Annotated in this window: 58 protein-coding genes, 4 tRNA genes and 1 pseudogene (2 of these 63 only partly in view); 53 read left to right on the top strand and 10 right to left on the bottom strand. The window is 67.5% G+C overall.

The features are described 5' to 3' along the window. Window positions 1-1,767, top strand: partial view of a phospholipase effector Tle1 domain-containing protein gene (locus HJG44_RS09350; protein WP_171218045.1) — the 3' portion only. It extends 759 nt beyond the left edge of the window; only the last 1,767 of its 2,526 coding nucleotides appear in the window; its start codon lies off the left edge, out of view; it ends in the stop codon at window positions 1,765-1,767. Window positions 1,768-1,773: 6 nt separating this feature from the next. Here the strand turns inward: HJG44_RS09350 and purB are convergent, their stop codons facing one another. Together purB and rpe are read right to left on the bottom strand one after the other, a co-directional pair. Continuing rightward, window positions 1,774-3,081: an adenylosuccinate lyase gene (purB, locus tag HJG44_RS09345; protein ID WP_171218044.1), complete on the bottom strand. Its 1,308-nt coding sequence runs from the start codon at window positions 3,079-3,081 to the stop codon at window positions 1,774-1,776. 110 nt (window positions 3,082-3,191) lie between these two features. After that, window positions 3,192-3,875 carry a ribulose-phosphate 3-epimerase gene (rpe, locus tag HJG44_RS09340; RefSeq protein WP_171218043.1) on the bottom strand — a complete coding sequence of 228 codons (684 nt, stop codon included), beginning with the start codon at window positions 3,873-3,875 and terminating at the stop codon, window positions 3,192-3,194. A gap of 292 nt (window positions 3,876-4,167) precedes the next feature. Here rpe and HJG44_RS24385 point away from each other — a divergent pair, with 292 nt between their 5' ends. Further along, window positions 4,168-4,395, top strand: coding sequence for a DUF6894 family protein (locus HJG44_RS24385; RefSeq protein WP_171218042.1), 228 nt, complete (start codon window positions 4,168-4,170; stop codon window positions 4,393-4,395). Here HJG44_RS24385 and HJG44_RS23370 read toward each other — a convergent pair. Both HJG44_RS23370 and HJG44_RS09330 read right to left on the bottom strand, forming a co-directional pair. Continuing rightward, window positions 4,330-4,521 carry a hypothetical protein gene (locus tag HJG44_RS23370; protein ID WP_210260993.1) on the bottom strand — a complete coding sequence of 64 codons (192 nt, stop codon included), beginning with the start codon at window positions 4,519-4,521 and terminating at the stop codon, window positions 4,330-4,332. The two genes, HJG44_RS24385 and HJG44_RS23370, sit on opposite strands and share 66 nt — an antisense overlap. A 596-nt stretch (window positions 4,522-5,117) precedes the next feature. Continuing rightward, window positions 5,118-5,192: transfer RNA gene (locus HJG44_RS09330), tRNA-Thr, on the bottom strand. Window positions 5,193-5,407: 215 nt separating this feature from the next. Here HJG44_RS09330 and HJG44_RS09325 point away from each other — a divergent pair. Genes HJG44_RS09325 through HJG44_RS09315 form a run of 3 tightly spaced genes read left to right on the top strand, consistent with a single transcriptional unit; the run spans window position 5,408 to window position 8,218 of the window. Beyond that, window positions 5,408-6,370, top strand: coding sequence for a tripartite tricarboxylate transporter substrate-binding protein (locus HJG44_RS09325; RefSeq protein WP_346767127.1), 963 nt, complete (start codon window positions 5,408-5,410; stop codon window positions 6,368-6,370). 52 nt (window positions 6,371-6,422) lie between these two features. Further along, window positions 6,423-7,499 (top strand): tartrate dehydrogenase, encoded by a 1,077-nt coding sequence (locus HJG44_RS09320; protein ID WP_171218041.1) that lies wholly within the window; start codon window positions 6,423-6,425, stop codon window positions 7,497-7,499. Then, window positions 7,496-8,218: a DUF72 domain-containing protein gene (locus HJG44_RS09315; protein ID WP_210260992.1), complete on the top strand. Its 723-nt coding sequence runs from the start codon at window positions 7,496-7,498 to the stop codon at window positions 8,216-8,218. The genes HJG44_RS09320 and HJG44_RS09315 overlap by 4 nt, the downstream gene beginning before the upstream one ends. A gap of 91 nt (window positions 8,219-8,309) precedes the next feature. Here the strand turns inward: HJG44_RS09315 and HJG44_RS09310 are convergent, their stop codons facing one another. Then, the gene (locus tag HJG44_RS09310; RefSeq protein WP_171218040.1) at window positions 8,310-10,025 is read right to left on the bottom strand and encodes an MFS transporter; all 1,716 of its coding nucleotides are present in this window, start codon (window positions 10,023-10,025) and stop codon (window positions 8,310-8,312) included. A 223-nt stretch (window positions 10,026-10,248) separates the two neighbouring features. On the opposite strand from HJG44_RS09310, the gene HJG44_RS09305 reads away from it, so the two are divergent. Further along, window positions 10,249-10,815 carry a hypothetical protein gene (locus tag HJG44_RS09305; RefSeq protein WP_171218039.1) on the top strand — a complete coding sequence of 189 codons (567 nt, stop codon included), beginning with the start codon at window positions 10,249-10,251 and terminating at the stop codon, window positions 10,813-10,815. On the opposite strand, the gene HJG44_RS09300 is transcribed toward HJG44_RS09305, so the two are convergent. Then, the gene (locus tag HJG44_RS09300; RefSeq protein ID WP_171218038.1) at window positions 10,790-11,599 is read right to left on the bottom strand and encodes a TrmH family RNA methyltransferase; all 810 of its coding nucleotides are present in this window, start codon (window positions 11,597-11,599) and stop codon (window positions 10,790-10,792) included. The two genes, HJG44_RS09305 and HJG44_RS09300, sit on opposite strands and share 26 nt — an antisense overlap. A gap of 173 nt (window positions 11,600-11,772) precedes the next feature. Here HJG44_RS09300 and HJG44_RS09295 point away from each other — a divergent pair. The 7 genes from HJG44_RS09295 to HJG44_RS09265 all read left to right on the top strand — a co-directional run bounded on the left by HJG44_RS09295 (window position 11,773) and on the right by HJG44_RS09265 (window position 17,970). After that, window positions 11,773-11,857: transfer RNA gene (locus HJG44_RS09295), tRNA-Tyr, on the top strand. Window positions 11,858-11,889: 32 nt separating this feature from the next. Further along, window positions 11,890-11,963 (top strand) — tRNA-Gly (locus tag HJG44_RS09290). Window positions 11,964-12,908: 945 nt separating this feature from the next. Further along, on the top strand, window positions 12,909-14,558 hold the full coding sequence (locus tag HJG44_RS09285; RefSeq protein WP_246736120.1) for an amidohydrolase: 1,650 nt from the start codon (window positions 12,909-12,911) through the stop codon (window positions 14,556-14,558). A 30-nt stretch (window positions 14,559-14,588) separates the two neighbouring features. Further along, a complete protein-coding gene (locus tag HJG44_RS09280) occupies window positions 14,589-15,380 on the top strand; it encodes an ABC transporter ATP-binding protein (protein ID WP_171218037.1) in 792 nt (263 codons plus the stop codon). A gap of 104 nt (window positions 15,381-15,484) precedes the next feature. Beyond that, window positions 15,485-16,141, top strand: a complete 657-nt coding sequence (locus tag HJG44_RS09275; protein ID WP_430395044.1) for an ABC transporter permease — start codon at window positions 15,485-15,487, stop codon at window positions 16,139-16,141. Window positions 16,142-16,174: 33 nt separating this feature from the next. After that, window positions 16,175-17,125 carry an ABC transporter substrate-binding protein gene (locus HJG44_RS09270; protein ID WP_171218035.1) on the top strand — a complete coding sequence of 317 codons (951 nt, stop codon included), beginning with the start codon at window positions 16,175-16,177 and terminating at the stop codon, window positions 17,123-17,125. Continuing rightward, window positions 17,122-17,970 carry an ABC transporter permease gene (locus tag HJG44_RS09265; RefSeq protein ID WP_171218034.1) on the top strand — a complete coding sequence of 283 codons (849 nt, stop codon included), beginning with the start codon at window positions 17,122-17,124 and terminating at the stop codon, window positions 17,968-17,970. The genes HJG44_RS09270 and HJG44_RS09265 overlap by 4 nt, the downstream gene beginning before the upstream one ends. A 21-nt stretch (window positions 17,971-17,991) precedes the next feature. On the opposite strand, the gene HJG44_RS09260 is transcribed toward HJG44_RS09265, so the two are convergent. Continuing rightward, window positions 17,992-18,978: an ABC transporter substrate-binding protein gene (locus HJG44_RS09260; protein WP_171218033.1), complete on the bottom strand. Its 987-nt coding sequence runs from the start codon at window positions 18,976-18,978 to the stop codon at window positions 17,992-17,994. A gap of 112 nt (window positions 18,979-19,090) precedes the next feature. Continuing rightward, the gene (locus HJG44_RS09255; protein WP_171218032.1) at window positions 19,091-19,822 is read right to left on the bottom strand and encodes a dienelactone hydrolase family protein; all 732 of its coding nucleotides are present in this window, start codon (window positions 19,820-19,822) and stop codon (window positions 19,091-19,093) included. A gap of 486 nt (window positions 19,823-20,308) precedes the next feature. On the opposite strand from HJG44_RS09255, the gene HJG44_RS09250 reads away from it, so the two are divergent. The 39 genes and pseudogenes from HJG44_RS09250 (at window position 20,309) to HJG44_RS09060 (ending at window position 51,730) form a co-directional block, all read left to right on the top strand. After that, window positions 20,309-20,536 (top strand): hypothetical protein, encoded by a 228-nt coding sequence (locus HJG44_RS09250; RefSeq protein WP_171218031.1) that lies wholly within the window; start codon window positions 20,309-20,311, stop codon window positions 20,534-20,536. Window positions 20,537-20,680: 144 nt separating this feature from the next. Beyond that, window positions 20,681-21,622: an alpha/beta fold hydrolase gene (locus HJG44_RS09245; RefSeq protein WP_346767126.1), complete on the top strand. Its 942-nt coding sequence runs from the start codon at window positions 20,681-20,683 to the stop codon at window positions 21,620-21,622. A 74-nt stretch (window positions 21,623-21,696) separates the two neighbouring features. Then, window positions 21,697-21,773 (top strand) — tRNA-Trp (locus HJG44_RS09240). 148 nt (window positions 21,774-21,921) lie between these two features. Next, on the top strand, window positions 21,922-22,173 hold the full coding sequence (gene secE / locus HJG44_RS09235; protein ID WP_171218029.1) for a preprotein translocase subunit SecE: 252 nt from the start codon (window positions 21,922-21,924) through the stop codon (window positions 22,171-22,173). A 12-nt stretch (window positions 22,174-22,185) separates the two neighbouring features. Further along, window positions 22,186-22,719 carry a transcription termination/antitermination protein NusG gene (nusG, locus tag HJG44_RS09230; RefSeq protein WP_171218028.1) on the top strand — a complete coding sequence of 178 codons (534 nt, stop codon included), beginning with the start codon at window positions 22,186-22,188 and terminating at the stop codon, window positions 22,717-22,719. Between the two features lie 275 nt (window positions 22,720-22,994). Continuing rightward, window positions 22,995-23,444: a 50S ribosomal protein L11 gene (gene rplK / locus HJG44_RS09225; RefSeq protein ID WP_171218027.1), complete on the top strand. Its 450-nt coding sequence runs from the start codon at window positions 22,995-22,997 to the stop codon at window positions 23,442-23,444. A 12-nt stretch (window positions 23,445-23,456) separates the two neighbouring features. Then, window positions 23,457-24,158, top strand: a complete 702-nt coding sequence (rplA, locus tag HJG44_RS09220) for a 50S ribosomal protein L1 (protein ID WP_171218026.1) — start codon at window positions 23,457-23,459, stop codon at window positions 24,156-24,158. Window positions 24,159-24,653: 495 nt separating this feature from the next. Continuing rightward, a complete protein-coding gene (rplJ, locus tag HJG44_RS09215; protein WP_171218025.1) occupies window positions 24,654-25,172 on the top strand; it encodes a 50S ribosomal protein L10 in 519 nt (172 codons plus the stop codon). A gap of 51 nt (window positions 25,173-25,223) precedes the next feature. Then, window positions 25,224-25,604: a 50S ribosomal protein L7/L12 gene (rplL, locus tag HJG44_RS09210; RefSeq protein ID WP_171218024.1), complete on the top strand. Its 381-nt coding sequence runs from the start codon at window positions 25,224-25,226 to the stop codon at window positions 25,602-25,604. Between the two features lie 299 nt (window positions 25,605-25,903). After that, on the top strand, window positions 25,904-30,028 hold the full coding sequence (rpoB, locus tag HJG44_RS09205) for a DNA-directed RNA polymerase subunit beta (protein WP_171218219.1): 4,125 nt from the start codon (window positions 25,904-25,906) through the stop codon (window positions 30,026-30,028). Window positions 30,029-30,207: 179 nt separating this feature from the next. Beyond that, window positions 30,208-34,404 carry a DNA-directed RNA polymerase subunit beta' gene (gene rpoC, locus HJG44_RS09200; protein ID WP_171218023.1) on the top strand — a complete coding sequence of 1,399 codons (4,197 nt, stop codon included), beginning with the start codon at window positions 30,208-30,210 and terminating at the stop codon, window positions 34,402-34,404. A 418-nt stretch (window positions 34,405-34,822) separates the two neighbouring features. Next, complete coding sequence (gene rpsL, locus HJG44_RS09195) at window positions 34,823-35,194, top strand: 30S ribosomal protein S12 (RefSeq protein WP_171218022.1); 372 nt, start codon at window positions 34,823-34,825, stop codon at window positions 35,192-35,194. Between the two features lie 159 nt (window positions 35,195-35,353). Continuing rightward, window positions 35,354-35,824, top strand: a complete 471-nt coding sequence (rpsG, locus tag HJG44_RS09190; RefSeq protein WP_171218021.1) for a 30S ribosomal protein S7 — start codon at window positions 35,354-35,356, stop codon at window positions 35,822-35,824. Window positions 35,825-35,848: 24 nt separating this feature from the next. Continuing rightward, window positions 35,849-37,924, top strand: coding sequence for an elongation factor G (gene fusA / locus HJG44_RS09185; protein WP_171218020.1), 2,076 nt, complete (start codon window positions 35,849-35,851; stop codon window positions 37,922-37,924). A gap of 41 nt (window positions 37,925-37,965) precedes the next feature. Next, complete coding sequence (tuf, locus tag HJG44_RS09180; protein ID WP_171218019.1) at window positions 37,966-39,156, top strand: elongation factor Tu; 1,191 nt, start codon at window positions 37,966-37,968, stop codon at window positions 39,154-39,156. Between the two features lie 114 nt (window positions 39,157-39,270). Then, window positions 39,271-39,576, top strand: a complete 306-nt coding sequence (gene rpsJ, locus HJG44_RS09175) for a 30S ribosomal protein S10 (RefSeq protein WP_171218018.1) — start codon at window positions 39,271-39,273, stop codon at window positions 39,574-39,576. 46 nt (window positions 39,577-39,622) lie between these two features. After that, window positions 39,623-40,342 carry a 50S ribosomal protein L3 gene (gene rplC / locus HJG44_RS09170; RefSeq protein ID WP_171218017.1) on the top strand — a complete coding sequence of 240 codons (720 nt, stop codon included), beginning with the start codon at window positions 39,623-39,625 and terminating at the stop codon, window positions 40,340-40,342. Beyond that, on the top strand, window positions 40,342-40,962 hold the full coding sequence (gene rplD, locus HJG44_RS09165) for a 50S ribosomal protein L4 (RefSeq protein WP_171218016.1): 621 nt from the start codon (window positions 40,342-40,344) through the stop codon (window positions 40,960-40,962). The genes rplC and rplD overlap by 1 nt, the downstream gene beginning before the upstream one ends. Next, on the top strand, window positions 40,959-41,255 hold the full coding sequence (locus tag HJG44_RS09160; RefSeq protein ID WP_171218015.1) for a 50S ribosomal protein L23: 297 nt from the start codon (window positions 40,959-40,961) through the stop codon (window positions 41,253-41,255). The genes rplD and HJG44_RS09160 overlap by 4 nt, the downstream gene beginning before the upstream one ends. Window positions 41,256-41,272: 17 nt before the next feature. Then, on the top strand, window positions 41,273-42,115 hold the full coding sequence (gene rplB, locus HJG44_RS09155) for a 50S ribosomal protein L2 (RefSeq protein WP_171218014.1): 843 nt from the start codon (window positions 41,273-41,275) through the stop codon (window positions 42,113-42,115). 8 nt (window positions 42,116-42,123) lie between these two features. Further along, window positions 42,124-42,405, top strand: a complete 282-nt coding sequence (gene rpsS, locus HJG44_RS09150; RefSeq protein WP_171218013.1) for a 30S ribosomal protein S19 — start codon at window positions 42,124-42,126, stop codon at window positions 42,403-42,405. 2 nt (window positions 42,406-42,407) lie between these two features. After that, window positions 42,408-42,791 carry a 50S ribosomal protein L22 gene (gene rplV, locus HJG44_RS09145; RefSeq protein WP_171218012.1) on the top strand — a complete coding sequence of 128 codons (384 nt, stop codon included), beginning with the start codon at window positions 42,408-42,410 and terminating at the stop codon, window positions 42,789-42,791. 9 nt (window positions 42,792-42,800) lie between these two features. Next, on the top strand, window positions 42,801-43,514 hold the full coding sequence (rpsC, locus tag HJG44_RS09140; protein WP_171218011.1) for a 30S ribosomal protein S3: 714 nt from the start codon (window positions 42,801-42,803) through the stop codon (window positions 43,512-43,514). 30 nt (window positions 43,515-43,544) lie between these two features. Further along, a complete protein-coding gene (rplP, locus tag HJG44_RS09135) occupies window positions 43,545-43,958 on the top strand; it encodes a 50S ribosomal protein L16 (RefSeq protein WP_171218010.1) in 414 nt (137 codons plus the stop codon). A gap of 7 nt (window positions 43,959-43,965) precedes the next feature. Beyond that, the gene (gene rpmC, locus HJG44_RS09130; protein WP_171218009.1) at window positions 43,966-44,178 is read left to right on the top strand and encodes a 50S ribosomal protein L29; all 213 of its coding nucleotides are present in this window, start codon (window positions 43,966-43,968) and stop codon (window positions 44,176-44,178) included. Window positions 44,179-44,188: 10 nt separating this feature from the next. Further along, window positions 44,189-44,452 (top strand): annotated as a pseudogene (gene rpsQ / locus HJG44_RS09125) (30S ribosomal protein S17); the annotation flags it as partial. Between the two features lie 277 nt (window positions 44,453-44,729). Beyond that, window positions 44,730-45,098, top strand: coding sequence for a 50S ribosomal protein L14 (gene rplN, locus HJG44_RS09120; protein ID WP_027317113.1), 369 nt, complete (start codon window positions 44,730-44,732; stop codon window positions 45,096-45,098). Continuing rightward, on the top strand, window positions 45,098-45,415 hold the full coding sequence (rplX, locus tag HJG44_RS09115) for a 50S ribosomal protein L24 (protein ID WP_171218007.1): 318 nt from the start codon (window positions 45,098-45,100) through the stop codon (window positions 45,413-45,415). Before rplN ends, rplX begins: the two co-directional genes overlap by 1 nt. Continuing rightward, complete coding sequence (gene rplE, locus HJG44_RS09110; RefSeq protein WP_171218006.1) at window positions 45,408-46,013, top strand: 50S ribosomal protein L5; 606 nt, start codon at window positions 45,408-45,410, stop codon at window positions 46,011-46,013. Before rplX ends, rplE begins: the two co-directional genes overlap by 8 nt. A gap of 52 nt (window positions 46,014-46,065) precedes the next feature. After that, the gene (gene rpsN / locus HJG44_RS09105) at window positions 46,066-46,371 is read left to right on the top strand and encodes a 30S ribosomal protein S14 (RefSeq protein WP_171218005.1); all 306 of its coding nucleotides are present in this window, start codon (window positions 46,066-46,068) and stop codon (window positions 46,369-46,371) included. Between the two features lie 12 nt (window positions 46,372-46,383). Continuing rightward, window positions 46,384-46,782, top strand: coding sequence for a 30S ribosomal protein S8 (gene rpsH / locus HJG44_RS09100; protein WP_171218004.1), 399 nt, complete (start codon window positions 46,384-46,386; stop codon window positions 46,780-46,782). A 28-nt stretch (window positions 46,783-46,810) separates the two neighbouring features. Continuing rightward, on the top strand, window positions 46,811-47,344 hold the full coding sequence (rplF, locus tag HJG44_RS09095; RefSeq protein ID WP_171218003.1) for a 50S ribosomal protein L6: 534 nt from the start codon (window positions 46,811-46,813) through the stop codon (window positions 47,342-47,344). Window positions 47,345-47,353: 9 nt separating this feature from the next. After that, complete coding sequence (rplR, locus tag HJG44_RS09090) at window positions 47,354-47,716, top strand: 50S ribosomal protein L18 (RefSeq protein WP_171218002.1); 363 nt, start codon at window positions 47,354-47,356, stop codon at window positions 47,714-47,716. A gap of 79 nt (window positions 47,717-47,795) precedes the next feature. Then, the gene (gene rpsE, locus HJG44_RS09085) at window positions 47,796-48,395 is read left to right on the top strand and encodes a 30S ribosomal protein S5 (protein ID WP_171218001.1); all 600 of its coding nucleotides are present in this window, start codon (window positions 47,796-47,798) and stop codon (window positions 48,393-48,395) included. Between the two features lie 12 nt (window positions 48,396-48,407). Then, a complete protein-coding gene (gene rpmD / locus HJG44_RS09080) occupies window positions 48,408-48,611 on the top strand; it encodes a 50S ribosomal protein L30 (protein ID WP_171218000.1) in 204 nt (67 codons plus the stop codon). A 10-nt stretch (window positions 48,612-48,621) separates the two neighbouring features. Continuing rightward, window positions 48,622-49,101, top strand: a complete 480-nt coding sequence (rplO, locus tag HJG44_RS09075) for a 50S ribosomal protein L15 (RefSeq protein WP_171217999.1) — start codon at window positions 48,622-48,624, stop codon at window positions 49,099-49,101. A 98-nt stretch (window positions 49,102-49,199) separates the two neighbouring features. Beyond that, a complete protein-coding gene (gene secY, locus HJG44_RS09070; RefSeq protein ID WP_171217998.1) occupies window positions 49,200-50,537 on the top strand; it encodes a preprotein translocase subunit SecY in 1,338 nt (445 codons plus the stop codon). 45 nt (window positions 50,538-50,582) lie between these two features. Further along, entirely contained in the window at window positions 50,583-51,173 is a 591-nt protein-coding gene (locus HJG44_RS09065; protein ID WP_171217997.1) for an adenylate kinase, read from the top strand. Between the two features lie 107 nt (window positions 51,174-51,280). Next, entirely contained in the window at window positions 51,281-51,730 is a 450-nt protein-coding gene (locus HJG44_RS09060; protein WP_171217996.1) for a carboxypeptidase regulatory-like domain-containing protein, read from the top strand. Between the two features lie 30 nt (window positions 51,731-51,760). On the opposite strand, the gene HJG44_RS09055 is transcribed toward HJG44_RS09060, so the two are convergent. Together HJG44_RS09055 and HJG44_RS09050 are read right to left on the bottom strand one after the other, a co-directional pair. Continuing rightward, entirely contained in the window at window positions 51,761-52,483 is a 723-nt protein-coding gene (locus HJG44_RS09055; RefSeq protein WP_346767125.1) for a nitroreductase family protein, read from the bottom strand. 111 nt (window positions 52,484-52,594) lie between these two features. Then, the gene (locus tag HJG44_RS09050) at window positions 52,595-53,059 is read right to left on the bottom strand and encodes a hypothetical protein (protein WP_210260991.1); all 465 of its coding nucleotides are present in this window, start codon (window positions 53,057-53,059) and stop codon (window positions 52,595-52,597) included. Window positions 53,060-53,235: 176 nt separating this feature from the next. On the opposite strand from HJG44_RS09050, the gene ettA reads away from it, so the two are divergent. Beyond that, a protein-coding gene (ettA, locus tag HJG44_RS09045) for an energy-dependent translational throttle protein EttA (RefSeq protein ID WP_171217993.1) crosses the window boundary here: on the top strand, window positions 53,236-54,529 show its 5' portion. 359 nt of this gene lie beyond the right edge of the window; only the first 1,294 of its 1,653 coding nucleotides appear in the window; the start codon lies at window positions 53,236-53,238; its stop codon lies beyond the right edge, outside the window.

Raw genomic sequence — 54,529 nt, 5'->3', positions numbered from 1 at the left:
CGGGTGCGGCGGGCCATGCATGCCCTGGCGCTGGACGACGAGCGCAACACGTTCCACCCGCGGCTCTGGCACGAGGACGAGACCGATATGTATCTCGTCCCGCCCGATCCTTTGGCGCCGTCGCTGCCGTTCCCGGTGCGCTCGTTTCCCTACTTTCCCTCTCCGGACGGACAGGACGGCGAGACGCGGCAATCCTCGGGCGTCCCCGGCCCCGCGACGCCGGCCCGAGACGGCGATAGCGAATGGCCGACTCCCCTGGCCCGGCCACGGATCAGCCAGGTCTGGTTCGCCGGGGTCCACGCCAATGTCGGCGGCGGCTACCCGGACGACACGCTGAGCCATGTGCCCCTGATCTGGATCTTGCGAGGAGCCCGCGATGCCGGTCTCCGCCTCGTGCCGAACGCCGTGGCGGCCTACGGGGCCTTGGCGGACGAGAACGGCCCCATCTACGATTCCCGTCGCGGGCTCGCGGCCTATTACCGGTACAATCCCCGGCGCATCTCGGCCCTGGTCGAGAAGAGCGGGATCGAGCTGCGCGGCATCAACGTGCATGAGAGCGCCTTCGAGCGGATACGGAAGGGGCTCGACGGCTACGCTCCCATCGTGATCCCGACCGCCCTGCCGCCGTCCAAGACCGACGGGCACGTGGCGGGCCTGCGGGTGGTCATGAAGGACGAGAGCGTTCGTCCGGCCCGCGATCATGCCCATCCCTGCGAAGGCGAGTTCGATCGGCTGGACGAGCGAACCGAACGGGTCTGGAACACGGTCTGGCGGCGCCGGGTCGCCTATTTCTGGACCCTGTTCGCCACCCTGGTCCTGGCGGTATTTCCGCTCATCCTGTCCGTCAACCCCGACGGCGCGTGCCGATCGCCGTTCTGCTTCGTCGCAGAGCCGATCACGGCCGTCGGGTCGCTGCTTCCGGGCTTCGCTCGGCCCTGGATCGACGTCTTCGCCAGCAATCCAGGGTGGTTTCTCGTCGTGGCGCTGGCGGTCGCGTTCGGCTACCGGCGCGGCGGCGTCCTCGCGCAGGCGATCGGCGACCGCATGCGGCCGGCCTGGTACGCGATCCGCCCGCTCCGGCCGCGCGGGCTCGGCAAGCCGGAACAGCCGGCAGCACCGTCCGCGGACGCCTTCATCCAGCGCCTCCGCCTGAGCGCCGGCTACAAGGCCTTCTATCGCGGATTGACCGTTTACGTCCTCCCGTTCCTGTTCGTCCTGGGCATCCTTTACGCGGCGGTCGCGGCGAGCAACCAGGTCGGCCTCACGGTGGCTGAATCGGCCGGGTTCACCTGCGGGCCAGGGCCGGGGCCGGCCGGTCCGACCTTCCGGACCTCCAGCTTCTGCCACCCGACGGGGATCGCGATGGAGCGCGATGCGACCTACCTAGTCGCGGTCGAAATCGGCGAAGCCTGGCTCGACGATACGATCGCCTCGGGCCCGAACGGGCTCTCGCCCAATGACGTCCCGCCACGCATGACGCTCGGCGTGCCCCTGCGCAGGCACCTCGCCCAGCCGTGGCACAAGCTCATGCTTCGCATCGGGGAGACGGGGACCGACACCTATGCGCCGGCCTGGAAGCGGGTCGTCGCGCCGGGCGGGCCGACGAACCGGTACGAGGCCGTCGTCAAGGCCCGATCCGCCGGCGAGCTCTACGCCTATGTGAACGACGCGGTGCTCTTCCCGGTCTCCAGGAGCTGCTTCTACGGCAACAATCGCGGCTCGGCGACGGTAAGCGTGGTCCGGGCCGAGGCCGGCGGCGGCGCCTGACCTCCGTCATGCTACGCCGAACACGCGCTTGAAGATCGTGTCCACGTGCTTGAGGTGGTAGCCGAGGTCGAAGAGCTCCTCGATCTCGGCAGGCGCGAGCTTCGAGGAGACGTCCGGGTCTTCCTTGAGCAAGGTCAGGAAGTCACCCTCGCCGCGCCAGACCGGCATCGCGTTGCGCTGCACCCAGGCATAGGAATCCTCGCGGCTGACCCCCTTCTGCGTCAGGGCCAGCAGCACCCGCTGCGAGTGGATGAGCCCACCCAGGCGGTCGAGGTTCTTTCGCATGTTCTCGGGGTAGACGAGCAGCTTGTCGACCACGCCCGTCAGGCGGGCGAGTGCGAAATCGAGCGTCACGGTCGCGTCCGGGCCGATCATCCGCTCGACCGAGGAATGCGAGATGTCGCGCTCGTGCCAGAGCGCCACGTTCTCCATGGCGGGCATCGCATAGGCGCGCACCATGCGGGCGAGGCCGGTCAGGTTCTCCGTCAGGACGGGGTTGCGCTTGTGCGGCATGGCGGAGGAGCCCTTCTGGCCCTCGGAGAAGAACTCCTCGGCCTCCAGCACCTCGGTCCGCTGCAGATGGCGGATCTCGATCGCCAGCCGCTCGACCGAGGAGGCGATCACGCCGAGCGTCGCGAAGAACATGGCGTGGCGGTCGCGCGGGATGACCTGGGTCGAGACGGGTTCGGGCGCGAGCCCCATCTTCTCCGCCACGTATTCCTCGACGCGCGGGTCGATATTGGCGAAGGTCCCGACCGCGCCGGAGATGGCGCAGGTCGCAACCTCGCGGCGGGCGAAGAGCAGCCGCTGCTTCGCCCGGTCGAACTCGGCATAGGCCTGGGCGAGCTTGAGCCCGAACGTGACCGGCTCGGCATGGATGCCGTGCGAGCGGCCGATCGTCGGCGTCATCTTGTGCTCGAAGGCGCGCCGCTTCAGGGCCGCGAGCAGTCCGTCGAGATCGGCGAGCAGGATGTCGGCCGCGCGCACCAGCTGCACGTTGAGGCAGGTATCGAGCACGTCGGACGAGGTCATGCCCTGGTGGACGAACCTCGCCTCCGGTCCGACATGCTCGGCGAGATGCGTCAGGAAGGCGATGACGTCGTGCTTGGTGACGCGCTCGATCTCGTCGATGCGGTCGACGTCGAAAACAGCCTTGGATCCGCGCTCCCAGATCGCCTCGGCCGCCTCCCTGGGAACGACCCCGAGCTCCGCGAGCGCCGAGGTCGCATGCGCCTCGATCTCGAACCAGATGCGGAAGCGGGTCTCCGGCGACCAGATGGCCGCCATCTCGGGGCGGGAATAGCGCGGAATCATGCTTTCGTCCTCGGGCAGGCCATGCCGCCCTGTGTCATGGTCGGGCTTGACCCGACCATCCAGGCCAAGCGGTGCTGGTTCCTCGGGTCAAGCCCAAGGATGACGGCGCGTTACGCCCAGGTGCCGGTCGCGCGTTCGGCCGCCTGCCGGATGGCCTGAAGATTGTCGGCGTAACGCTCCGGCCCGCCCCTGAGCGCGGCGGAGCCGGCGACGAGCACGTTCGCGCCCGCCCGGGCCGCGTCGGGCGCCGTCTCGGCCGTGATGCCGCCGTCGATCTCGATCTCGATGTCGCGGCCGGCCGTCATGGCGCCGATGCGCCGGACCTTCTCGCAGACGGCCGGGATGAAGGCCTGGCCGCCGAAGCCCGGATTGACGCTCATGACGAGCACGAGGTCGACGAGATCGAGTACGGGCTCGACGGCGCTCTCGGGGGTGGCGGGATTGATTGCGACGCCGGCGCGCTTGCCGAGCGCCCGGATAGTCTGCAGCGAGCGGTGGAGATGCGGTCCCGCCTCCGCATGGACCGTGATGACGTCCGCCCCGGCTTCGGCGAAGGCCGCGAGATATGGGTCGGCCGGCGCGATCATCAGGTGGACGTCGAGCGGCTTCGGGGTGAGCCGCCGCACCGCCCGGACCATGTCGGGCCCGAACGAGATGTTGGGGACGAAATGGCCGTCCATCACGTCGAGGTGGATCCAGTCGGCGCCTGCCAGATCGAGGCCGCGGACGACCTCGCCGATCGCGGCGAAGTCGGCCGAGAGGATGGAGGGAGCGAGACGGAGCGGCCGGGTCATCGAGGCGGGGTAGCACCCCGTTCCCCGCCGCGGCAACGGTGCAAGCAGCAGCGCCCGGGGGAGACCGACCTTCGCTTTTCGGCCTGCAGCATTCGGCTCTCGGGAGCCGGGCTCGGACGCCGTGCTCGCTGCAGCTCTGCAGCTTGCCTGCCCAAGCACCACACTCTGCCCGCTGCGTCATAGGCCGACGATGGCGGAAACGAAGCGGCTTACCCCTGGAGAGTAGCAAGGCCGGCTGCATTATCATGTAATCTGCGCCGGCGTCCGATTCCGGAGCAGGCGAGGGCTGCCGGTGAGATGCTTCTTTCACGTCATCAGCGCCGATAAGCAGATCTTGGATCGAACCGGCGTCGAGGTGTCCTCGGTCGAGGACGCGCGGGCACAAGCCTTGCAGGCGATTTCCGAGTTGCGCCGGGAGAACCCAAGTCTCGAGCGGAGCTGGGACGGCTATCACCTAAACGTCGTCGACGATACCGGCCGCACCCTCTTCAGCCTTGCCCTCACGGAATTCCAGACGTGAAGCAGCCGCTGGCGGCCGCTCCGCAACGCCCTGACCAGCGATTCCCATCTGCGTCGCGACGAGGCAATGCAGCATGCGCTTCACGTGGTCCTTGATCGCCTCTCGGTTGTCGCTCGTCTCCGGCATGGCATCGCCCTTCCTTTCTGAAGGTCGGGAGCGATTTAGCAAGCTGCGTGTGAAGCCCGTCGTGCGGCGCCACACGCGCCGGAAAGTCGTTGATCTTCCACCAGTCTAGGCTGAGCTTTCACCCTCGGGCCGGATCGGTGCGCGACAGCATCTGCTTGATGTGCTCCCTGATGGCAGCCGCCGGCCCGGTAACTGTCCGCCTGCGCTGGAGCGATAGCCGATCCCGGTCGCTTGCCAGTCTACGCAGTGATAAGACAAGCACTGCTCCGGTAATGGCCAAGAGCACCGGTCTCAGAAAACGCATTCCGTGTCCTCGTCCGATCTTGTCGTTCGCGTTAGACAAGCCAAGAACATATTGCGTCTGACTTGAGTTTCAAAAACGGATCGGCCTTAACCTTTATGTTGCCGCTTACCTCTGCATCGGGGAGAGACCGGATGATCCCGTCGCAAGCTTCCGCGGTTCAGGAGGAGCGCCGAAGGGGAGGGCAGGCGCATATGGCTGCTGTCCAGGCAGGGGGCAGGCACCGGGATGCTTGACGCCGCATCTGCCCCTGGCCTTGATCCGCCGCCCTGGCGAGCCCGAGCCGCCTGACGGGTGGTGCCGGCTGAGGGGATTGAACCCCCGACCTTCGGTTTACAAAACCGCTGCTCTACCGCTGAGCTAAGCCGGCGCCGCGAAGCGATCTAGACCATTTCGAGCGACCCTTCCACCGTGGTGGCGCAGCACGCAGGGCAGCGGCGGACGACGGCGGAATCGGGCGTGCGGGAGCGGATGCGGCGGGGAGGGGCGGTGGACGAGCCGCCCCGATCCGCTAAGGTCGCGTCTTCGCTCGAGCACCGCCGGCAACGCCCGGCAAGGCAGTCGCGCGCTCGTCCGGGAGGAAGCATGAAGGCGTTCTGGGCCGCGCTGGCGGCTGTCGTGGGTATCGCCGCGCCCCTGGCCGCGCAGGATGCCTATCCCCAGCGGCCGGTCACGCTGGTGGTGCCGTTCGCGGCCGGCGGGACGACCGACGTCATCGCCCGGATCATGGCCGACGACATGTCGCGGAGCCTCGGCCAGCAGATCCTCGTCGAGAACGTCACCGGCGCGGGCGGCACGGTCGGGGTCACGCGGGTGATGAAGGCCGCGCCGGACGGCTACACGCTGCTGATGGGCAATCTCGGGACGCAGGCCGCGAGCGTCGGGCTCTATCCCAAGCTCGCCTATGACCCGCGGACCGATTTCGAGCCGGTCATGAACGCGGCCGCGACGCCCATGCTGGTGGTCGCGAAAAAGGACCTTCCCGTCCGCGACTTCAAGGAGTTCGTCGCGCTGCTCAAGGCCAGGGGCGAGACGTTGAACTACGGCACAGGCGGGGTCGGCGCGACCTCGCACCTGACCTGCCTGTTCCTCGATTCGCTCGTCGGCGCGAAGCCGCAGCACGTGCCGTTCCGCGGCTCGGGCCCGGCCCTCAATGCGCTCCTGGCCGGCCAGATCGACTATGTCTGCGACCAGACGGTCGCCGTCGTGCCGCAGGTCCAGGCGGGCGCCGTGAAGGGGCTGGTGGTGGCGGTCCCGAACCGGCTCTCCGTGATCCTCGACGTGCCGACCTCGGCCGAGCAGGGCCTGCCGGAATTCCAGGCGACGGGCTGGAACGCGCTGTTCGCACCCAAGGGCACGCCCGCCGCCATCGTCGGGCGGCTCAACGCGGCTGCCCGGGCCGCTCTGGCGAACGGGACGACCCGCAAGCGGCTTCTCGAACTCGGCGCGGAACTGCCCGACGAGGCCGGCCAGAGCCGGAGGCGCTCCGGCAGCTCGTCGCGACCGAGATCGACAAGTGGGTCCCGGTCATCAGGCGCGCGGGCGTGACCGCGAACTGACGCCCACCGGCGATCACCCCTTTTCTCTGGGACGGAACGGCATGCGAAGCCACAGGATCGCGGCGATCGGCGGAGACGGGATCGGCCCGGAGGTGATCGAGGCCGGCCTCGAGGCGCTGCGCGTCTGCGCGGAGCGCGACGGCGGCTTCGAGCTGAAGGTCGAGCATTTCGACTGGGGCTCCGACTACTACCGCCGCCACGGCGTAATGATGCCGGAGGGCGGTGCCGACCGGCTCCGCTCCTTCGACGCCATCTATTTCGGGGCGGTCGGCGCCCCCGACATCCCGGACCATCTGACGCTCTGGGGGTTGCGGCTCGCGATCTGCCAGCCGCTCGACCAATACGCGAATGTGCGGCCGACGCGGATCCTGCCCGGCATCACGAGCCCGCTGCGCGCCGTTTCGGGGCCCGAACTCGACTGGGTCATCGTCCGGGAGAACTCGGAAGGCGAATATGCCGGGGTCGGCGGGCGCGTGCATCGCGGCCTGCCGGAGGAGGTCGCGACCGACGTCTCCATGTTCACCCGCGCCGGCGTGCTCCGCATCATGCGCTACGCCTTCCGGCTGGCGCAGTCCCGCCCGCGCAAGCTGCTGACCGTTGTGACCAAGTCGAACGCACAGCGCCACGCCATGGTGATGTGGGACGAGATCGCGGCGGAGGTGGCGGCCGAGTTCCCGGACGTCTCCTGGGACAAGATGCTGGTCGACGCCATGACCATGCGCATGACGCTCCGGCCGCAGACGCTCGACACGATCGTGGCGACGAACCTCCATGCGGACATCCTGTCCGATCTTGCGGCGGCGCTCGCGGGCTCGCTCGGCATCGCGCCGACCGCAAACCTGAACCCCGAGCGGAGAACGCCGTCCATGTTCGAGCCGATCCACGGCTCGGGCTTCGACATCACCGGCAAGGGGATCGCCAACCCGGTCGGCGCCTTCTGGACGGCTTCGATGATGCTGGAGCATCTGGGCGAGCGACCCGCCGCCGAGCGGCTGATGCGGGCGGTCGAGCGGGTCACGGCGGACCCCGGCCTGCATACGCCCGACCTCGGCGGCACGGCCACGACCCGGCAGGTCACGGAGGCGGTCTGCGACGCGCTGCGCGGCGCGAACGATTGAACCGCATCCGGGTCGGGACGGCGGGCTGGGCGATCCCGCGGGCGGTCGCCGATGCCTTCCCGGCGGAGGGGAGCGCTCTGGAGCGCTACGCTGCTCGCCTTCCCGCGGCGGAGATCAATTCGAGCTTCTACCGGCCGCACCGGCCGGCCACCTATGCCCGCTGGGCTGCGGCGGTCCCGGACGGCTTCAGGTTCTCCGTCAAGCTGCCGCGCAGCATCACGCACGACCTGCGGCTCGCCGGCGTGGAAGCCGAGCTCGAGCGCTTCCTCCGCGACATCGCGGGCCTTGGCGCCAAGCTCGGGCCGCTCCTCGTCCAGCTTCCCCCGAGCCTGATATTCGAGGCGGGCATTGCGGCGGCCTTCCTCCTGAGCCTGCGGGACCGGCACGAAGGCGGGATTGCGCTCGAGCCCCGGCATCCCACCTGGTTCGGCGTCGAGCCGGACGAGCTCCTGCGCGAGCACCGCGTCGCGCGCGTCGCGGCCGACCCGGCCCGGGTGCCTGAGGCGGCCGAACCGGGCGGCTGGCCGGGCCTCGTCTACCTTCGCCTGCACGGCTCCCCGCGGACCTATTACTCCTCCTATGGCGAGCAGTCTCTCGACGCGCTTGCGGCGCGCCTTCGCGAAGCGGCCGTCGAAACCTGGTGCATCTTCGACAACACGGCATCCGGCGCCGCCGCGGCGAACGCGCTCGGCCTGCTTGCCAGCCTGGAGGGCGGTTGAGGCACGGCCACCCTCCAGGCCGAGCGCGGGATCCGTGCGACGAAAAAGAAAGCCCCGCGTGGCGGGGCTTTCGGTCTCGGCAGCTCGGCGGTCAGCGCCGGGTTGCGGTCTCGGTCGCCGCGAAGATGTCGCGATCCTTCGTCTCCGGCACGAAGAGGAGGCCGATGACGAACGTGCCGAGCGCGATCACGATCGGGTACCAGAGGCCGAAGAAGATGTCCCCAGTCGCCGCCACCATCGCGAAGGAGGTCGGGGGCAGGAAGCCGCCGAACCAGCCGTTGCCGATGTGATAGGGCAGGGACATGGCCGTGTACCGGATGCGGGTCGGGAAGAACTCGACCAGCGCCGCCGCGATCGGCCCGTACACGGCCGTCACGTAGAGGACGAGGATCAAGAGGATCCCGATGACCTTCAGGGCCTGAACGTTACCCAGGGCCGAGAAGAACCCGTCCACCTTCACGATATCCGGGTCTCCCGCCCGCGGATAACCGGCCTCGGCCGCGGCCGCCGTGAAGGCGGTCATGTTGGCCGGAATGGTGGCGGCGATGGGCGCGTCCTTACCGTTGAAGGTGACCCGGACCGGCGAGCCTGCCGGCGCATTCACCTGCTCGTACTTCACGGCCGAGCGGGCGAGGGCCACGCGGACGACGTCGCAGGGCTTGTCGAAGGTCCGGATGCCCACCGGATCGAACACCGAGCCGCAGCTCGCGGGATCGGCCAGGACCTGCACCTTCACGCTAGCGAGCGCGCGGGAGAGCGTGGGGTTCGCTACCTCGGTCAGCGCGATGAAAAGCGGGAAGTAGGTAATCGCCGCGATGAGGCATCCGCCGAGGATGACCGGCTTGCGCCCAATCCGGTCCGACAAGGAGCCGAAGAGGATGAAGCCGCCCGTACCCAGGATCAGCGACCAGGCGATGAGCACGTTCGAGGTGAACAGGTCCACCTTGAGGATGCTCTGCATGAAGAACAGGGCGTAGAACTGGCCCGTGTACCAGACGACCGCTTGGCCGGCCACGAGGCCGAGCAGGGCGAAGATCACCATCTTGGCGTTCTTCCACTGCCCGAAAGCCTCCGACAGCGGCGCCTTCGACTGAGTGCCCTCCTCCTTCATCTTACGGAATGCGGGGGACTCGTTCATCTGAAGACGAATCCAGACCGAGATGCCGAGCAGGATGAACGATAGCAGGAAGGGGATCCGCCAGCCGGCGATCGGATAGCCTTCGCCGCGGGTGAATCCCGCCTCGCCCATCCACACCCGCAATGTCAGGATGACGAGCAGCGAGAGCAGGAGACCGACCGTCGCGGTCGTCTGAATCCAGCTGGTGTAGAAGCCGCGGCGCCCATGTGGCGCGTGCTCGGCGACGTAAACCGCTGCGCCGCCATACTCGCCGCCGAGCGCGAGTCCCTGGGCCATGCGCAGGATGATCAGGATGACCGGGGCGATCCAGCCGATCTGGTTGTACGAGGGCAGGAGGCCGACGAAGAACGTCGATAAGCCCATGATCAGGATGGTGATCAGGAAGGTGTATTTGCGGCCGACCAGGTCGCCGATGCGGCCGAAGACGAGCGCGCCGAACGGCCGGACGAGGAAGCCTGCCGCAAAGGCGAGCAGCGCGAAGACGTTCCGGGTGGTCGGGTCGAAGGCCGAGAAGAACTGGGCGCCGATGATGACGGCGAGCGACCCGTAAAGGTAGAAATCGTACCACTCGAAGACAGTGCCGAGTGACGACGCGACGATTACCTTGCGCTCCTCGCGTGTCATGGGCCGGACGGCCCTGTCTGCTGTGGGTGTGACTGCGACCGCCATGGCGCCTTCTCCGCTCTGTTTGGCGCCTCGGGCACGAATCGCGCCCGCGCGCGCCCCCTTTCTCGCGCATCCGGCATAGGATAGGGCCGCGCCGGAATCGATCTTGGGCCGCTCGGCAATTGGTCGTGCAACCTAGGTCTTAGCACCTTCGTTGCGTGACTCGGCGACGGGACGGTTGTAATTGTCGCGGCGAGGAGGCCGGATCGATGATGGAGTGTCGCCTATGCGGCCCGGAGCCTCCTGCCTTGTCCTTCTTGCCCTCGCGGCGCTTCTGCTCGCCCCCCCGGTAGCGGCTGCGCCGGCGAGCGGTCTCGGGTCGGCGGTTCCGGGTGCTCGCGGCCCCTTTGCGTCCGCGCCCAAGCCCGGGCTTGGGCGCGTCAGCTATCGCGCGCGGCCGGGCTGGGGCGCGCTCGCCGGGACGCGGTACGAGCGGAACGAGGCGCTGCTCCGGCGACGGGCCGCCTTCCGGCACGGGCGTCCCTTCGGGTGGGGCTATGGCGCCTTCCACGGCCTCCCGCTCGGCTATGGCGGATTTTTGGCCAGCTACGGCGCCGAGCCGATCCTCCCGGAATTCGTTCCGCCGCTCCCGAAGCCCGAATGGCCGGCCGCGATCGGCATCCCGCCATCGCCGGTCGAGCCGCCGGCCATCTACGTGATCGGCGAGAGGCGCGCATCGGTCGGGCTGAGCCGCCCGAAGCGCGCCGGCGGGAAGCCGGTCGCTGTCTCGCGCGGCCGCCCGGGCCAGATCGCCTCCGGGCCGGTCTTCATCCGGATCCCATCCGCCCGCTGAGGGCGAAGAGCGCGACCGCGGCGGCGTTGGACACGTTGAGGCTCTTGATGGCGCCCGGCATGTCGAGCCGCGCGACCACGTCGCAGCATTCCTTCGTACGCTGGCGCAGGCCCTTCCCCTCGGCCCCGAGCACGAGGATCGTCGGCCGGACGGCCGGCACCTCCGCAAGGCTGAGCGCCCCCTCGGAATCCAGTCCCACCCGGCGGAAGCCCCGCTCGCCCAGCGCGATCAGCGCCTCGGCAAGGTTCCTCACCACGAGGAACGGCACGTGCTCGAGCCCGCCTGAGGCCGCCTTTGCCAGGACCCCGGTCGCCGCCGGGCTGTGCCGGGCCGTCGTGATGATCGCCTCCACCCCGAAGGCTGCGGCCGTACGCACGATCGCGCCGACATTGTGCGGATCGGTGACCTGGTCGAGCGCGAGCACGAGGGCCGTGTCGCTCAGCCCGTCGAGACCCGGTCCTTCCAGGGCCTCCGATTCGAGGTAGAAGCCCTGGTGGACCGCGTCGGGCTCGAGCAGCCGGCTGATCTCGTCGGCGCGGACGATCTCCGGGGAGAGGGGAATGTTCCCTAACTCCTCGGCCAGCCGCCGCGCGCCGTTCTCGGTCGCAAGCAGGCGGAGGTGGCGCCGCCGCGGGTTGCGCAGCGCCTCGACCACGGGGTGCCAGCCGTAGAGGATGGCGCGCCCGTCCTGGATCTCCGGCCTTGCGTTCTGGCGGCCGCTCCGGCCGCCTCGTCGGAACGGCCGGGGGCGCGCATCGGTCCCGGCTCTCGTCGGCTGTCTCATTCATGTTCCATCGCGGGGAACGGGCCCGAGGTCCAGTGCCGGGCGCGATGGCCGCACGCGGGATGAGGCCCTTCGGGTTGACACCCGGAAGGCCCGTCACCATAAGCCCGGAGGTCACCGAGGGTTCGCCTTCGGGGATCGCCGGTCCGTTGCGGAAGCGGCTGTCCGGGGACGGGGGAATGTCCCGAGCGGCAAAGGGGGCGGACTGTAAATCCGCTGGCTATGCCTTCGTAGGTTCGAGTCCTACTTCCCCCACCACCGGCTCTGCCCATCCCCATCCGCCCGGGCTCGCGGGTGTAGCTCAATGGTAGAGCAACAGCCTTCCAAGCTGATGACGAGGGTTCGATTCCCTTCACCCGCTCCAGCCCGACCAACAGCTTCAGCTGGCGGCTCCCGTCTCCCTCCGATGTGTCTGTCAGGCCGGCGCCGCACCGACGTATCCTGAGCGATGCGGAGCAGCGGCGGATCGTACTCGGCTTGTTCATGCCGGGCGCGGTATCAGCTCGAACCCGTGCCCGGCCCCGCGCAGCTTGATCCCGGAGCGGCATCGGGCCGAGGTCGTCGGCATCTTCCGGAACGAGGCCGCCGTCACGCGCCCGGTCCTGCGGTTCGCCCTGGCGGCCGGTCTGCTCGAGAAGCACAACCCGGCACGCCGCAGAGGTCGCTTCGACCCATGCGGCGGCCGGCCATTTCGCCCGGCCTTCGCGAAGACGCGAGGCGCACTCCGCTCGAAAGCCTGGCGGCAGCCCAAAATCGAGGCAAGGCGTGAAAACGGGAGCGGAGGCGCTTGACGGGCATATTTCGAAATTTCTAGGGTGGTGCAAATCTGAAACGAAATTTCGGAAACACGGACCGGAGAGGAGCCTATGGCGCCCGATCTGACGCGCATGTTCCTGGCCCGGGCCTTGCCGGTTCGCCAGTGGTGAGGGGATCGGCAAGGTCGGGCTCTCCGGACGGGGACGCGGCGCGCAGCGCGTTCATCCAGATCTCGGACGTGCAGGCGGTCGGGCTCGACCGGGCAGAAGCATGGTGCGGACCGAACTCTTCGACCGGGACCTCGATGATCGGACGCGCCAGCGGTCCAAGCGCTGCGCCGCGCGGATGAAGGGGCCCATGCCTGCCAGGCGGGGTGCGATCGTCGTCGCCGCGCTCCCTTCCACGGAGATCCTGCCCCAGCTCGCAAGCGGCCTCGCCCGCGATTCTGATGGCCGGGCTGCGACCTCGCAGGGCTCTTCCGAACGATGCATTCTGAGTGACGAGCTTTGATGCGGACAGAGCCGCCGTGTCCTCGTCTGTGGGAGGGCACCGCTTGACAGGCAATCTGGGGTCGATGCTCGGCTATCCCGACCTGCTGCTCGTGAACGCTCGGATCGTCACGGCCGATCCTGGTTTCTCGATCGCCGAGGCGCTCGCCATCCGGGGTGACCGGTTTCTGGCTGTGGGGCGGACGCAGGACATCGTTTCTCTCGCGGGTCCCGACACGCAGGTGATCGACCTCGCGGGTCGGACGGTTCTGCCCGGCCTCATCGATACGCATGCCCATGTGGAGCGGGCCGGGCTGCTCGGCAGCACGGTCGGCTTCGAGGGCGTCTCGAGTATCGACGAGGCCCTCGCGCGGGTTCGGGAGAGAGCGGATCGAACGCCCGCCGGCGAATGGATCCGAGGCCGCATCTGGCATCCTCTCGCGCAGCTTCGCGAGAAGCGCTTCCTCACACGCTGGGAACTGGATCGGGCCGCCCCGGACCACCCGGTCATCCTTCCGGTCAGCCATTTCTCCCTCGTGAACAGCAGGGCGCTCGCGCTTGCCGGCATCACGCGCGACACCCCTGACCCGGATGGCGGCGAGATCCACCGCGACGCGGCCGGCGAGCCCACGGGAGTCCTGGAGGAGGCGGCCGAGGAATTGGTGGAGCGGCTCCTGCCGCCCTGGTCCTTCGACCAGCAGGTCGCGCAGATGAAGGACGCCATGGCGTACTTCAATAGCTTCGGCCTCACGAGTGCGATCAGCGCCGCCGTCTCCCCAGGCGATCTGCGGGTCCACCAGGCGTTGCGCGCTTCCGGACAGGCCACGCTCCGGATCAGCGCCATGTTCGCCCCGACGGGCGGTCTCAACCCGACGCTCTCGCTCGATGAATGGGAGCTGTTCTTCGCGCGGATCGGCGTTGCCTCCGATTTCGGCGACGAATGGCTCAGCCTTTCGGGCGTGAAGCTCCAGGTCGATGGCGGGATGACCCTGCGTACGGCTGCGATGCGCGCGGGCTATCCGGACGATCCGGATTACCGCGGCACCGTGGTCATTCCGCAGGACCGGCTGAACGGCTTCGTGTCGATCGCGAACCGCTACGGCTGGCGGGTCGGTATCCATGCGGTCGGGGATGCTGCCGTGGACGCCGTGCTCGATGCCTACGAGGCCGCCGACCGCGAGCGCTCGATTCGAGACCGGCGTTTCGTCGTGATCCATGGCAGCCTTATGCAGCCGGACCAGATGGTGCGCGCGCGCGATCTCGGCGTCAGGGTCGACGCGCAGAGCGCATTCCTGTGGGACAAGGCCGCCGCGATCGCCCGGCACGTGGGCAAGGAGACGGCCGATCGGGCGATCCCGATGCGATCGCTGATCGACACGATGGGCCTGGACCTGCTGGGGCAGGGTACGGATTATCCGATCAACCCGCTGAACCCGTTCTTCAACATCTACGTGATGACGACGCGCCGGGACGCGACCGGGACAGTCTATGGTCCGTCCGAGGCGATCACGCGCGAGGAAGCGATCCGGCTCTACACCAGCGCCGCCGCGCGCTACTCCTTCAGCGAGCACCGAACGGGATCGATCGAGCCCGGCAAGCTCGCCGACCTCGCCGTCCTCTCGGCCGACATTCTCGGCGTCTCGGACGAGGAGTTGAAGGAGATCCGGGTCGTGCGGACGATCGTCGGCGGCCGCACGGTCTTCGAGAGCCCATGAAGCGCGGCGAGTGGACAAGGGAAACATCGCATGAGCGCACGGCTTCGCCTGTCGAACGTCCGGAAGGTTTATGGCGAGGGCTCGCCGGACGCCTATCTCGCCTTCGACTCGATCTCGCTCGACGTAGCTCCCTCGGAGTTTGTTGCCGTCGTCGGACCGTCGGGCTGCGGAAAGTCGACGCTCCTGCGGATCGCCGCAGGTCTCGCGCCCGCCAGCGCCGGTGAGGTGGAACTCGACGGACGCTCGGTCTCCGGTCCGCCGCCCGGGGTGGTCTATCTCTTCCAGCAATACGCGAAATCGCTCTTTCCCTGGCGGACGGTGATCGACAACGTGATGTTCCCGCTTGAGGCGGCGCCCCGATCCGAGCGCCGCAGCCTTCGGGAGCGTTGCTCCGAGTACCTGAAGCAGGTCGGCCTGGCTGGCTTCGAGAACAAGTATCCCTGGCAGCTGTCCGGCGGCATGCAGCAGCGGGTCGCGATCGCACGGGCTCTGGCCGCGGAGCCGCGGGTGCTGCTTCTCGACGAGCCGTTCAGCGCGGTGGATGCGCTCACCCGGATGGAGCTGCAGTCGCTCGTGCTCGATCTGTGGCGCGAAAACCGGTTCACGGCGGTTCTCGTCACCCACGATGTCGAAGAGGCGGTGTTTCTCGCCGATCGTGTGGCGGTTCTCAGTCATCGTCCCACGACGCTGTCCGAGGTGATCGAGGTCGGGCTGCCGCGTCCGCGCGACCACATCGCCACGCGGGAGGACAAGCGCTTCCTCGAACTCCGGCACCACCTCATGGAGGCGCTCCTCGGCCGCCTCGCGCCGGTGGCGGCCTGATGCGCGACCGGCTCCTCCCGCGTCTCCTCGGGATCCTGTCCATCGTCGCCCTGCTCGGCGCCTGGGAAGTCGCCAGCCGGACCGGGGCGTTGAACCCGGTTCTCATGCCGCGCCCGTCCCTGGTCGGCCTGACGCTTTGGGAGATCCTGGTCGGTGGCGAGTTTCTGGGCCCTCTCGGGCACACGCTCCTGCTCTTTGCGGTCGGCTACGGTCTCGCCTGCCTCATCGGGATCACGCTTGGGCTGCTGATGGGCGCGAGCCCGGTGATCTACGGATTGTTCGAACCCTTGGTCGAACTCATCCGCCCGCTGCCGAAATCCGCGCTGGTCCCGGCGCTGTTCCTTTTCCTCGGGATCGGGCCCGCCACGATGGTGACGGTCGTCGTGCTCGCGGCCGTCTTCCCCGTGCTCATCAACACCTTGCAAGGAGTGAGGGGGATCGACCCGGTTCTCCTCGACACGGCCCGCACCTTCCAGTGCTCGCGCACGCGCACGCTCCTCAGCGTCGTGCTGCCCGCCGCCATGCCGATGATCCTGGCCGGCATGCGGGTGGGCCTCGGGCTCGGGCTGGTCCTCGTGATCCTCGCCGAGATGCTCGCCGGTGAGAGCGGGCTCGGCTACCTGATCCTCGATCTCCAGCGCTCGTTCCAGATCCGCGAGATGTACGCCTGGATCGCGGTCCTCGCTGCAGTCGGCGGGACGCTCGCGGTGATCTTCGACTGGATGGACAAGCGCGTCGTGCCCTGGCGTGGACGCGCCTGAGCCGGCCGAAACCAGAAAATGAGGGGACGAACGATGCTCAACCGACGCAGCCTGCTTCAGACCGGCGCCGCCCTGGCCGTCGCCGGGCCGGCGCGAGGCGCCGAACTCGAGCGGGTGCGGGTCAGCATCATCCCGATCAACGACGTGACGCCGCTCTTCGTGGCGATCGAGCGGGGCTTCTTCCGGAACGAGGGATTGCTCGTCGACACCTCGCCCTCGGCCGGCGGCGCGACCGGGATCCCCGGTCTGGTCGCCGGAAGCTACGACATCGCCTATGGCAACGTGGTCTCGACGCTCCTTGCCGCGCAGCAGGGCATCGAGCTTCGCGTCATCGCCCCCGGGACCAAGATCCAGGAGGCCAGGAACGACCATTCCGCCATCGTGGTCCGGCGCGAGAGCGGCATCCGGTCGGGGAAGGACCTCGAAGGGAAGGTCGTGGGCGTGAACACGCGCAACAACGTGATCTGGCTCTACGCCCGTGCCTGGATCAAGGCGACCGGGGGCAACCCGGACCGCGTCACCTACAAGGAAATCCCGCATCCGCAGATGGAGGACGCGATCCGGCAGAAGCAGGTCGATGCCGGCTACATGGTCGTGCCGTATGTGACGCTCGCCACCGCCAAGCCCGAGTTCGAGAAGATCGCCCATCCCTACAGCGCCGTCCAACTCGGCGTGGATGTCGGTCAGTATCTCGCGACCGCGTCCTTCGTGCAGTCGAAACCCGAGACGGTCGCGAAATTCGTGCGCGCGCTCCGGCGCGGGATCGAATGGTACAACGCCAATCTCACGAACCCGGACCTCCTGCCCATCATCTCCGGCTTCACGAAGATCGAGGTCCCGCTCCTGAAGACCTTGACGCTCCCGCCGGCTCCGCTCGTCGTCGAGCCCGCGCAGATGGAAAGGACGACGCAGCTGATGATCGAGCATCGGCTGCTGCGGAAGCCGGTGGACGTGAAGGCGCTGGTCGCGCCGATGGCGCTATGATGGGGCAGAGCCTTGCCGCTCCCGCGGTGGCACGAGCGACGACGGCGCGCTCTGCCGGATCGCAGAACCCAGCCCCCCGCCCGCGCCGCAACTGGGCGCATACGCGCGCGAGCGGCTTTGCGCTGATCCTGGTGCTGCTCGCCTTGTGGGAGGCCTCGAGCCGGCTCGGCTGGGTGCAGGGCCAAAGCTGGCCGCCATTCTCGGCGGTGCTCGTCGCGGCGTGGCGGGGAACCTTGGGTGGCGAACTCTCGCTTCCACTCCTCTCCACGATCGGGCGCATGCTTGCGGGCTATGCCATCGGCTGCTCGCTCGGCGTCGCGCTTGGGCTGCTTCTCGGCGCCAATCGCTGGATCAGGTGGATCGTTCTCCCTGTCGTGGAGATGATCCGGCCGATCCCGATCCCGGCGATCGTGCCGCCGCTCATCCTCTTCCTCGGCATCGATGATGCCCTGAAGGTCTTTGTCGTCGCGCTGGCGAGCTTTTTCCCCGCCCTGATCAACACGATGGCAGGCGTACTGGGCGTGGACGACGTCCTGCTGCAGACGGCACGGACCTTCCGGGTCGGCTGGAGCAGGACCGTGCTGCGGGTGGTTCTCCCGGCCACCCTGCCGGCGATCGCCTCCGGGCTGCGGGTCGCGATCGGGCTCGCCCTCGTCGTGACGGTCGTCGCGGAGATGATCGCGGGCTCCGCGGGGATCGGCTACTACATCGTCCAGATGCAATACGCGTTGCGGCCGGACGCCATGTATGCCGCAGTCCTCTGCCTCGCCGTCACGGGCTACGTCCTGAACCGCCTGTTCCTTATCGGCGAGGCGCGTCTCATGCCCTGGATGGGCCGCGGCTGACCCGCGGCCCCGCCGAAGCCCTCACTTCCTGCTGACCCTCACCGCTGGGTGGATCAGCGCCGCGGCGTCCACCTCGTTCCTGAGGATGCCGTGGCGCTTCATGAGCGAGGCGACGAACTCGACGCTCGCAGGGTCGACCGTCGTTACGAAAATGGGCATGGTCGCCGCCTTGATGCGTTCGACGGGAGCCTTGGTGTAGCCCGACAGGATGCCCAGGAATTCGTCCGACTGAATGTTGGCGTTTGTCCAGTCGGTCGCTTTGGCGAGAGCGCGCCTGAACTTCTCCAGGATCTCGGGGTTCGCCTCGGCATAGGCGCGAGTGGTCGCAAATTGCGACACCGGCAGCCGCTTCTGGACAGTGCTGTAGGGCCAGCCCACGGTCTCGAGCTGCTTGCTGTTCAGCCCGCCCGACAGGAACGGTTCGACGAGCATGGCCGCATCCACCCGGCCCTGCAGCACGGCGTCCGTCATCTGCGGGAACGGCACCTCGATGTAGTTGACCTTGTTCGGGTCGCCTCCGGTTTTCGCGATCCACTCCCGGGTATAGAGCCAGATGATGTTGTTGCGGGAGTTGACGGCGATTCGCTTTCCCTCGAGTGCCTTGCCGTCCTTGAAGCCCGCGCCCGGTTTGGTGACGAGCCCCGCGAGGTCGGGCGGGGCGTCTCCCGTCTCGTCCGCCGCCGCGACGATCACGAGGTCGAGCCCCTGCGAGGCCGCCAGAACGATCGAGACGACGTTGCTGTAGGCGATCTGAAGCTGACCCGACATGAGGGCCGGAATGCCGACCGCGCCGCCGGAGGTGGGAGTTGTGTCGATCTCGAGCCCTTCGGCGGCGAAGAACCCCTTCTGCCGCGCCACTTCGAACGAAGCCGTGTCCGCGATCGGAATGGTGCTGACGCGCAGCTTTGTGAGCTCGGCGGAGCTGGCCGCGCCATTCACCAGGCCTAGGGCAAGGAAGCCCGCCGCGGCGAGCCGCAGGGCGCGCGACATGTTGCTCAACGTAGACATACGATTCTCCTCCGGCACACGAAGCCCGAACGCCTGCGGCGCGGGGGACGCTCCGCGAGGAACCTAGGAAAATCGAAATTCCAGAGCAATGCCGATAATGCTGCGGCTCTGGTCAAGATTCGGGCGTGAGGGATGCGGGACAGGCCGCATTCCGCTCCACGCGCTCGAGCAGTTCGATCGTCCTCATACGCACCCGGCGGGCGTCGCTCGGGCTGAACATGGGCCGATACGGATTGCAGAACGAATGGCCCGCGCCCGGATATTCGAGGATTTCGATATTCGGATTGCCGGCTGCATGCGCCTTCACGGCCTCGATCTCGGGCAGGGGCACGTAGGGATCGGCGAGGCCGTAATGCAGCTGGATGGGGCCGCGGATGGTCGCAAGCTCCGCGCCCTGGCTGGAGATGCCGAGGCCGTAATAGCTGACCGCACCGTCGAGATCCGTTCGGACCATCGCGAGCACGGCGAGCCGCCCGCCGACGCAATGTCCGACCGCCACGACCTTTTGCGGCACCCCCGGCAGAGCCCGAAACGCGGCGAGCGCGGCCCCGATATCCTCGACCGCCAGATCGCGGTCCATCGCTTCGAGACGGTTGTGCGCCGCCTCGCGCTCCGGACCGTCATAGGCGAGCGTACCGGGCGCCGCATCGCGCCAGAACAGGTTCGGCACGAGAGTGGTGAAGCCGTCGGCCGCAAAGTCCTCCGCCGCCTCCATCATGGCTGGTGTCACTCCGAACATCTCCGGCAGCAGCAGGACGGCCACTCCGCGCGGTGAGGTGTCGGCAGCAAGATAGGCGTCGAAGGTGCCGCCATCCGCCGACCTGATCCGAATGCTCTGGCCCACCAGTCCCTCCTCTGACCGCGTGACATTTCCGGTTGGGCGATGCGCGTCAAGGCGGAGAGCTGGCGCGCGCTGCACGGCAGGGGACGGGCCGCACGACTGCCGGAGGCCGGGAAGCCCTGGTCCGCGCTGTCCAGGGAAGCGTCCTGGCCAGAGCCAATCAGGAGGCGGTCGCCGCCCACGCTCCGTCGATCTCGGTCCGTCCCCATGATAACAGCCATGCGCTGGGCGTTTCAGCGACCTCGCAGGCCCGTCTTGGGGAGGACCAAGGCGAGACGCGAGGAATTTCGAGGGCTCGGTAAGCGGGCCTTTGCCGGCCAGCGAGCCGCGTTCCGCAACGAATCAGCCATTCAGGCTGATGACGAGGGTTCGGTTCCGTCAGAGGCTTGGTCGAGGACGGCTCGGCCGGGGCCGTCCCCCGAGTGCTGTCTGGCCCGGACGTGAAGCGCCTCGGGACCGTGCGGCGATCCGGCCGAAGAGGATCCGACGATGCTTCCGACCGCGCTCCTGGCCTGCAAGCTCATCGCCTTCTCGCAGGCGGTGGGCAACTGGAAGGACCGGCCCGTCTACGTCAATCCGTGCTTCGTCTCGTCCGTGACCAGCACGGGGCCGGATATGGCGATGATCTCGATCTCGGGGAAGGAGCCTGTCGTCGTGCGGGGACAGGCGGACCGGATCGCGGAGATGCTCAACGCCGCGACGCAGCAGGCGCGCTGAGCCCGAAGCTCCGTCTCCGCGCCGCTCCGTCGCGGGGACGGGCCGCGCAGGAACATCCCGCCCGCCCGATCGGTTCTCGCTCGGAATCGAGCGGCTCGAGCGACGACCAGGGGGATGAGGGTGGGGCGAGCGTGGACGAGGCGCGTGCCATGGAAGCTCGTCGGCGGCGTCGCCGCCGCTGGCGCCGCGCTTGGCGCGGCGTCTCTCTTCAACCGCATCGCGGCCGAGCGCGCGGAGAGCGACAACCCGCCCGCCGGACGCTTCGTCGACCTGGACGGGCTGCGGCTGCATTATCTCGACCGCGGCGCGGGCAGCCCGATCCTGCTCCTGCACGGCAACGGTGCGACATCGGAGGACATGGTCGCGAGCGGGCTGGTCGAGCGGCTCGCGCGGAACCACCGGGTCATCGTGCCGGACCGTCCCGGCTACGGCTATTCCGACCGGCCGCGCGGCACCCTGTGGTCGCCCGAGAAGCAGGCGCAGGTCATGGTGCAGCTCCTCGACCGGCTGGGTGTCGAAAGTCCGGTCGTGGTCGGGCATTCCTGGGGCGCGCTGGTCGCCCTCGCGCTGGCGCTGGACGCGCCGGAGCGGGCGAGGGCGCTTCTCCTCCTCTCCGGCTACTACTACCCGACCGCGCGGCTCGACGTGGCGCTGCTGTCAGGCCCGGCGGTCCCGGCCCTCGGCGATCTCGCGGCCCATACGGTCGCGCCGATTCTTGCCCGGGCGGTCCTGCCGGGGCTTCTCAAGCGCATCTTCCAGCCGCTTCCGGTGGATTCGCGCTTCCGCACGCGGTTTCCGGTCGCGATGACGCTGCGCCCCAGGCAGTTGCGGGCGAGCGCCGAGGAGACCGCCTACATGGTCCCGGCCGCGTATGCGCTGAGCCGGCGCTATCGCGAGCTCCAGCTGCCCATCGTGATCATGGCCGGGGAGGGGGACCGGATCGCCGATCTCCAGCGGCAATCGGTCCGGCTGCACCGGGAGCTGCCGACGAGCGCGCTCGCCATCGTGCCTGGCGCGGGTCACATGGTCCATTACGCGGCGACCGAAGCCGTCGCCCGCGCTGCCGATGCCCTCGCGGGCTCCTGATGGCGCGCCGGTCTGGCATTCGCGCCGGGTGATGTGCTAGAGGGCCTGCGTCGCGGGGGAAGCCCCCGCGGCGGAGGAGTGTAGCTCAACTGGTTAGAGCACCGGTCTCCAAAACCGGGGGTTGGGGGTTCGAGTCCCTCCACTCCTGCCAGCGCATCCGCCTCTTCGGCCGCGCGGCAGATGACAAGCGCTTGAAGTTCGGCTAAGCGAGCGCGATCTCACGCCAAGTTGGATGCAGGCGCGGTGAGCCGGAAGGCTGCCCGCGCTATTCCGGTTTGGCCGGGCAGAGCTTTATCACGATGTCGAAGTTGCACGCCGCCCGCCCCACGGGGCCAACGGGCACGGAGAGGAAGAAGCCGCGGACGGGCGTCTTCGAGTTCTTCGCTCAGGTCCGCGCCGAAGGCGAGAAGGTCACCTGGCCCTCGCGCCGGGAGACGGTGATCACGACGGGCCTCGTCTTCGTCATGGTCGTGGTGGCGAGCGCGTTCTTTCTCCTGACCGACTTCGTGCTGCAGAAGGCGGTGGGCCTCATTCTCGGGATCGGCGGGTAAGAGACACGACACATGGCCAAGCGCTGGTACATCGTCCACGCCTATTCGAATTTCGAGAACAAGGTCGCGGCCTCCATCAAGGATCAGGCGGCGCAGCGGGGGCTCTCGGACAAGTTCGAGGAGATCCTGGTTCCGCTCGAGAAGGTCGTCGAGGTTCGGCGCGGCCGGAAGGTGGATGCCGAGCGCAAGTTCTTCCCCGGCTACGTGCTGGTGAAGTGCGACCTCACGGACGACGTGTACCACCTCATCAAGAACACCCCGAAGGTCACGGGCTTCCTCGGCGCCGACAAGGCGAAGCCGGTCCCGATCCCGGATGCGGAGGCCGAGCGGATCAAGGGGCAGGTCGCCGAGGGGATCGAGCGGCCGAAGCCCTCCGTCTCCTTCGAGGTCGGCGAGACGGTGCGGGTGGCCGACGGGCCCTTCGCCTCCTTCAACGGCACCGTCGAGGAGGTCGACGAGGCGCGCGCCCGGCTCAAGGTCGCGGTGTCGATCTTCGGCCGCGCCACCCCGGTCGAGCTCGAATACGGGCAGGTCGAGAAGGGCTAGCTCCTCGGCGTCATGGCCGGGCTTGTCCCGGCCACCCCGATCGGACAGCCGCAGCGCTTCCACGCATCGGGGTCACCGGGACAAGCTCGGTGACGACAAGGACAGGGTTTCGGGGCTCGTTCCCCGATCGACCGGCGGGCTTCGGCCCGCCGGCAAATCCGCGGGAGGTCCCGCCCGGTCGCCAGCCGGGCCTGCGAACGGGATCGCACCGCGGCTTCTGAAACGTCCCGCGCCCGGCCGGCAGCCGAGTTTCGGGACATAACGGGAGTGTTCCCATGGCCAAGAAGATCACGGGCTACGTGAAGCTTCAGGTACCCGCCGGCGCGGCCAACCCGTCGCCGCCCATCGGTCCCGCGCTCGGTCAGCGCGGCCTCAACATCATGGAGTTCTGCAAGGCCTTCAACGCGCGCACCGCGCAGATGGAGAAGGGCACGCCGATCCCGGTCGTCATAACGGCGTACCAGGACCGCTCCTTCACCTTCGAGATGAAGCAGCCGCCGGTGACCTACTTCCTCAAGCGCGCCGCCGGCCTGAAGCTCGGGAAGAAACCCGCCTCCGGCTCCAAGACGCCCGGCAAGGGCCCGACCGTCGGCTCCATCACGGAAGCCCAGATCCGCGAGATTGCGGAGAAGAAGATGGTCGACATGAACTGCGACACGATCGACGCTGCGATGTCCATGATCCGGGGCTCCGCCCGGGCCATGGGCCTCGAGGTCAAGGCGTAGGGAGGCGGAACGATGGCTAAAGAAGGCAAGCGGATCCGCGGCGCCCGCGAGGGGATCGACCGGACGAAGCTGTATCCGCTCGCGGACGCAGTCTCGCTCGTGAAGTCCCGCGCAAACGCCAAATTCGACGAGACGGTCGAGATCGCCATGAATCTCGGCGTCGACCCGCGTCACGCCGACCAGATGGTCAGGGGCGTCTGCAACCTGCCGAACGGCTCCGGCCGGACGGTCCGGGTCGCGGTCTTCGCGCGCGGCGCCAAGGCGGACGAGGCGAGGGCCGCCGGCGCCGACATCGTGGGCGCGGAGGACCTGCTGGAGACGATCCAGGGCGGCACGATCGAGTTCGATCGCTGCATCGCCACCCCGGACCTGATGCCGCTCGTCGGGCGGCTCGGCAAGGTGCTCGGCCCGCGCGGCCTGATGCCGAACCCGCGCGTCGGGACGGTGACGATGGACGTCGCGGGCGCGGTGAAGGCGGCGAAGGGCGGCGCGGTCGAGTTCCGCGTCGAGAAGGCCGGCATCGTGCATGGCGGCATCGGCAAGGCCTCCTTCGACGAGGGCAAGCTCGTCGAGAACATCCGCGCCTTTGCGGATGCCGTGCAGAAGGCGAAACCCACAGGCGCCAAGGGTACCTACATCCAGCGCATCGCGATCTCCTCGTCGATGGGCCCGGGCGTGAAGGTCGACCCCGCGACCGTGATGGGCCAGGCCTGAGCGACTTTGCGGACGTTGCGGCGGGAGGCTTGACTTTTCGCCGCAACGCCGTCCCGGCCCTTGGCATCCACCGAAGGACGGGATAAGAGACGAGTCATGTCTCCACATTCATGCGAGAGCCGGCCGTTCGGCCGGTGATCGTGTTTGCATTCCGTCCGGGCGACCGGGCGGAGGCGGCCGGCGGGCCGGGGCGATGCCTCGCGTCCGATCCGGCCATGTTCTGTCCGAGACTGCAGGCGCCAAGGGGCTCTCGGGCCTCGCGGCTTAATATCCGCCTGCACAGACGGGGAAGCCGAATCGAGGCCCGCCTCCGAGCGGGATTTGTAGACGGTTCGAACCATCTCGCCCAGAGCCGACCGGCGCCGCCGGACGGGACGGGGCGGACAGGGCGCTTGAGCGTCGCGCTGGGCTCGCCCGGCGCGGCAAACGTAACCGGCGGGACCGAATACCGGTTCCGTCCTGCCCGGGCGGAAACGCCCGGACTGGAGAGAGCAAGTGGATAGAGCAGCGAAACGCGAGCTCGTCACGAGCCTCAACGGCGTCTTCTCGAAGACGTCCGTGGTGGTCGTGGCCCACTACAAGGGCCTCACGGTTGCCGACATGCAGAAGCTGCGCACGCAGATGAAGCAGGCCGGCGCGACCGTGAAGGTCACCAAGAACAGCCTCACCAAGATCGCTCTCGAAGGCACGGACGTCGCGTCCATCCAGCCCCTGATGAAGGGGCCCACCCTGATCGCCTATTCGGGCGATCCGGTCGCGGCGCCGAAGGTCGCCGTCGACTTCGCCAAGGCCAACGACAAGCTGGTCATCCTGGGCGGAGCGATGGGCAGGACCGCTCTGAACGCGGAAGGCGTGCGCTCGCTTGCGACCATGCCCTCCCTGGACGAGCTGCGCGCGAAGCTGGTCGGCCTGGTCAATGCGCCGGCCACCAAGCTCGCCCAGCTCGCGAATGCGCCGGCGGCCAAGCTCGCCCGCGTGTTCGGGGCCTATGCCAAGAAGGACGAGGCGGCCTGAGGCCGATTTACCTCATCACCCCTGTTCGAACCCTACAAGGATACCTATCTCATGGCAGATCTTGCGAAAATCGTTGACGATCTCTCGTCCCTGACCGTCCTCGAGGCGGCCGAGCTGGCCAAGATGCTCGAGGAGAAGTGGGGCGTGTCGGCCGCGGCTGCGGTCGCGGTGGCGGCCGGTCCTGCCGGCGGCGGCGCGGCGGCGCCGGCTGTCGAGGAGCAGACCGAGTTCACGGTCGTCCTCGCAGCTGCGGGCGACAAGAAGATCGAGGTCATCAAGGAGGTCCGCGCGATCACCGGCCTCGGCCTCAAGGAGGCCAAGGACCTCGTCGAGGGCGCGCCCAAGCCCGTCAAGGAAGGCGTCTCCAAGGAGGATGCCGAGAAGCTCAAGGCGCAGCTCGAGAAGGCCGGCGCGAAGGTCGAGCTTAAGTAAGCCGCAGGCGAACTTGAGCTCGATCCTCGGGCGGAGCGCAGCGGAGATCCGAGGATCTCTCGCCGGGCGCGTCGTCCCTCCCTCGTGGATGGCCGGGTCAAGCCCGGCCATGGCGGGGACGTTGGAGAGCTGACAGTCCACGCGGTCCCGGGTTTCCCGCCCGGGACCGTCTGCCGTTCTGACGGCACCTTTTCCGGACACCCGTCCGGCCACCCGATCGCCGCGGGATGCGGCGGCGACTGACCAGGCTCCCTCCGGGGAGGGCGCCCGGTCAGTCGCGACAAGGAGCGAAGTCCATGATGGGCAGCACGCTGGCAGGCCGCAAGCGTCTCCGTAAGTTCTTCGGCAAGCTCGGCGAAGCCGTCGAGATGCCCAATCTCATCGAGGTCCAGAAGGCGTCCTACGACCAGTTCCTGATGGTGGACGAGCCGAATGGCGGCCGTCCCGACGAGGGCCTTCAGTCCGTCTTCAAGTCCGTCTTCCCGATTTCCGATTTCGCCAACACGGCGCTGCTCGAGTTCGTGAAGTACACCTTCGAGCCGCCGAAATACGACGTCGACGAGTGCCGCCAGCGCGGCATGACCTTCTCGGCGCCCCTGAAGGTGACGCTCCGGCTCATCGTGTTCGATGTCGATCCCGACACGGGCGCGAAGTCCGTCAAGGACATCAAGGAGCAGGACGTCTACATGGGCGAGATGCCGCTCATGACGGAGAACGGCACGTTCATCGTCAACGGCACCGAGCGCGTCATCGTCTCGCAGATGCACCGCTCGCCGGGCGTGTTCTTCGACCACGACAAGGGCAAGACGCATTCGTCGGGCAAGCTGCTCTTCGCCGCCCGCATCATCCCGTATCGCGGCTCCTGGCTCGACGTCGAGTTCGACGCCAAGGACATCGTGCATGCGCGCATCGACCGGAAGCGCAAGATCCCGGTCACGTCGCTCCTCTTCGCGCTCGGCCTCGATTCGGAGGAGATCCTCGACACGTTCTACTCGCGCGTCGTCTATACGCGCGACAAGGACGGCTGGCGCGTGCCGTTCGATCCCGAGAAGATGCGCGGCTTCAAGGCCACCGTCGACCTGATCGATGCCGATACCGGCGAGATCGTGCTCGAGACGGGCAAGAAGCTCACCGTCCGCCAGGCGCGCCAGATGGCCGAGAAGGGCCTGACCGCGCTCCGCGTTCCGGAGGTCGACATCGTCGGCCAGTACATCGCCGAGGACCTCGTCAACACCGAGACGGGGGAGATCTACGCCGAGGCTGGCGAGGAGATCACCGACAAGCTGCTCAAGAGCCTGACCGAGCTCGGGATCGAGGAGCTGCAGGTCCTCGACATCGACCACGTCAATGTCGGCCCCTACATCCGCAACACCCTCGCCGCCGACAAGAATTCCGGCCGCGAGGGCGCGCTGTTCGACATCTACCGGGTGATGCGCCCGGGCGAGCCGCCGACGCTCGAGACGGCCGAGAACATGTTCCACTCGCTGTTCTTCGACCCCGAGCGCTACGACCTCTCCGCGGTCGGGCGCGTGAAGATGAACATGCGCCTCGACCTCGACTGCCCGGATACCGTCCGGACGCTGCGGCGCGAGGACATCATCGCGGTCGTCAAGGCGCTGGTGGACCTGCGCGACGGCAAGGGCGAGATCGACGACATCGATCATCTCGGCAACCGCCGCGTCCGCTCGGTCGGCGAGCTGATGGAGAACCAGTATCGGCTGGGCCTCCTGCGCATGGAGCGCGCCATCAAGGAGCGCATGTCCTCCGTCGATATCGACACGGTCATGCCGCAGGACCTGATCAACGCGAAGCCGGCGGCAGCCGCCGTGCGCGAGTTCTTCGGCTCCTCGCAGCTCTCGCAGTTCATGGACCAGACGAACCCGCTCTCCGAAGTCACGCACAAGCGTAGGCTTTCGGCCCTCGGGCCGGGCGGTCTGACGCGCGAGCGCGCCGGCTTCGAGGTGCGCGACGTGCACCCGACCCATTACGGCCGCATCTGCCCGATCGAGACGCCGGAAGGCCCGAATATCGGCCTGATCAACTCGCTCGCGACCTTCGCGCGCGTGAACAAGTACGGCTTCATCGAGACGCCCTTCCGCAAGGTGCGCGACGGCGTCGTCACCTCCGAGGTGACCTATCTCTCGGCCATGGAGGAGGCGAAGTACAACGTCGCCCAGGCCGACGCTGCCGTGGACGGGAACGGCCGGCTCACGGAGGACCTCGTGGTCGTCCGCAAGGCGGGCGACGTCATCGTCGTCCCGCCGGACCGCGTCGACCTCATGGAGGTGTCGCCGAAGCAGCTCGTCTCGGTCGCGGCCGCGCTCATCCCGTTCCTCGAGAACGACGACGCGAACCGCGCGCTGATGGGCTCGAACATGCAGCGCCAGGCCGTGCCGCTCGTCCAGGCGGACGCGCCCTTCGTCGGCACCGGCATGGAGGCCGTCGTCGCGCGCGATTCCGGCGCGGCCATCGGCGCGCGCCGGGCCGGCATCGTCGACCAGGTCGACGCGACCCGCATCGTCATCCGCGCGACCGAGGAGATGGATCCGACCCGCCCCGGCGTCGACATCTACCGCCTGCAGAAGTTCCAGCGCTCGAACCAGAACACCTGCATCACGCAGAAGCCGCTGGTCCGCGTCGGCGACGTCGTAGCCAAGGGCGACATCATCGCCGACGGCCCCTCGACGGATCTCGGCGAACTCGCGCTCGGCCGGAACGTGCTCGTCGCGTTCATGCCGTGGAACGGCTACAACTTCGAGGACTCGATCCTGCTCTCCGAGCGGATCGTGAAGGACGACGTGTTCACGTCCATCCACATCGAGGAATTCGAGGTGATGGCGCGCGACACGAAGCTCGGCCCGGAGGAGATCACGCGCGACATCCCGAACGTCTCGGAAGAGGCGCTCCGGAACATGGACGAGGCGGGCATCGTCTATATCGGGGCCGAGGTGCAGGCGGGCGACATCCTCGTCGGCAAGATCACGCCGAAGGGCGAAAGCCCGATGACGCCGGAGGAGAAGCTGCTCCGCGCCATCTTCGGCGAGAAGGCGTCCGACGTGCGCGACACCTCGCTGCGCGTGCCGCCGGGCGTGACCGGCACGGTCGTCGAGGTCCGGGTCTTCAACCGGCACGGCGTCGACAAGGATGAGCGCGCCCAGGCGATCGAGCGCGAGGAGATCGAGCGCCTCGCCAAGGACCGCGACGACGAGCAGGCGATCCTCGACCGGAACACCTATGCGCGCCTGGCGGAGCTCCTCTCCGGCCAGACGGGCGTGGCGGGCCCCAAGGGGTTCAAGCGCGACACGGTGCTGACGCGCGACATCCTCAACGAGTATCCGCGCTCGCAATGGTGGTCCTTCGCCGTCCTCGACGACAAGGTCATGGTCGAGCTCGAAGCGATCCAGAAGCAGTACGACGAATCGAAGAAGCGGCTCGAGCAGCGCTTCCTCGACAAGGTCGAGAAGCTGCAGCGCGGCGACGAGCTCCCGCCCGGCGTCATGAAGATGGTCAAGGTTTTCGTGGCCGTGAAGCGGAAGATCCAGCCTGGCGACAAGATGGCCGGCCGGCACGGCAACAAGGGCGTCGTGTCCAAGATCGTCCCGATCGAGGACATGCCGTTCCTCGAGGACGGCACCCATGCCGACATCGTGCTGAACCCGCTCGGCGTGCCCTCGCGCATGAATGTGGGCCAGATCCTCGAGACCCATCTCGGCTGGGCCGCGGCCGGTCTCGGCCGGCAGGTCGCGCAGGCGGTCGATGCCTATCAGAGAACCCAGGACGGTCAGGCGCTCCGGGCCAAGCTGAAGGACATCTACGAGGACGGCGCGGATCTCGACTCCATGTCCGACCAGGAGCTGGCCGAGATGAGCCAGAACCTCCGCCGCGGCGTGCCGGTCGCGACGCCTGTCTTCGACGGCGCCAAGGAGGCCGACATCGAGCATCTCCTGGAGAAGGCCGGTCTCGACCGGTCTGGCCAGGTGACGCTTTACGACGGCCGCACCGGCGAGCCGTTCGACCGCAAGGTCACCGTCGGCTACATCTACATGCTGAAGCTGCACCACCTCGTGGACGACAAGATCCACGCCCGCTCGATCGGGCCGTACTCGCTCGTCACCCAGCAGCCGCTGGGCGGAAAGGCGCAGTTCGGGGGCCAGCGCTTCGGCGAGATGGAGGTCTGGGCTCTCGAAGCCTACGGCGCCGCCTACACGCTGCAGGAGATGCTGACCGTGAAGTCGGACGACGTGGCCGGCCGCACGAAGGTCTACGAGGCGATCGTCCGCGGCGACGACGCCTTCGAGTCCGGCATTCCGGAGAGCTTCAACGTGCTCGTGAAGGAGATGCGTTCGCTCGGCCTCAACGTCGAGCTGACCTCGGCCAAGCGCGCCGCGAACGAACAGCTCCCGCCGGCCGAAGCGGCGGAGTGACGAGCCCCAGGTTCGTCATCCCCGGGCTCGTCCCGGGGATCTCGGGCCGCTTCGCGCCGACGGCGCGGTGACGTGGATGGCCGGGCCAAGCCCGGCCATGACGACCAGAAGGTTTCAGGCGCTCGGCGCCACTCCGGATGACTGCGGTTGCGGCGATCCGGAGCGATGAGGAGAAGATCATGAACCAAGAAGTCATGAATCTGTTCAACCAGTCGGCGCAGCCGCAGAGTTTCGACCAGATCAAGATTTCGATCTCAAGCCCGGAGAAAATCCTCTCCTGGTCCTACGGTGAGATCAAGAAGCCCGAGACGATCAACTATCGCACGTTCAAGCCGGAGCGGGACGGCTTGTTCTGCGCCCGCATCTTCGGGCCGATCAAGGACTACGAGTGCTTGTGCGGCAAGTACAAGCGGATGAAGTACAAGGGCGTCATCTGCGAGAAGTGCGGCGTCGAGGTGACGCTCGCGCGCGTCCGGCGCGACCGCATGGGCCATATCGAGCTCGCGGCGCCCGTCGCCCATATCTGGTTCCTGAAGTCGCTTCCCTCGCGCATCGGGCTCCTGCTCGACATGCCGCTGAAGGAGCTCGAGCGGATCCTCTATTTCGAGTCCTATGTCGTCATCGAGCCGGGCCTGACGCCCCTGAAGGACCGTCAGCTCCTGTCCGAGGACGAGTATCTGCGCGCGCAGGACGAGTACGGACAGGATTCCTTCACCGCGCTGATCGGCGCGGAGGCGATCCGCAAGCTCCTGCAGGACCTCGACCTCGAGAAGACCGCGGCCGACATCCGGCACGAGATCTCGGTGACGACGTCCGAGCTGAAGCCCAAGAAGCTGATGAAGCGCCTCAAGATCATCGAGGCCTTCCTGGCATCCGGCAACAAGCCGGAATGGATGGTGATGACCGTGATCCCGGTCATCCCGCCGGACCTCCGTCCGCTGGTGCCGCTGGACGGCGGCCGCTTCGCGACCTCGGACCTGAACGACCTCTACCGTCGCGTCATCAACCGCAACAACCGGCTGAAGCGGCTGATCGAGCTGCGCGCGCCCGACATCATCATCCGCAACGAGAAGCGGATGCTGCAGGAGGCCGTCGACGCGCTCTTCGACAACGGCCGGCGCGGCCGCGTGATCACGGGCGCCAACAAGCGTCCGCTCAAGTCGCTCGCCGACATGCTGAAGGGCAAGCAGGGTCGCTTCCGGCAGAACCTGCTCGGCAAGCGCGTCGACTATTCGGGCCGCTCGGTCATCGTCGTCGGCCCGGAGCTGAAGCTGCACCAATGCGGCCTGCCGAAGAAGATGGCGCTCGAACTGTTCAAGCCGTTCATCTATGCGCGGCTCGACGCCAAGGGCTTCTCGGCCACCGTCAAGCAGGCGAAGAAGCTCGTCGAGAAGGAGAAGCCCGAGGTCTGGGACATCCTGGACGAGGTCATCCGCGAGCACCCGGTCATGCTGAACCGGGCGCCGACGCTGCACCGCCTCGGCATCCAGGCCTTCGAGCCCGTCCTGATCGAGGGCAAGGCGATCCAGCTGCACCCGCTCGTCTGCGCGGCGTTCAACGCCGATTTCGACGGCGACCAGATGGCTGTGCACGTGCCGCTCTCGCTCGAGAGCCAGCTCGAGGCGCGCGTCCTCATGATGTCGACGAACAACATCCTGCACCCGGCCAATGGTCACCCGATCATCGTGCCGTCGCAGGACATCGTTCTCGGCCTCTACTACCTGTCGATCGTCGCCGATGGCGCGCCCGGCCAGGGCAAGGCCTTCGCCGATCTCGGCGAGCTCGAGCACGCGCTCGAGGCGGGCGTCGTCCACCTCCACTCCAAGATCAAGTATCGCTGGACGGGTCTGGACGAGAACGGCCAGGAGGTCTCGAAGATCTACGAGACGACACCCGGCCGCGTGATCCTGTCCCGGGTGCTCCCGCGGCACGAGAAGGTCCCGTTCGACGTCGTGAACAAGCTCATGACGAAGCGCGAGATCTCCAACATGATCGACGTCGTCTACCGGAACTGCGGTCAGAAGGACACGGTCATCTTCTGCGACCGGATCATGGCGCTCGGCTTCCACCACGCGTTCAAGGCCGGCATCTCGTTCGGCAAGGACGACATGGTCGTGCCGGAGAACAAGTGGCAGATCGTCGAGGAGACCCGCGCGCTCGCCAAGGACTACGAGCAGCAGTACCAGGACGGCCTGATCACGCAGGGCGAGAAGTACAACAAGGTGGTCGACGCCTGGGCCAAGTGCTCGGATCGTCTCGCCGCCGAGATGATGGCGCGCATCTCCTCCGTGCAGAAGGACGATGCCGGCCGCGACAAGCCGGTGAATTCCATCTTCATGATGAGCCACTCGGGTGCCCGCGGTTCGCCGACGCAGATGAAGCAGCTCGCCGCGATGCGCGGCCTGATGGCCAAGCCGTCGGGCGAGATCATCGAGACGCCGATCATCTCGAACTTCAAGGAGGGCCTGGACGTCCTCGAGTACTTCAACTCGACGCACGGCGCCCGCAAGGGCCTCGCCGATACGGCGCTCAAGACGGCGAATTCGGGCTATCTGACCCGCCGTCTCGTCGACGTGGCGCAGGACGCGGTCATCCGCGAGACCGATTGCGGCACCGAGAAGGGCATCCGCATGCGGGCCATCATCGATGCCGGCCAGGTCGTCGCCTCGCTGGCCTCGCGCATCCTCGGCCGCGCCGCGGCCGAGGACCTCGTCGACCAGGACGGCGGGATCATCGTCAAGACCGGCGAGATGATCGAGGAGAAGCATATCGACCGCATCACCGCGGCCGGCATCCAGGAGGTGAAGATCCGTTCCGTGCTCGTCTGCGAGTCCAAGAACGGCGTCTGCGCCACCTGCTACGGGCGCGATCTCGCCCGCGGCACGCCCGTCAACATGGGCGAGGCGGTCGGCGTCATCGCGGCGCAGTCGATCGGCGAACCGGGCACGCAGCTCACGATGCGGACTTTCCACATCGGCGGTGCGGCCCAGATCGCGGACCAGTCCTTCATCGAGTCGAACTTCGAGGGAACGGTTCACATCCGCAACCGCGCCGTGGCGCGGAACTCGGATGGCGACCTGATCGCGGTGGGCCGCAACAACTCGGTCGTGATCGTGGGCGCGGACGGCACCGAGCGGGCCGTCCACCGCATCATCTACGGCGCGAAGCTGCGCGTCGACGAGGGCGACCAGATCAAGCGCGGCCAGCGCATCGCGGAGTGGGATCCCTATACCCGGCCGATCATCACCGAGGTGGACGGCACGGTCGGCTACGAGGATCTCATCGACGGCCAGTCGATGACCGAGACGGCGGACGAGTCCACGGGCATCTCGAAGCGCGTGGTCATCGATTGGCGCGGCTCCTCGCGCACCTCCGACCTGCGCCCGGCGATCGTGGTGATGGGTCCGGACGGCAAGCCCGCGAAGCTCTCGCGGGGCGGCGATGCCCGCTACCTCCTTCCGGTCGAGGCCATCATCGGCGTGGATCCGGGCTCGAAGGTGAAGGCGGGCGACGTCCTTGCCCGTATCTCGACCGAGTCGGCCCGGACGCGCGACATCACGGGCGGTCTGCCGCGCGTGGCCGAGCTGTTCGAGGCGCGCCGGCCGAAGGATGCGGCCGTCATCGCGGAGAAGTCGGGCACGATCCAGTTCGGGCGCGACTACAAGAACAAGCGCCGCCTGACGCTCGTGCCGCATGACGGGTCGGAGCCGGTCGAGTACCTGATCCCGAAGGGCAAGCACATCCACCTGCAGGATGGCGACCAGGTCGAGATCGGGGACTTCATCGTCGACGGCAACCCGGCGCCGCACGACATCCTGGCGATCAAGGGCGTGGAGGAGCTCGCCGCCTACCTCGTCAACGAGATCCAGGAGGTCTACCGGCTGCAGGGCGTGAACATCAACGACAAGCACATCGAGGTGATCGTCCGCCAGATGCTGCAGAAGGTCGAGATCACGGATGGCGGCGATTCCGACATCCTGCCGGGCGACCAGATCGACCGGCTGGAGCTGGAAGAGATCAACGAGAGGCTGATCGCCGAGAAGAAGAAGCCGGCGGAGGGTACTCCCGTCCTCCTCGGCATCACGAAGGCCTCGCTGCAGACGCGGTCCTTCATCTCCGCGGCGTCCTTCCAGGAGACCACGCGCGTGCTCACCGAAGCTGCCGTCAACGGCAAGGTGGATACGCTCGAGGGCCTGAAGGAGAACGTGATCGTCGGCTCGCTCATCCCGGCCGGAACGGGGGCCATCAACGCCCTCATCCGTCAGGTCGCCCAGCGTCGCGACGAGATGATCCTGGCGCAGCGCTCGGCCGAAGCGCAGTCCCGCGCGGCCGATGCCGCCCGCGCGCTCGAGGAGTTCTCGCCGGCGGCGGAGTGATCCGCCCGGGCCGCCAAGAAGGGGGAGGGGCTGCCTCGGCGGCCCCTCTTTCGCATTCGGAGACGACCAGGCGCCGCAGCGCGGCGGGACGTTTCCGAAAAGGATTGGTTTGCGGTTGACTAGGCCCGAGTCGGGCATTAAGTACCCGCCATCCGCAGCAGGCCGTAAGCGTCGCGAGTTGGTCCGCCATGGGCCGACGCATCGAGCTTAAACGCTGTTGTCCTTATCGGTACTGACTGGCCCCCGAGGGCCGGATGGTGGTGCAAGACCTTCCCGGGCAGCCGGGGCGGTCCTCTGCGTTGTCCAGCGACAGAGGCTCCCGTGGAGCCTGTGGCGCTTTTCTCGTTTGGGTGCGCCCTCGGCAGATCGGCGCCCCGGCACAGACGACCGCGAGGGCGGTCTTCGACAAGAGGGCTACATGCCGACGATCAGCCAGCTGATCCGCAAGCCGCGGACGGCTCCGAAGACGCGAAACAAGGTTCCGGCGCTCGATGCGTGCCCGCAGAAGCGGGGCGTCTGCACGCGCGTCTATACGACGACCCCGAAGAAGCCGAACTCGGCGCTCCGCAAGGTCGCCAAGGTGCGTCTGACCAACGGCTACGAGGTGATCGGCTACATCCCGGGCGAGGGCCACAACCTTCAGGAGCACTCCGTGGTGATGATCCGCGGCGGCCGCGTGAAGGACCTTCCGGGCGTGCGCTATCACATCCTGCGCGGCGTGCTCGACACGCAGGGCGTGAAGAACCGCAAGCAGCGCCGTTCGCTCTACGGGGCGAAGCGGCCGAAGTGAGCCGGGCCTAGCTCGGATTCTTCCTCGGGCCTGGCTCGAGGATCTCGAGAATATGGCCCCTGACCGGGGTGGCCGGGACGAGCCCGGCCATGACGCGGGATGGGGTGACGCGGTCGGGATGGGCCCGGCCGTCGCGAACAAGGTTTACCGGAGCAGGACATGTCCCGCCGTCACAGCGCCGAGAAGCGCGAGATCATCCCGGATCCGAAATTCGGCGACATCGTCGTGACCAAGTTCATGAACTCGATCATGTACGAGGGGAAGAAGTCGGTCGCCGAGCGCATCGTCTACGGCGCCTTCGACATCGTCGAGAGCCGCACCCGCGCCCATCCGCTCGAGGTGTTCCGGGCGGCTCTGGACAATGTCGCGCCGGCGCTCGAGGTCCGGTCCCGCCGCGTCGGCGGCGCCACCTACCAGGTTCCGGTCGAGGTCCGTCCCGAGCGCCGGCAGGCGCTGGCGATCCGCTGGCTCATCCAGGCCGCGCGGGCCCGCAACGACAAGACCATGGTCGATCGCCTGTCGGCCGAGCTCATCGACGCCGCGAACAATCGCGGCAACGCGGTGAAGAAGCGGGAGGACACGCACCGGATGGCCGAGGCCAACCGCGCCTTCTCGCATTACCGTTGGTAGCGGCCGGAAGGCCAGGAGCAGATCATGCCTCGCACGCACGCGATCGAGGATTACCGCAATTTCGGCATCATGGCGCATATCGATGCCGGAAAGACGACGACGACCGAGCGGATCCTCTATTACACCGGCAAGAGCCACAAGATCGGCGAGGTCCATGAGGGCGCTGCCACCATGGATTGGATGGAGCAGGAGCAGGAGCGGGGGATCACCATCACCTCGGCTGCGACTACCTGCTTCTGGCGCGACAAGCGGCTGAACATCATCGACACCCCCGGGCACGTCGACTTCACGATCGAGGTCGAGCGCTCGCTCCGCGTGCTCGACGGTGCGGTGTGCGTGCTCGACGGCAACCAGGGCGTGGAGCCGCAGACGGAGACCGTCTGGCGCCAGGCCGACAAGTACGACGTGCCGCGCATCGTGTTCGTCAACAAGATGGACAAGATCGGCGCGGACTTCTTCCGCTGCGTGGCCGACATCGTCGACCGCGTCGCCGGCAAGCCCGTCTGCCTGCAGCTGCCGATCGGCTCGGAGAGCAACTTCCAGGGCGTGATCGACCTCATCAAGATGAAGGCGATCGTCTGGTCGGGCGAGGCGCTGGGCGCCAAGTTCGACGAGGTCGAGATCCCGGCTGACCTCCAGGACCAGGCCGCGGAATACCGCGCGAAGCTGGTCGAGGCTGCGGTCGAGATGGATGACGAGGCCATGATGGCCTATCTCGACGGCCAGGAGCCGGACGAGGCGACCCTGCGCCGTCTCGTGCGCACGGCCGTGCAGCGCCGCGCATTCCATCCGGTGCTGTGCGGTTCGGCCTTCAAGAACAAGGGCGTGCAGCCGCTGCTCGATGCCGTCGTCGACTTCCTGCCGTCGCCTGCCGATCGCGAGGCGATCAAGGGCGAGGATCCCGCGACCGGGGAACCGATCCTGCGCAGGCCGGTCGACAGCGAGCCCTTCTCGATGCTCGCCTTCAAGATCATGGACGACCCGTTCGTCGGCACGATCACCTTCTGCCGCGTCTATTCGGGCAAGGTGGAATCGGGCGCGAGCATCCTGAACTCAACGCGCGAGAAGAAGGAGCGCGTCGGCCGGATGCTCCTCATGCACGCGAATAACCGCGAGGACATCAAGGAGGCTTTTGCCGGCGACATCGTCGCGCTGGCCGGGCTCAAGGACGTCCGCACCGGCGACACGCTCTGCGATCCGCTGAAGCCTGTGATTCTGGAGCGCATGGAGTTTCCGGAGCCGGTCATCACGATCGCGATCGAACCGAAGTCGAAGGGCGACCAGGAGAAGCTCGGCCTCGCGCTGGCGAAGCTCGCCGCGGAGGATCCGTCCTTCCGCGTGTCGACTGACCCGGAGAGCGGCCAGACCATCCTGAAGGGGATGGGCGAGCTGCACCTCGACATCAAGGTCGACATCCTGAAGCGCACCTACAAGGTCGACGCGAATATCGGCGCGCCCCAGGTCGCCTATCGCGAGACGATCACGCGCCGCGGAGAGGTCGACTACACGCACAAGAAGCAGACCGGCGGCACTGGCCAGTTCGCGCGCGTCAAGCTGGTGGTCGAGCCGAACGAGAAGGGCGCGGGCTTCGCCTTCGAGTCCAAGATCGTCGGCGGCGCGGTGCCGAAGGAGTATATCCCCGGCGTCGAGAAGGGCCTTGAGTCCGTCATCAATTCGGGCGTGATCGCCGGCTTCCCGGTCGTCGACATCAAGGTCGAGCTCGTCGACGGCGCCTTCCACGAGGTCGATTCGTCGGCGCTCGCCTTCGAGATCGCGGCTCGCGCCGCGCTTCGCGAGGCGCTGCAGAAATGCGGCTCGGTCCTGCTCGAGCCGATCATGAAGGTCGAGGTGGTGACGCCGGAGGAATATACCGGCTCCGTCATCGGCGATCTCAACTCCCGGCGTGGCCAGATCCAGGGTCAGGACATGCGCGGGAACGCGAACGTCATCAACGCCATGGTGCCGCTCGCCAACATGTTCGGCTACGTCAACAACCTGCGCTCGATGAGCCAGGGGCGTGCGAACTACACGATGCAGTTCGACCATTACGAGCAGGTGCCGTCGAACGTGGCTGCCGAGGTCCAGGCGAAATACGCCTGATCCTCAGATCCCATTCGCGAATACGAAGGTAAGGTGCTGTCATGGCAAAAGAAAAGTTCACCCGTAGCAAGCCGCACTGCAACATCGGCACGATCGGCCACGTCGACCACGGCAAGACCTCGCTGACGGCGGCGATCACCAAGGTGCTGGCCGAGTCCGGCGGCGCGACCTTCACGGCCTACGACCAGATCGACAAGGCCCCTGAGGAGAAGGCCCGCGGCATCACGATCTCGACGGCGCATGTCGAGTACGAGACGACGAACCGGCACTATGCCCACGTCGATTGCCCCGGCCACGCCGACTACGTGAAGAACATGATCACGGGCGCGGCGCAGATGGACGGCGCGATCCTCGTCGTCTCGGCGGCCGACGGTCCGATGCCGCAGACGCGCGAGCACATCCTGCTCGCCCGCCAGGTCGGCGTGCCGGCGCTCGTCGTCTTCCTGAACAAGGTCGACATGGTCGACGATCCGGAGCTCCTCGACCTCGTCGAGCTCGAGGTGCGCGAGCTGCTCTCCAAGTACGAGTTCCCCGGCGACGACATCCCGATCACCAAGGGCTCGGCCCTGATGGCGCTCGAGGACAAGCGTCCGGAGATCGGCCGCGACGCCGTCCTCCAGCTGATGAAGACCGTCGACGAGTACATTCCGCAGCCGGAGCGTCCGATCGACATGCCCTTCCTGATGCCGATCGAGGACGTGTTCTCGATCTCGGGACGCGGCACGGTCGTGACGGGTCGCGTCGAGCGCGGCATCATCAAGGTCGGCGAGGAGGTCGAAATCGTCGGCATCCGTCCGACGCAGAAGACCACGGTCACCGGCGTCGAGATGTTCCGCAAGCTGCTCGACCAGGGCCAGGCGGGCGACAATGTCGGCGTCCTGCTCCGCGGCACGAAGCGCGAGGATGTCGAGCGCGGCCAGGTCGTCTGCAAGCCGGGTTCGGTGAAGCCGCACACGAAGTTCAAGGCCGAGGCCTACATCCTCACCAAGGAGGAGGGCGGCCGCCACACGCCGTTCTTCACGAACTATCGTCCGCAGTTCTACTTCCGCACCACGGACGTGACCGGCGTCGTGACCCTCCCCGAGGGTACCGAGATGGTCATGCCCGGCGACAACATCACGATGGATGTCACGCTCATCGTTCCGATCGCCATGGAGGAGAAGCTCCGCTTCGCCATCCGTGAGGGCGGCCGTACGGTCGGCGCGGGCGTCGTCGCCTCGATCGTCGAGTAAGCCGCACGCTTGTCATGGCCGGGCTAGGCCCGGCCACCCCGATCGGAAAGGTCGAGGTCTCTCCATCGAGGTCGCCGGGCGAGGCCCGGCGATGACACCCGAGAAGATGAAACGATGAACCAGAACATCCGCATCCGCCTGAAGGCGTTCGACCATCGCGTCCTCGACGCCTCGACCCGCGAGATCGTCTCGACGGCGAAGCGGACGGGCGCGCAGGTCCGCGGTCCCATCCCGCTGCCGACCCGGATCGAGCGCTTCACCGTGCTGCGTTCCCCGCACATCGACAAGAAGTCGCGCGAGCAGTTCGAGATGCGGACCCACAAGCGTGTGCTCGACATCGTCGATCCCACGCCGCAGACGGTCGACGCCCTCATGAAGCTCGACCTCGCCGCCGGCGTGGACGTGGAGATCAAGCTCTGAGCCTCGGGCTCGGAGCTTTCCGGAAGCGCTCTTTAGGATCAGGTCCATGCGCTCAGGCGTCATTGCCCAGAAGGTCGGAATGACCCGCATCTTCACCGATGCCGGGGAACACATTCCCGTCACCGTGCTGAAGCTCGACCAGTGCCAGGTCGTCGCGCATCGCACGAAGGAAAAGAACGGCTACACGGCCCTGCAGGTCGGCGTCGGCCAGGCCAAGGTGAAGAACGTGTCCAAGGCCGAGCGCGGCCGGTTCGCGGTCGCCAAGGTCGAGCCCAAGCGGAAGCTGGCGGAGTTCCGCGTGTCCGAGGACGCGCTGATTCCGGTCGGAGCCGAGATCACGGCCGATCATTTCGTTCCCGGCCAGTTCGTGGACGTGACCGGCACGACGATCGGCAAGGGCTTCGCCGGCGGCATGAAGCGCTGGAATTTCGGCGGCCTGCGCGCCTCGCACGGCGTGTCGATCTCGCACCGCTCGATCGGCGGCACGGGCGGCCGTCAGGACCCCGGCAAGACCTTCAAGAACAAGAAGATGCCCGGCCATCTCGGGGTCGAGCGGGTCACGACCCAGAACCTGCGCGTGGTCCGCACGGATGTCGAGCGCGGGCTGATCCTGGTCGAGGGCGCCGTTCCCGGTCATGCGGGCGGCTGGATCTTTATCAAGGACGCCGTGAAGCGGAAGGCGCCGGCCGATCTGCCGATGCCGGGCAAGTTCCGTGAGCCGGCAAGCGCGGCGGCTGAGCCGGCCGCGGCCGAGGAGAACGCGTGATGCAACTCGAAGTGAAGACCTTTGCCGGCGAGACCGCCGGCTCGGTCGAGCTCGACGACGCGATCTTCGGTCTCGAGCCTCGTGCCGACATCCTCGCCCGGATGGTGCGCTGGCAGCTCGCCAAGCGCCGCGCCGGCACCCACGCGGTGAAGAACCGAGCGGAGATCGCGCGCACCGGCAAGAAGATGTACAAGCAGAAGGGCACCGGCAACGCCCGCCACGGCTCGGCCCGGGTGCCGCAGTTCCGCGGCGGTGGCCGCGCTTTCGGCCCGCAGGTCCGTTCGCACGAGCATGCCCTGCCCAAGAAGGTCCGCGCGCTGGCGCTTCGTCACGCGCTGTCGTCGAAGGCGACGGGTCAGCGACTGATCGTCGTCGACGATGCGCGGCTCGAGGCTCCGAAGACGAAGGAGCTGAAGGATCAGTTCGGCAAGCTCGGGCTGAGCTCGGCCCTGATCATCTCGGGTGCGGAGGTGGACGCCAATTTCGGCCTCGCCGCCCGCAACCTGCCCGGTATCGACGTCCTGCCCGTGCAGGGCATCAACGTGTACGACATCCTGCGGCGCGACACGCTCGTGCTAACCAGGGCGGCCGTCGACGCGCTGGAGGCGCGCTTCAAATGAATCCGGATCCGCGCCATTACGACGTGATCGTGAGCCCGGTGATCACCGAGAAGGCCACGAACCTGTCGGAGCTGAACAAGGTCGTCTTCCGGGTCGCCCCGGATGCGACCAAGCCCCAGATCAAGGAGGCGGTCGAGCGCCTCTTCGACGTCAAGGTCCTGGCGGTGAACACGCTCGTGACCAAGGGCAAGGAGAAGGTCTTCCGCGGCCGCAGAGGCCGGCGTTCGGACGTGAAGAAGGCGATCGTGACCCTGGCGCAGGGCCAGTCGATCGACGTCACGACCGGGCTCTGAGCGGCAGGTAGGGAACCATGGCACTCAAGACGTTCAAGCCGGTCACGCCTGGCCTCCGCCAGCTCGTGATCGTCGACCGGAGCGAGCTCTACAAGGGCAAGCCCGTCAAGTCGCTGACCGAGGGCAAGCACTCCAAGGGCGGCCGGAACAATCACGGCCGGGTCACGGTGCGGTTCCGCGGCGGCGGCCACAAGCAGACCTACCGCTATGTCGATTTCAAGCGGCGGGGCCACGCGAACCAGGCGGCGGCCGTGGAGCGGATCGAGTACGATCCGAACCGGACGGCCTTCATCGCCCTGATCCGCTACCCGGACGGCGAGCAGTCCTACATCCTGGCGCCGCAGCGCCTGGCGGTGGGGGACACGGTGATGTCGGGCGAGCAGGTCGACATCAAGCCGGGCAACGCGATGCCGCTCGCCAACATGCCGGTCGGCACGATCGTGCATAATGTCGAGCTGAAGATCGGCCGCGGCGGCGCCATGGCCCGCTCGGCCGGGACCTATGCGCAGATCGTCGGCCGCGACCAGGGCTACGTGACCGTCCGCCTGAACTCGGGCGAGCAGCGCCTCGTGCATGGGCAGTGCTACGCCTCCGTCGGCGCGGTCTCGAACCCGGACCACATGAACATCTCGATCGGCAAGGCCGGTCGCAGCCGCTGGCTCGGCCAGCGCCCGCACAACCGCGGCGTGACCATGAACCCGATCGACCACCCGCATGGTGGTGGCGAGGGCCGGACCTCCGGCGGGCGCCACCCGGTGACGCCTTGGGGCGTGCCGACCAAGGGCAAGAAGACGCGCTCCAACAAGCGCACCGACCGATTCATCGTGACCAGCCGTCACAACCGCAAGAAGAAGGGCTGAGGCGCGCCATGGCACGCTCGATCTGGAAGGGGCCGTTCGTCGACGGCTACCTGCTGAAGAAGGCCGATGCCGCCCGCAACTCGGGCGGCCGCAACGAGGTGATCAAGATCTGGAGCCGCCGCTCCACGATCCTGCCGCACTTCGTCGGGCTGACCTTCGGCGTCTACAACGGACGCAAGCACATCCCGGTCTACGTCTCCGAGGAGATGGTGGGCCACAAGTTCGGCGAGTTCTCGCCGACCCGCACCTTCAACGGCCACGCGGCCGACAAGAAGGCCAAGAGGCGCTGATCATGGGAAAGGCCGCTACCCCGCGCGCGCTGCCGGAGAACGAGGCGAAAGCCGTCGCCCGGATGCTGCGCGTGTCGCCGCAGAAGCTGAACCTCGTCGCCCAGCTCATCCGGGGCAAGAAGGCTTCCGTGGCGCTCGCCGACCTCGAGTTCTCGCGCAAGCGGATCGCCAAGGAGGTGCGCAAGTGCCTCGAGAGCGCGATCGCCAACGCCGAGAACAACCACGATCTCGATGTCGACGACCTCGTCGTCAAGGAGGCCTTCGTCGGCAAGGCGCTCGTCCTGAAGCGCTTCCATGCGCGGGCCCGCGGTCGCGGTGCGCGCATCCTGAAACCCTTCTCGAACCTCACCATCGTGGTTCGCGAAGTCCAAGCCGAAGCGGCCTGAGGTCCACCCATGGGTCAGAAAGTCAATCCGGTCGGGCTGCGGCTCGGCATCAACCGGACCTGGGATTCCCGCTGGTTCGCCGGCAAGGGCGAATATGCCCGCCTCATGCATGAGGACATGGCCATCCGCGAGGCGCTGACGAAGCAGCTGAAGCAGGCGGCAGTGTCCAAGATCGTGATCGAGCGTCCGCACCGGAAGTGCCGGGTGACGATCCACTCGGCGCGTCCCGGCGTCGTGATCGGCAAGAAGGGCGCCGACATCGACAAGCTGCGCAAGCTCGTCGGGTCGATGACCAAGGCCGAGGTCGCGATCAACATCGTCGAGGTGCGCAAGCCAGAGATCGACGCGACGCTCGTCGCCGAGTCGATCGCCCAGCAGCTCGAGCGCCGCGTCGCCTTCCGCCGGGCGATGAAGCGCGCGGTGCAGTCGGCGATGCGCCTCGGCGCGCAGGGGATCCGGATCAACTGCTCCGGCCGCCTCGGCGGCGCCGAGATCGCCCGCATGGAATGGTACCGCGAGGGTCGCGTTCCGCTGCACACGCTGCGTGCCGATGTCGATTACGGCACGGCGACCGCCTTCACGACCTACGGCACCTGCGGCATCAAGGTCTGGATCTGCAAGGGAGAGATCCTCGAGCACGATCCGATGGCGCAGGACAAGCGCATGAACGAGGAAGCAGGCAGCCGGTCCACCGGTCGTCGCGCGGCCGAGCAGGCGGCCTAGGCCGGCCGGCTCGGGAGAGGTTCAAGAGCCATGTTGCAACCGAAGAAGACGAAGTTCCGTCGTCAGTTCAAGGGACGCATCCACGGCGTCGCCAAGGGCGGGACGGACTTGAATTTCGGCCAGTTCGGCCTCAAGTGCCTGGAGCCGGAGCGCGTGAACGCGCGCGAGATCGAGGCGGCCCGCCGCGCGATCACCCGCGAGATGAAGCGCCAGGGCCGGGTCTGGATCCGGATCTTCCCGGATGTTCCGGTCTCGAAGAAGCCGACCGAAGTCCGCATGGGCAAGGGCAAGGGCGCGGTCGAGTACTGGGCCGCGCGCGTGAAGCCTGGCCGGATCATGTTCGAGATCGACGGCGTGTCGGAGGAGGTCGCCCGCGAGGCGCTCCGTCTCGGCGCGGCCAAACTGTCGGTGCGCACGCGCTTCGTGCAGCGCATCGCCGAGTGAGGATGAGATGAAGACGAAGCAGCGCTTCGGCGACCTTCAGCGGATGTCCGCCGATCAGCTCCAGGACGAGCTTCTGGCGCTGAAGAAGGAGCAGTTCAACCTGCGCTTTCAGCGGGCGACGGGTCAGCTCGAGAATACCTCGCGGGTGCGCGTCGTCCGTCGCGACATCGCCCGCATCAAGACGCTGCAGAGCCGGCAGCGCGCGGCCGCGCAGGCCTGAGGAGAGTTTCATGCCAAAGCGCGTGTTGCAGGGCGTCGTGGTCAGCGACAAGGGCGAGAAGACGATCGTGGTGAAGGTGGAGCGCCGCTTCACGCACCCGGTCCTCAAGAAGACCGTCCGTCGCACGAAGAACTATCACGCCCACGACGAGAACAACTCGGCCAAGGTCGGCGACATCGTGTCGATCGAGGAGTCGCGGCCCTATTCCAAGACGAAGACCTGGAAGCTCGTCGAGGGCGCCGGGACTGGCGGATCGGGCGGCGGTGTTGTATCGAGCGTCGTCGAAGGCGTCGCGAGCGCCGTCGACAAGGTGAAGTCGGCCGTCGGTCTCTCGTAGGGGACCTCTCCGGGCCGCTTCGCCGCGGCACCGGCAGAACGGGTTTCGCTGGGCGGCCATCACCGCGGGTGGTGGTCGTTCCGTGTTTCAGGATGGGTTCCGGGCGCCGGCCTTGGTCGGCTCCGGATGACGCAAGGGCAGGGGACCGAGATCCCCGTCGGCCGTAGTCCGGCTTCGGCCGGAAACCGACCGAGACAGAGAGAGGTTCTGATCGATGATCCAGATGCAGACGAATCTGGACGTCGCCGACAATTCCGGTGCGCGTCGCGTGATGTGCATCAAGGTGCTCGGCGGCTCGAAGCGCAAATACGCGAGCGTGGGTGACATCATCGTCGTCTCCGTCAAGGAGGCGATCCCGCGCGGCCGCGTGAAGAAGGGCGACGTGATGAAGGCCGTCGTCGTGCGCACTGCCAAGGACATCCGCCGCCCGGACGGCTCGGTGATCCGCTTCGACCGCAACGCCGCGGTTCTCATCAACAACCAGAAGGAGCCGGTCGGCACCCGCATCTTCGGACCGGTTCCGCGCGAGCTGCGCGCCAAGAACCACATGAAGATCATCTCGCTCGCGCCGGAGGTGCTGTGATGGCCGCCAAGATCAAGAAGGGCGACCGCGTCGTCGTTCTGACCGGCCGCGATTCCGGCCGCACGGGCGAGGTCATCCAGGTCATGCCGAAGGACGAGAAGGCTCTCGTGCGCGGCGTCAACATGGTGAAGCGTCACCAGAAGCAGACCATGAACCAGGAGGGCGGCATCATCTCCAAGGAGGCGCCGATCCACCTGTCGAACCTCGCCGTCGCGGACCCCAAGGACGGCAAGCCGACCCGGGTCGGTTTCCGCATCCTCGATGACGGCCGGAAGGTGCGGTTCGCGAAGCGGTCCGGAGATCTGATCGATGCCTAAGTCTCCCAAGCAGCCGACCGAGGCCGCCTCGGCCGGGAACGGCGCGGACGGCGCCTACATTCCGCGCCTTCGCCAGCATTATGACGAGGTGGTGCGTCCGAAGCTCATCGAGGAGTTCGGCTACGCGAATCCGATGCAGGTGCCGAGGATCGACAAGATCGTCCTCAACATGGGCGTCGGCGAGTCGACGGCGGATTCCAAGAAGGCCTCGGTCGCGGCGGCCGATCTTGCGCTCATCGCCGGCCAGAAGCCGGTCGTGACCCGCGCCCGCAAGGCGATCGCGACCTTCAAGGTCCGCGAGAACATGCCGATCGGCGCCAAGGTCACGCTGCGGCGCGCCCGCATGTACGAGTTCCTGGACCGCCTCGTCACGATCGCGCTCCCGCGCGTCCGCGACTTCCGCGGCCTGAACCCGCGTTCGTTCGACGGCCGCGGCAACTATGCGCTCGGCATCAAGGAGCACATCGTCTTCCCCGAGATCAACTACGACAAGGCGGAGCAGATCTGGGGCATGGACGTGATCATCGCGACCACGGCCAAGACGGACGACGAGGCGCGCGCGCTCCTGAAGCACTTCAACTTCCCGTTCCGGCAGTGAGGATGCCTGCGCGGCAGGCGGATCTCAGACGCGGACACCGGAGATAGACGACATGGCCAAGAAGAGTTCGATCGAGAAGAACAAGGCCCGCAGGAAGCTGGTCGAGCGCTTCGCGAACAAGCGCAAGGAGCTCCTTGCGGTCGCGAACGACCAGAGCCGGCAGATGGAGGAGCGCTTCGAGGCGCGCCTCAAGCTCGCCGAGCTGCCGCGGAACGCCAACCCGACCCGCATCCGCAATCGCTGCGAGATCACGGGCCGGCCGCGTGCCTATTACCGCAAGCTCGGCATGTCGCGCATCGCGCTGCGCGAGCTTGGTTCCCAGGGCCTGATCCCGGGCCTGGTCAAGTCGAGCTGGTAAGGAGGCGCGACGATGTCGATGACCGATCCGCTCGGCGATATGCTGACCCGCATCCGGAACGCGCAGCTGCGTCGCCGGAGCACCGTCCAGACCCCGGGCTCGCGCCTCAGGGCCAACGTTCTCGATGTGCTGAAATCCGAAGGCTATATCCGCGACTACTCGACGACGGATTACGGCAACGGCCGGACCGAGTTCACCATCGAGCTGAAGTACCACGAGGGCGAGCCTGTGATCCGCCGGATCCAGCGCGTCTCGAAGCCAGGCCGCCGCGTCTACGCGTCGGTCGACACCATGCCGCGCGTCGCAGACGGGCTCGGCACCGTGATCATGTCGACCCCGCAGGGCGTCATGGCGGATCACGAGGCGCGCGAGAAGAACGTTGGCGGCGAAGTGCTCTGCCAGGTCTTCTGAGGCCGGCGGACAGGACAGGGAAACGACGATGTCTCGTGTAGGCAAGAAGCCGGTCCCGGTTCCGTCGGGCGTGACCGCGACGGTTGCCGGCCAGCTGGTGAAGGTGAAGGGGGAGAAGGGCGAGTTGTCCTTCGCGGTCCCGGACAAGGTCTCGGTCGCAATGGAGGACGGCGCCATCAAGGTCGATCCGCGCGATCAGTCCAAGGAAGCGCGCTCGCTCTGGGGCACCTCCCGGGCCCAGGTCGCGATCCTCATCGAGGGCGTGAGCAAGGGCTTCGAGAAGCGGCTGGAGATCAACGGTGTCGGCTACCGCGCCGCGATGGCCGGCAAGGTCCTGAAGCTGTCGCTCGGCTACAGCCACGACATCGACTACGAGGTGCCGGCCGGGCTCACCGTGACGACCCCGCGTCCGACCGAGATCGTGATCGCCGGGATCGACAAGCAGAAGGTTGGCCAGGCGGCCGCCGAAATTCGCGAGTTCCGCGGTCCCGAGCCCTACAAGGGCAAGGGCGTGAAATACGCGAACGAGTTCATCTTCCGCAAGGAAGGCAAGAAGAAGTAGGACCTGGACATGGCTACGAAGCAGAGCGTCGAGGAGCGGCGCAAGGCGCGTGTCCGGCGCGCGATCCGCAAGGCCGCCAACGGGCGTCCGCGCCTGTCGGTGTTCCGGTCGTCGAAGCAGATCTATGCGCAGGTCATCGACGACGAGCGCGGCCACACGCTGGCGGCAGCATCCTCTCTCGAGAAGGATCTGCGCGGCAAGCTGAAGACCGGCGCGACCGTGGAGGCCGCGCGGGAGATCGGGAAGCTGGTCGCCGAGCGCGCCCGGCAGGCGGGGGTCACGCAGGTGATCTTCGATCGGTCCGGCTACCTCTATCACGGCCGCGTCAAGGCGCTGGCCGATGCCGCCCGCGAGGGCGGTCTCGACTTCTAAATTTACGCACGCCGGCGGGCTTCATTCGGACGTCAAGCGAGCGGGCCGCCGCCCGCGCCGAGTTCAGACGGGATTGTAGATGGCTAGAGAACCTCATTCCGGCGGCGGTGGCCGTTCCAACCGCGACAGGCGCGACAACCGCGAGGAGCGGGACAGCGAGTTCGTGGACAAGCTCGTCCACATCAACCGCGTCGCCAAGGTCGTGAAGGGCGGCCGGCGCTTCGGCTTCGCCGCGCTCGTCGTCGTCGGCGACCAGAAGGGCCGGGTCGGCTTCGGCCACGGCAAGGCGCGCGAGGTGCCGGAAGCGATCCGCAAGGCGACGGAAGCCGCCAAGCGTGGCCTCATCCGTGTGCCGCTGCGCGAGGGCCGCACGCTGCACCACGACGTGAACGGCCGCTGGGGCGCCGGCAAGGTGATCCTCCGGGCGGCCCCGCAGGGCACCGGCATCATCGCGGGCGGCCCGATGCGCGCCGTCTTCGAGACGCTCGGCATGCAGGATGTCGTCGCCAAGTCGCTCGGCTCGTCGAACCCGTACAACCTGGTTCGCGCGACCTTCAGCGCCCTGAAGAACGAGGACAGCCCCCGCTCGGTCGCGGCCCGCCGCGGTCTCAAGGTGTCCACCCTCCAGTCCCGCCGCCGCGATGCCGACCTGTCGGACGGCGCCGGCGCGGATTCCTGATAGGAGGACACGATGGCTGACCAGAACGGGACCATCACGGTCCAGCAGATCGGCTCGCCGATCCGCCGCGAGGCCAAGCAGCGCCAGACGCTGATCGGCCTCGGCCTCAACAAGCTGCGTCGCACGTCGACCCTTCCCGACACGCCCGCGACCCGCGGGATGATCGAGGCGGTCAAGCACCTCGTGCGCGTCGTCCCGGCCTCGGGCGAGCGGTGAGGAGACGACCATGAGACTGAACGAGATCCGCGACAACGAAGGCGCGACGAAGAACCGGATGCGCGTCGGCCGGGGCATCGGCTCCGGCAAGGGCAAGACGGGCGGCCGCGGCGTGAAGGGTCAGAAGGCCCGCGCCGGGGTTTCCATCAAGGGCTTCGAGGGCGGTCAGATGCCGCTTCACCGGCGCCTGCCGAAGCGCGGCTTCAATCCGCCGAACCGGAAGGACCTCAACGAGGTCAATCTCGGCCGTATCCAGACGGCCGTAGATGCCGGCAAGCTCGACGCCTCCGCTCCGGTGACGGTCGAGACCCTGGTCGCCGCCGGCGTTCTCGCGAAGCCGCGCGACGGGGTGAAGATCCTCGGCGCGGGGGAGCTCACGGCCAAGCTGACCTTCCAGGTCGCAGGCGCGTCGAAATCGGCGCTCGAGGCCATCGAGCGCGCGGGCGGCTCCGTCACGGTTCTTGGCGGTGACGCCGAGGCGGCGGCCTAAAGAGCCGCGCCACCCGAGACTTGAGATGGGCCGGCCCGTGCTCCAGATACGGGCCGGCCTCTCCGCGACCCCGTGAGGTCGCCTCAGGATTTAGTGACATGGCATCGGCCGCCGAGCAGCTCGCCTCCAACCTCAATTTCGGCGCGATCGCAAAGGCCGAAGAGCTCAAGAAGCGCATCTGGTTCACGCTCGGAGCGCTGATCGTCTTCCGCCTCGGCACCTATATCCCGCTTCCCGGCATCGATACCGAGGCGCTGCGCCAGAGCTTCCAGCAGGCCTCCGGCGGCGTGCTCGGGCTGTTCAACATGTTCTCGGGCGGCGCCGTCGAGCGCATGGCGATCTTCGCCCTGAACATCATGCCGTACATCTCGGCATCGATCATCGTGCAGCTCCTCACCTCCGTCGTGCCCTCGCTCGAGGCGCTGAAGAAGGAGGGCGAGTCCGGCCGCAAGGTCATCAACCAGTACACGCGCTACATCACGGTCGTCCTGGCGCTGTTCCAGTCCTGGGGCATCGCGGTGGGGCTGCAGAGCTCCGGCAACATCGTCCAGGAGCCCGGCCCCTTCTTCCTGATCTCGACCGTGATCACGCTCACGGGCGGCACGCTCTTCCTGATGTGGCTCGGCGAGCAGATCACGAGCCGCGGGATCGGCAACGGCTCCTCGCTCATCATCTTCGCCGGCATCGTGGCGCATCTGCCTTCGGCGGTCGCCGGCACGCTCGAGCTCGGCCGCCAGGGGGCGCTCTCCACCGGGCTGATCCTCGGCGTGATGGTGATGGCGGTCGCCGTCATCTTCTTCATCGTGTTCATGGAGCGCGCCCAGCGCCGGCTCCTGATCAACTACCCGAAGCGGCAGGTCGGCAACCGGATGTACGAGGGGCAGACCTCGTTCCTGCCGCTCAAGCTCAACACGGCGGGCGTGATCCCGCCGATCTTCGCCTCGTCGCTCCTCCTCCTGCCGGCGACCTTCGCGAGCTTCACGACCGATACGAGCGGCACGGGCGTGATCGCGACGCTCTCGACCTTCCTGGGGCACGGGCGGCCGGCCTACATGATCCTGTATGCCGCCCTGATCATCTTCTTCGCCTTCTTCTACACGGCGGTGGTGTTCAACCCGCAGGAGACGGCGGAGAACCTCAAGAAGCATGGCGGGTTCATTCCGGGCATCCGCCCCGGCGAGCGCACCGCGGAGCAGATCGACTACGTCCTCACCCGGATCACGGTGATCGGCGCAGCCTATCTCACGGTCATCTGCCTGCTGCCGGAACTGCTTGTCTCCTACGCCGCTTTGCCGTTCTATTTCGGCGGGACCTCGCTCCTGATCGTGGTGTCCGTCACGATGGATACGGTGGCGCAGGTCCACGGCCATCTGCTGGCGCATCAGTACGAGGGCTTGGTGAAGAAGTCGAAGCTCAGGGGCGCGCGCCGCCGCTAGCCGGGGCGCCCGGCATAGGCGCATAGGGGAGGGGCGGGGGCTCCGATGAGATTGATCCTTCTCGGTCCGCCGGGAGCAGGCAAGGGGACCCAGTCGGCCCGCATCGTCGAGCGGCTGGGGATCCCCCAGCTCTCGACGGGCGACATGCTGCGCGCGGCGGTTGCGGCCGGAACGCCGGTCGGCCTGAAGGCCAAGGACGTGATGGCCTCCGGCGGCCTGGTCTCCGACGAGATCGTGGTCGGAATCGTCGCGGACCGGATCGAGGAGCCGGACGCCCGCAAGGGCTTCATCCTCGACGGCTTCCCGCGCACCGTGCCGCAGGCCGTCGCCCTCGACACGATGCTCGCCGAGAAGGGCCTGGCCCTCGACGTCGTGATCGAACTGAGGGTCGACGAGAAGGCTCTCGTCGAGCGTATCGCCAAGCGGGTCGCCGAGACGCTCGCCCGCGGCGAGCAGGTCCGGAAGGACGACAACCCGGAGGCGTTCAAGACGCGGCTCGTCGCCTATCGCGAGCAGACGGCTCCGCTTTCGGACTATTACGCGAAGAAGGGCCTCCTTCGTGTTCTCGACGGCATGAAGCCGATCGACGAGGTGACGGAGGCGATCACGCGCATCCTTCACGCCGAAGCCGCTTGACCGGCGCGTAACCTGCGCCACACTGTCCGTCTGAGGCGGTCGGAGTGGCGTGAATGGTCCGCGATCTCGGCATCTGCTTGGCGGCGTTGTGTCTCGGCAGTTGTCAGATGGGACCCGCCGTTCCGATCGGCGCCGCTTTCGACCCGAGATCTGCCGAATATATCCTGAAGAGCGGCAGGGGCCGTATCGACGGGCAGGCTTTTCTCAGGCGTGACTACGGACGTCTGGTCACGGCGGCCGGCGAGCGGGTCTTTCTGATCCCCGCCACGAGCTATGCCGTCGAGCGGTTCGACCGCATGTTCGGCGGCGACCGGCGTTCCTATTACGGCAACCCGGTCGAGGATCCGCCGCCCGAGTACCTGACCTACCGGCGGGAGACGAAGGTCGACATGACGGGCCGCTTCGCCTTCGAGAATCTGGCGCCCGGCCGCTACATCGTCGCGACGCGCGTGTTCTGGACCGAGCCGAAATCCTTCTTCACCCATGGCGGGGCCATGTATGACACCGTCGAGGTGAAGGACGACGAGACCACGACGGCGATCATCTCGGGGAAGTAGCGGCCGCCCTGTCGCGCTCCTTCCCGGTCGTTACCCCCGCTCGGGCCCGCTCGCGCCGTCCCAGCCGAGGAAGGTGGCGAATTCGGAGGCTGGGACGCGGTCGGTGCGGAGCCGGTTCTCGGGAGCGTCTCTGTCCTCGTGGCCGAGCGACATGCCGCAGACCACCACCTCGTTCTCCGTGATCGGGAGGTGGCGCCGGATGGTCAGGTGAAAGGGCGCGAAGGCGGCCTGGGCGCAGGTCTCGAGCCCATGCGCCCGCGCCGCGATCGCGATGTTCTCCAGGAACATGCCGTAATCGAGCCAGCTCCCGATCTCCAGCCGCCGGTCGATCGTGAAGATGAGGCCGACCGGCGCGTCGAAGAAGACGAGGTTGCGCGCATGCTGGCGCGCCATGCGCTCCGTCTCGCCGCGCCTGATGCCGAGCATCCCGTAGAGATCGAAGCCGACCTTGCGGCGGCGGCCGAGATAAGGCTCGAAGAACTCCGCCGGATAGTAGCGGTACTCGGCCTTCGTGAAGTCGGAGGACGCTCCGGCATGCTCGCGCAGGAGCGCATCCGAGAGGTCGCGCTTCGCGTCGCCGGTCAGCACGTAGACGCGCCAGGGCTGCATGTTCGTGCCGCTCGGCGCTCGCGCAGCCACGTCCAGGATCCGCTCCACCGTCTCGCGCGGGACGGGGTCGGGCCGGAAGGCGCGAATGCTGCGCCGCCCCGCGATGGCGGCCTCGATCGCCTCGGTGGCGGCTGGGTCCAACACTCCGTCTCCCTGGGGCGCCCGAACGCGGCAAGGCCCGGAGCCGTCAGGCTGCGGACCTCGCATGTCGCCCAGGGTGATGCAATTGCTGCCGGCCGACGGCGGCCGGGATCGTCAGGCCGTGCGGCGGACCGGGAGCTCCTCGGCGATGGTCGTGAAGATCTGGCGCAGCCAGGCATCGGCCTCCTTGGCGCGAGCCTCGGCCTCCTGCGCCCGGCCCTCGGCGGCGCGAACGCGCGCCTCCAGCGCCTGAATGCGGAGCTCGGCGTTCTTCAGCTCCTCCGCCGCGCGCTGGGCGATGCCGTGCGTGCGGGCCTCGGCCTCGCGGGTCCGCTCCTCCGCGGCGCGGATCGCCTGGGCGGCCTCGTGCACGAAATCGATCGCGGTCGCGAATTCGCGCGCCGTCACGGGACCGGCGGGCTTGGCCGGGGCGGGGGCCGGCTCGGGCTCATGAGCCTTCGCGGCGGGGGCGGCGAAACGGAGCACCTTCTCGATCCCCTCGGAGACGCTCTCGGGTTTGGCACGCTCGGGCGCTGCCGGACCCATGTCCTCGGGTTGAATGCGAAGTGCCTGTTCCATGTGTCCGTACGCCCCCCGGAAGTCGATACCGCCGAGCTATCCCGAGTTATGGTAAACGAGGGTTTAACGGAGTGGCGAAAGGGTCGCGCCCCCGCCGCACGCCTTGAAGCACAGCGGCCGCCCTGTTACTTGCTCGGGCAACTCCCCGAGATCTCAGGACACCCGGACCCGGACCGATGGCCCGCGAATTCATTTATCACATGCGTGAGCTGACCAAGACCTACCCGAACGGGAAGAAGGTCTTGGACAACGTGAACCTGTCCTTCTACCCCGACGCCAAGATCGGCGTGCTCGGCGTCAACGGTTCGGGAAAATCCACGCTGCTGCGCATCATGGCGGGCGTGGACAAGGAATGGCAGGGCGAGGGCTTCGTGGCCGAGGGCGCGCGCGTCGGCTACCTCGCCCAGGAGCCGCAGCTCGATCCGTCGAAGAACGTGCGGGACAACGTGCTGGAAGGCGTCGCCGCCCAGCAGGCCGTGCTCGACCGCTACAACGAGCTCGCCTTGAACTACTCGGAGGAGACCGCGGAGGAGATGACGCGGCTCCAGGACGAGATCGATTCCAAGGGGCTGTGGGATCTCGATTCCCGCGTGGACCAGGCCATGGAGGCCCTCGGCTGCCCTCCGGGCGACTGGACGGTGGACCAGCTCTCGGGCGGCGAGCGGCGGCGCGTCGCGCTCTGCCAGCTCCTCCTCGCCCAGCCCGACCTTCTGCTGCTCGACGAGCCGACCAACCATCTCGACGCCGAGACGGTCGCCTGGCTCGAGGCGCATCTGCGCAATTACCCGGGCGCGATCCTCATCGTCACGCACGACCGCTACTTCCTCGACAACGTGACCGGCTGGATCCTTGAGCTCGACCGCGGCCGCGGCATTCCCTACCAGGGCAACTACTCCTCGTGGCTCGTGCAGAAGCAGAAGCGGCTGGCGCAGGAGCAGCGCGAGGACGAGGCGCGCCAGCGCACGATCCAGCGCGAGCGCGATTGGGTCGCGGCCTCGCCGAAGGCCCGCCAGGCCAAGTCGAAGGCGCGGATCCAGCGCTACGAGGATCTGGTGGCCCAGGCCGAGCAGCGCGGGCCCACGACAGCCCAGATCATCATCCCGATCGCCGAGCGGCTGGGCAACAACGTCATCGAGTTCACCAACCTGTCGAAGAGCTTCGGCGACAAGCAGCTGATCAAGGATCTCTCCTTCAAGCTGCCGCCGGGCGGCATCGTCGGCGTGATCGGGCCGAACGGCGCCGGCAAGACGACGCTGTTCCGCATGATCACCGGGCAGGAGAAGCCGGATTCGGGGACGATCAAGATCGGCGACACCGTCCATCTCGGCTATGTGGACCAGTCGCGCGACGCGCTCGACGCCAACAAGACGGTGTACGAGGAGATCTCGGGCGGCAACGAGGTGATCTATCTCGGCAAGCGCGAGATGAACGCCCGCGCCTATTGCGGCGCCTTCAACTTCAAGGGTCCCG

It is taken from the genome of Enterovirga aerilata, from assembly GCF_013044135.1.
GTDB lineage: Bacteria > Pseudomonadota > Alphaproteobacteria > Rhizobiales > Beijerinckiaceae > Enterovirga > Enterovirga aerilata.
Note: the sequence above shows the minus strand (reverse complement) of the source record. Positions and strands in the feature narration are given on the sequence as shown.

Bases quoted from the DNA above. Each gene is read 5' to 3' on its own strand.
- rplN (WP_027317113.1), top strand. From the start codon at position 44,730: ATGATCCAGATGCAGACGAATCTGGACGTCGCCGACAATTCCGGTGCG.
- rpsC (WP_171218011.1), top strand. From the start codon at position 42,801: ATGGGTCAGAAAGTCAATCCGGTCGGGCTGCGGCTCGGCATCAACCGG.
- rpsJ (WP_171218018.1), top strand. From the start codon at position 39,271: ATGAACCAGAACATCCGCATCCGCCTGAAGGCGTTCGACCATCGCGTC.
- HJG44_RS09300 (WP_171218038.1), bottom strand. From the start codon at position 11,599: ATGAGACAGCCGACGAGAGCCGGGACCGATGCGCGCCCCCGGCCGTTC.
- rplX (WP_171218007.1), top strand. From the start codon at position 45,098: ATGGCCGCCAAGATCAAGAAGGGCGACCGCGTCGTCGTTCTGACCGGC.
- HJG44_RS09280 (WP_171218037.1), top strand. From the start codon at position 14,589: ATGAGCGCACGGCTTCGCCTGTCGAACGTCCGGAAGGTTTATGGCGAG.
- HJG44_RS09275 (WP_430395044.1), top strand. From the start codon at position 15,485: ATGCCGCGCCCGTCCCTGGTCGGCCTGACGCTTTGGGAGATCCTGGTC.
- rpsL (WP_171218022.1), top strand. From the start codon at position 34,823: ATGCCGACGATCAGCCAGCTGATCCGCAAGCCGCGGACGGCTCCGAAG.
- rplO (WP_171217999.1), top strand. From the start codon at position 48,622: ATGAGACTGAACGAGATCCGCGACAACGAAGGCGCGACGAAGAACCGG.
- purB (WP_171218044.1), bottom strand. From the start codon at position 3,081: ATGATTCCGCGCTATTCCCGCCCCGAGATGGCGGCCATCTGGTCGCCG.
- HJG44_RS09320 (WP_171218041.1), top strand. From the start codon at position 6,423: ATGCGAAGCCACAGGATCGCGGCGATCGGCGGAGACGGGATCGGCCCG.
- HJG44_RS09270 (WP_171218035.1), top strand. From the start codon at position 16,175: ATGCTCAACCGACGCAGCCTGCTTCAGACCGGCGCCGCCCTGGCCGTC.
- rpmC (WP_171218009.1), top strand. From the start codon at position 43,966: ATGAAGACGAAGCAGCGCTTCGGCGACCTTCAGCGGATGTCCGCCGAT.
- rpsH (WP_171218004.1), top strand. From the start codon at position 46,384: ATGTCGATGACCGATCCGCTCGGCGATATGCTGACCCGCATCCGGAAC.
- HJG44_RS09050 (WP_210260991.1), bottom strand. From the start codon at position 53,059: ATGGAACAGGCACTTCGCATTCAACCCGAGGACATGGGTCCGGCAGCG.
- rpoC (WP_171218023.1), top strand. From the start codon at position 30,208: ATGAACCAAGAAGTCATGAATCTGTTCAACCAGTCGGCGCAGCCGCAG.
- rpoB (WP_171218219.1), top strand. From the start codon at position 25,904: ATGGGCAGCACGCTGGCAGGCCGCAAGCGTCTCCGTAAGTTCTTCGGC.
- HJG44_RS09310 (WP_171218040.1), bottom strand. From the start codon at position 10,025: ATGGCGGTCGCAGTCACACCCACAGCAGACAGGGCCGTCCGGCCCATG.
- rpsE (WP_171218001.1), top strand. From the start codon at position 47,796: ATGGCTAGAGAACCTCATTCCGGCGGCGGTGGCCGTTCCAACCGCGAC.
- rplE (WP_171218006.1), top strand. From the start codon at position 45,408: ATGCCTAAGTCTCCCAAGCAGCCGACCGAGGCCGCCTCGGCCGGGAAC.
- rplC (WP_171218017.1), top strand. From the start codon at position 39,623: ATGCGCTCAGGCGTCATTGCCCAGAAGGTCGGAATGACCCGCATCTTC.
- rplF (WP_171218003.1), top strand. From the start codon at position 46,811: ATGTCTCGTGTAGGCAAGAAGCCGGTCCCGGTTCCGTCGGGCGTGACC.
- rplL (WP_171218024.1), top strand. From the start codon at position 25,224: ATGGCAGATCTTGCGAAAATCGTTGACGATCTCTCGTCCCTGACCGTC.
- rplR (WP_171218002.1), top strand. From the start codon at position 47,354: ATGGCTACGAAGCAGAGCGTCGAGGAGCGGCGCAAGGCGCGTGTCCGG.
- HJG44_RS09160 (WP_171218015.1), top strand. From the start codon at position 40,959: ATGAATCCGGATCCGCGCCATTACGACGTGATCGTGAGCCCGGTGATC.
- HJG44_RS09250 (WP_171218031.1), top strand. From the start codon at position 20,309: ATGCTTCCGACCGCGCTCCTGGCCTGCAAGCTCATCGCCTTCTCGCAG.
- HJG44_RS09065 (WP_171217997.1), top strand. From the start codon at position 50,583: ATGAGATTGATCCTTCTCGGTCCGCCGGGAGCAGGCAAGGGGACCCAG.
- rplK (WP_171218027.1), top strand. From the start codon at position 22,995: ATGGCCAAGAAGATCACGGGCTACGTGAAGCTTCAGGTACCCGCCGGC.
- rpsN (WP_171218005.1), top strand. From the start codon at position 46,066: ATGGCCAAGAAGAGTTCGATCGAGAAGAACAAGGCCCGCAGGAAGCTG.
- rpsS (WP_171218013.1), top strand. From the start codon at position 42,124: ATGGCACGCTCGATCTGGAAGGGGCCGTTCGTCGACGGCTACCTGCTG.
- HJG44_RS23370 (WP_210260993.1), bottom strand. From the start codon at position 4,521: ATGCCGGAGACGAGCGACAACCGAGAGGCGATCAAGGACCACGTGAAG.
- fusA (WP_171218020.1), top strand. From the start codon at position 35,849: ATGCCTCGCACGCACGCGATCGAGGATTACCGCAATTTCGGCATCATG.
- rplP (WP_171218010.1), top strand. From the start codon at position 43,545: ATGTTGCAACCGAAGAAGACGAAGTTCCGTCGTCAGTTCAAGGGACGC.
- secY (WP_171217998.1), top strand. From the start codon at position 49,200: ATGGCATCGGCCGCCGAGCAGCTCGCCTCCAACCTCAATTTCGGCGCG.
- secE (WP_171218029.1), top strand. From the start codon at position 21,922: ATGTCGAAGTTGCACGCCGCCCGCCCCACGGGGCCAACGGGCACGGAG.
- HJG44_RS09265 (WP_171218034.1), top strand. From the start codon at position 17,122: ATGATGGGGCAGAGCCTTGCCGCTCCCGCGGTGGCACGAGCGACGACG.
- HJG44_RS09325 (WP_346767127.1), top strand. From the start codon at position 5,408: ATGAAGGCGTTCTGGGCCGCGCTGGCGGCTGTCGTGGGTATCGCCGCG.
- rpmD (WP_171218000.1), top strand. From the start codon at position 48,408: ATGGCTGACCAGAACGGGACCATCACGGTCCAGCAGATCGGCTCGCCG.
- rplV (WP_171218012.1), top strand. From the start codon at position 42,408: ATGGGAAAGGCCGCTACCCCGCGCGCGCTGCCGGAGAACGAGGCGAAA.
- tuf (WP_171218019.1), top strand. From the start codon at position 37,966: ATGGCAAAAGAAAAGTTCACCCGTAGCAAGCCGCACTGCAACATCGGC.
- rplD (WP_171218016.1), top strand. From the start codon at position 40,342: ATGCAACTCGAAGTGAAGACCTTTGCCGGCGAGACCGCCGGCTCGGTC.
- HJG44_RS09060 (WP_171217996.1), top strand. From the start codon at position 51,281: ATGGGACCCGCCGTTCCGATCGGCGCCGCTTTCGACCCGAGATCTGCC.
- rpsG (WP_171218021.1), top strand. From the start codon at position 35,354: ATGTCCCGCCGTCACAGCGCCGAGAAGCGCGAGATCATCCCGGATCCG.
- nusG (WP_171218028.1), top strand. From the start codon at position 22,186: ATGGCCAAGCGCTGGTACATCGTCCACGCCTATTCGAATTTCGAGAAC.
- HJG44_RS09305 (WP_171218039.1), top strand. From the start codon at position 10,249: ATGCGGCCCGGAGCCTCCTGCCTTGTCCTTCTTGCCCTCGCGGCGCTT.
- rplA (WP_171218026.1), top strand. From the start codon at position 23,457: ATGGCTAAAGAAGGCAAGCGGATCCGCGGCGCCCGCGAGGGGATCGAC.
- rplB (WP_171218014.1), top strand. From the start codon at position 41,273: ATGGCACTCAAGACGTTCAAGCCGGTCACGCCTGGCCTCCGCCAGCTC.
- HJG44_RS09260 (WP_171218033.1), bottom strand. From the start codon at position 18,978: ATGTCTACGTTGAGCAACATGTCGCGCGCCCTGCGGCTCGCCGCGGCG.
- rpe (WP_171218043.1), bottom strand. From the start codon at position 3,875: ATGACCCGGCCGCTCCGTCTCGCTCCCTCCATCCTCTCGGCCGACTTC.